The sequence below is a fragment of the Kineosporia sp. NBRC 101731 genome (genome assembly GCF_030269305.1).
In the GTDB taxonomy this organism is placed as follows: Bacteria; Actinomycetota; Actinomycetes; order Actinomycetales; family Kineosporiaceae; genus Kineosporia.
The window spans coordinates 1-57,671 of record NZ_BSTC01000018.1 but is presented as its reverse complement, the minus strand read 5'-3'; the positions used below and the strand labels follow the sequence as shown (position 1 = coordinate 57,671).

The following is a 57,671-nucleotide window of genomic DNA, read 5'->3' as shown; positions in this document are numbered from 1 at the left end:
CCGGTCAGCGGATCCCGCGGAGTCCATGCAGCACCTCCTGCAGGAGCTGGGAGTCGGGAGCGGCCTGCTTCGGGGTACCCGAGCGGGCCGAGAGGTATCCGGCGTCGATGAGGTCGGAGGCCAGCACACCGACCACACTCACCGGCAGGTCGAGATGGGCGCAGGCCTCGACCAGGGAGATGAGGCGTGCACACATCTGCACCAGCGCCCGCTCCTCCCGGGAGGCCGTGACCGGCAGCTCCCGGGTGGGATCGGGTGCGATGAGCAGAGTCTCCACACCGACCGTGTTACGGGTGGCGCGGGCCCGGCCCCGGGTGATGACGTAGGGACGCAGGGCCCGCGCCGAGAAGTCTGGTTCCCCAGACCTCGTCACTGGACGGGTTCCTGGCGGGCCGGACTGCTGAGGTTCGCGGCGCCGATCTTCAGTACCTGGGCCTGCATCGCGCGGGCCACCTGGCGGGGGTCGACCACCGGGTCGGCGACGACGGCCAGATGGGCACCGTCGGCGCTGCGCAGGAACAGGAAACCACCGTCGAACTCGATCATCTGGTGGCGTACGAGGCCGTCACCGGTGCCGAACTCGTGGCCGAGGGCACGCCCCAGCGACTGCAGCCCGGAACAGGTCGCAGCCAGTCGCTCGGCCCGGTCGCGCGCGAGGCCCGGTGAGCCGGCCAGGAGCAGGCCGTCCACACTGAAGACCACGACGTCTCGCACGCCCGGGACGATGCTCACCTCGGCGATCATCCAGCCGCGGTCCTGCTGTCCGTAGTTCTGCGAGTCGCTCATCCCTGGGCGGCGTCCTTCCCGGCGGTCGAGGGTTTCACGTTCCCCTCGAGATCGAAGTCATGCGTGGTCGGGGTGCTCGTGGGTTCTGGCGACGGGTTCTCCGTCGGGTCAGCACCGGCCGGAGCGACGGGGGTCACCGGGATCGGCTGGGACCCCTCGAAGAACCGCTCCATCCAGTCGCCTGCCTCTTCGGGGGCGACCTCAGGGGCGGACGGGACCACGGGCCGGGGTCGGCCGGCCGCAGTTTCTCCTCCGGAACGGCCCGCGTCTTTCCGTCGGGCCGAACGTCGTTGCGGCAGGCGCACTTCCGATCCGTCGCCGGATCCGAACAGGTCTTCGGCCGACGCGAGGCCGACCGCTGGGGCAACGCGGGTGTCGATGAGTTTCGGGGTGGCAGGCGCCTCGGGCGGCGCCGGCTCGGGTTCCGCCGCGGGTTTCGGGTCACGGACGGACGCGGGGGCCGGCAGTTCGACCGTCTCCACCAGGGCTGCGGGAACCAGCACCACGGCCCGCACGCCACCGTAGGGCGAGATGCCCAGGTCTACGGTGAACCCGTGACGGCGGGCGAAACGACCGACGACGGCGAAGCCGGTCTGCGGGATCTCGCCGACGTCGCCGACGCCCAGCAGACGACGGCCCGAGACGATCTCCCGGGCCTGCGCCAGGCGGTACTCGTCCAGGCCGAAACCGCTGTCGTCGATCTCGATCACGGCGCCGCGCTGCACACCGCGCACCGATACGGCGACCGGGGCGGACGGGGCGGAGTACTCGGTGGCGTTGGCCAGCAGCTCGGCCACCAGGTGGATGAGCGGCTCGACGACCGACGGGACGACGGCCGCGGTCTGGTCTCCGGTCACCTGGACCCGGCCGAAGGCGACGATGCGCCCCGAGGCGGCGCGCACCACGTCGACCAGAGCCAGTGCGGCGGGCCACTGCTGGCCCGGCCACTCGTCGCACAGCACCTTCACGCTCTGGGCGTGGCGGGCCTGCTGGGTGGCGGCGTGGTCGACGCGCATCGTGGTCTCGAGCAGGGCCGGGTCACCCGGGTGCTGCTCGGCCAGGCCACTCATGGCCTGCTGGATGCGGTGGGCCGAGGTCTGTACCCGCCCGGCCAGTTCGACCAGGGCCAGGCGCCGCGACTCCTCGCGCTCGACCAGCGCGGAGGTCACCTGCGAGAGCAGGTCGTCGATCGTGGTCGAGGCCTCCGGCAGCAGGTCGGCGGTGTACCGGGCGCCGGGCACGTCACGACCGGCCAGGGCCGCGGGCAGCCGCACCTTCACCAGGTGTTCCAGTTCGTGCTGCATCTGGGCCAGGCGCTGCCGGTCGAAGGCGGCCGTGGCCTCGATCTCGGCGAGACGGGACGGCGAGGGGGCCGACGGGAGGGCGGGGGTGTGGGTGGCATTGTGGGTGCCGGTGTGAGGGCCGAACGTGGGGGCCTGTGCCGGGGGCCAGGAGATCGCGCCGCGGTGGCGGGCCCAGGCCGCGGCTCCCGCGACCAGCGCCCCGACCAGCCACGGGGACGGGGAACGACGAGGAGATCGCGCTGGACTCGTCAATGGACACCCTTCATCGCCGATGGTCGGATCAAGCGTTCAGGTAAATCCCATACGCAAATGGCGGTCTTCGAGCCGACCTATATACGCCGTATCGGACTAATGGGCGGAAAACCTAGCACAGGTGTCTTGGAGACCGACCACCCGTAGGCTGGGCACGTGGATACGGCAGAGGTACGACTGGACGTCTGGGTCTCGTCCGTACGGCTGTTCAAGACCCGGTCGGCGGCCTCGACCGCCTGCCGCGGCGGGCACGTGTCGGTCAACGGCCATAAGGCGAAACCGTCGACGGTGGTGCGCGTGGGCGACAAGGTGGAGGCGGTCACGCCCGGCGGTGAGCGCATCGCGATCGTGCGCAAGCTGATCCAGAAGCGGGTGGGCGCGGCCGTGGCCGTGACCTGTTTCGAAGACCTGACGCCTGCTCCCCCGCCGAAGGAGGAGATCGTGCACGTGGCCGTGCGCGATCGCGGGGCGGGCCGGCCGACCAAGCGCGAACGCCGCCAGCTCGACGCCTTCCGGATCCAGTAGGGCCTCACCTCCCCGGAGCGCGCCCTCGCTCCCACCGGCCGGAGCTCAACCCCCTCACGGGTGACCCGATGAACGAAGATCGGCTTCACCGGGAGGACCCTGCTCATGCAGCTGCGGCCGTTCCGGATCGGCCGCAGCGGTGGCCCTCGACGCCTCGTCCCAGGAGTTGCCGGACGTGGTGCGCCGGTTCCGGGTGTAAACGACCAAAGGGGACAGCCTTGATGTCCGCATACGACGGATTGTCCGGTTGGGCTGGACACGGCTTACTGGAGATGCGCCACCCGCCCCCGGCACCGCCCCAGATCGCGGATGCCGGACGCCCTGCGGGTGGGCCGGGCGCCGAAGGGGCAGCGGCGCACAACACCGGAGCGCGGTCCCTGCTGACGGGGGAGGGACCGCGCTCCTATGTTCTTGCCCAGGACTCGCCGTGTTCCTGCCTGGGCCCCGCTGTCTCGCTGTCTCGCTGTCTCGCTGTCTCGCTACCGGGGGGCCGCGGTGCTCTCGCGGATCACGAGTTCCGGCCCGATGACCGTGCGGCCGGGTTCGCCCACGCCGGTCTCGATCTGTGCCAGCAGTGCCTTGAGGCTGCGCCGGCCGACCTCTTCGAACGGCTGGCGCACGGTGGTGAGGGGCGGGCTGAAGTACCCGGCCTCGGGAATGTCGTCAAAACCGACCACGCTGATGTCACCCGGCAGGTCGCGACCGTTCTCCCGCAGCGCACGCAACACGCCGACGGCCATCGAGTCGTTGGCCACGAACACCGCGGTGACATCTCGCATGCGGCTCAGGATCTGACCGGCGTCATAACCCGTCGCCGCACTCCAGTCACCGTGCAGCAGGGGCGGCACTTCCGCCCCGGCATCCTCGAGCGCCGCGGTCCAGCCGACCACCCGGTCCTGGGCCTCGTAGAAGTGACCAGGACCGGAGACGTGCCACACCGTGCTGTGCCCGAGGCCGAGCAGATGCTCCGTGGCGAGCCGGGCCCCGGCGATCTGGTCCACCGAGATCACCGGCAGCGTGCTTTTCAGCGAACTCTCGACCGCGACCAGGGGAAGGTGGCGGGCCATCGTGGTGAGCGACTCCCCCACCGAGGTGAGAGGTGCCACCACGACGATGCCGTCGACGCCCTGGCGCTCCAGACGGGTGACGGCTCTCTCGACCGAACCACCCTCACCCCAGCCGACGTTCACCACGGTGAGGATGTAGCCTTCTTCACGGGCAGCCGCTTCGACGCCGTAGAGCATCGACATCGGCCCGTAGAGCGCGCCTCCTATAGTGACCAGGCCCAGCACTTTTGACCGGCCGGTCACGAGTGTGCGCGCCGCCGAGTTCGGGCGATAGCCCAGTTGGTCGATGGCCGCCAGAACGACGGCCCGAGTGCGGGAACTGACGCCGTCGCTACCGTTGAGCACTCGCGAGACGGTCTGGTGAGAAACCCCGGCGAGTTTGGCGACGTCATGCATACCGGGCCGCTTGCGTTGCCCCACACTGCCCGGACCGCCGGAGTTCCCTGGATCGCTGCCGGCCGGGGCCGACGCCCGGGACGGAGGAGTCATGAATCTGATCCTAACGTCGTGGGTTTCACGCGCGGGATCGCTCGTGGGGTGGGTATCCCCTCCCGATCCTTGGCCGGATCGGGAGGAGGAACCCCGGCACGGGCGCCCTCACGGCGCCACGTGCCAGGGTGTCAACCCGAGACTGCGGAACTTCCTAGCGTGAGCTCGCACCCGCCCGACGCTTGGTCCAGACGTCGAAGGCAACCGCGGCGAGCAGCACCAGACCCTTGACCAGCATGACCTGCTCGCTACCGGCGCCCAGCAGGGACATTCCGTTGTCGATGACGGCCATGATCAGACCACCGGTGATGGCGCCGATCACCTTGCCGACACCACCCTGCACCGCCGCACCACCGATGAAGGCGGCCGCGATGGCGTCCAGCTCGAAGCTGTTACCGGCGGTCGGACCGGCCAGGTTCAGGCGGCCGGAGAAGATGATGCCCGCCACCGCGGCCAGCACACCCATGTTGACGAACAGCCAGAACGTCACCGACTTGACCTTGACACCGGAAAGCGTTGCGGCGTTGAGGTTGCCACCGATGGCGTAGATGTGACGGCCGAACACGGCGCGGGCGGTGATCAACGAGTAGATGATGACCAGTGCGCCGAGCAGGAGCAGCACCCAGGGCAGGTTCTTGAACCGGGCGAGCTGCACGACGACGAACATCAGCACCAGGGACGGCGCGATGATCTTGAGCAGGAACACGGTCATCGAATCGACGCTCTGACCGAGCTTCTGACGAGCCGTGCGACCCCGCCACTGCGTCCAGACGATCGAGATGACCAGAGCCACACCGACGAGCAGAGTGATCAGGTCGGCGCCACCGAGCGAGCCCAGCGCGACATTCCCCAGCCAGCCCGGGGTGAAGCCGTTGGCCATGTCCCGCACCGTGTCCGGGAACGGGCCGATGCCCTGGTTGCTCAGGATCACCAGGGTGAGTGCACGGAAGACGAGCATGCCGGCCAGGGTGACGATGAAGGCCGGAATGCCGAAGTAGGCCACCCAGTAGCCCTGCCAGGCGCCGATCAGACCACCCATCAGCAGGGTGAGCGGAATCGCGATCGCCCAGTGCACATCATGATTCACCATGAGCACGGCGGAGAAGGCACCGGTCGCGGCGAGCACCGATCCCACCGACAGGTCGATGTGACCCGCGATGATGATCAGGATCATCCCGATCGCGAGGATCAGGATGTAGCTCTTCTGCACGATGATGTTCGACAGGTTCTGCGGCTGCAGCAGGTCGCCACCGGTCAGAACCGCGAAGAGCACCACGATGAGCGCGAACGCGATGTAGATGCCGTTCTGGCGCAGGCTGCTCGCGTTGAACGAGAACCGGCTGCGCGCGGCGGCCGGGGCCTTCGGGGCGGGGGCCGGGGCCTTGGGCGCCGGGGCGGCAGACGTGGAAGCCGCCACCAGGGCGGGCTCCTCGACCTTCGCGGGCTCCTCGACCTTGACCGCGTCCTCAGTCTTGACCGCGTCCTCAGTCTTGACCGCGTCCTCAGTCTTGACCGCGTCCTCAGTCTTGACCGCGTCCTCGGCCTTGACCGCGTCCTCGGCCTTGACCGCGTCCTCAGTCTTGACCGCGTCCTCAGTCTTGACCGCGTCCTCAGTCTTGACCGGCTCCTCGGCCTTCGCCGGCTCGTCCACCGTGACGGCGTCCCCGGTCTTCGGGGTGACCTTCGTCGTGACCTCGTCCGTGGGCTCCGTGACCGGTGTTCCCTCGGAGGTGACCTCGTCGGGCTTCTCGGTGTCGGGCTTGGAGGAGGAATCAGTGCTGGCCATCGTGGCTCACTCCTGCCCTCTGGTCATGTACTGCATGAGCAGCTCCTGGTTGGCTTTTTCACGGGGCACCTCACCGGTGATCCGCCCCTCGGAGAGGGTGTAGATCCGGTCGCAGATACCCAGCAGCTCAGGCAGTTCGGAGGAGATCACCAGGATCGCCTTTCCCTCCGCCGCGAGCTGGTTGATGATCTGGTAGATCTCGTACTTGGCGCCGACGTCGATACCGCGCGTCGGCTCGTCGAGGATCAGAACGTCGGGATTGGTGTAGATCCACTTGGCCAGCACGACCTTCTGCTGGTTACCACCACTGAGCTTGCCGGTGATCGAGGCCACGGTGGGCGCCTTGATCCGCAGGCTCTTGCGGAATCCCTCGGCGACAGCCAGCTCCTGGTTGTCGTCCACCCAGCCGGCCTTGGCCAGCTTGCCCAGGGCCGCGGCCGACACGTTCCGCTGAATGTTGTCGATCAGGTTGAGGCCGTAGCGCTTCCGGTCCTCGGTGGCGTAGGCGAGGCCGTGCTGAATGGCCTGCTGAACGTTCTTCGCCTCGATCGGCTTGCCGAACTTGTAGAGCTGACCGCTGATGTTCGTCCCATAGCTGCGACCGAACACGCTCATGGCGAGCTCGGTGCGACCGGCGCCCATCAGACCGGCCAGGCCGACAACCTCGCCCTTACGCAGGTTCAGGTTGGCATTCCGGATCAGCACCCGACCCCGCTGGACCGGGCTGTGCACGGTCCAGTTCTCGATCCGCAGAACCTCCTCGCCGATCTCGATACTGGGATCGCGATCGGGGTAGCGGTTCTCGAGCGAACGGCCGACCATCAGCGAGATGATCCGGTCTTCGGTGACCTCGTCATGCTTCATGTGCAGGGTGTCGATCGTCTGACCGTCACGGATGATCGTGACCTGGTCGGCAATCGCTTTGATCTCGTTCAGCTTGTGCGAGATGATCACACAGGTGATGCCCTCGTCACGCAGGCCGCGCAGCAGGTCGAGCAGGTGTGCGGAGTCGTCGTCGTTGAGAGCCGCGGTGGGCTCGTCAAGGATGAGCATCCGGACCTTCTTCGACATCGCCTTGGCGATCTCGACGAGCTGCTGCTTACCCACACCGAGCTCAATGATCTTGGTGGTGGGATTCTCGGTCAGGCCGACGCGCTGCAGCAGTTTCGCTGCGCGCGCGTTCGTCTCGTCCCAGTTGATCAGGCCACGCTTGGCCGTCTCGTTGCCCAGGAAGATGTTCTCCGCGATCGACAGCTCAGGCACCAGGGCGAGTTCCTGGTGAATGATGACGATTCCGCGCTCTTCGCTGTCCCGGATACCGGAGAACTCGGAGGTCTTGCCTTCGAAGACGATGTCGCCGTCGTACTCACCGTGCGGGTAGACCCCTGACAGAACCTTCATCAGGGTCGACTTCCCGGCGCCGTTCTCACCGCAGATGGCGTGGATCTCGCCTTCCGCCACCGTGAAAGTGACGTTCTGCAGAGCCTTCACGCCCGGGAAGGTCTTCGTGATGTTACGCATTTCAAGAATATTGCTGGGCATCCGCGCTCCTCAAGGGGGATGCGCCGGTCCGCCCACAGACCGGAAGAGCTGGCCTGTGGGCGAACCGGCAGCTGGGGGTATCAGCTACTTGAGGTCAGACTCTTTGTAGTAGCCAGAGTCCACGAGGGTCTTCTCGTAGTTGTCCTTGTAGACGATGACCGGCTCCAGGAGCTTCGACGGAACGACCTTCTTGCCGTTGTCGTAGTCCTTGGTGTTGTTCACCTCGGGCTCTTCGCCCTTCATGACCTTGTCGGCCATGTCGACCGCAACGTCGGCCAGCTCACGCGTGTCCTTGTAGATGGTCGCGTACTGCTCGCCCTTGATGATCGACTTGACCGACGCCAGCTCGGCGTCCTGGCCGGTGACGACCGGGAAAGCCTCGCCCTTGCCGTAGCCGGCGCTGCTCAGGGCGGAGAGGATGCCGATGCTCATGCCGTCGTACGGGGACAGCACACCGTCAACCTTGGTGTCGCCCTTGTACGCCTTGGTGATGACGTTCTCCATGCGGGCCTGAGCCGTCTCCGGCTTCCACTGGAGGGTGGCAACCGTCTTGAAGTCCGTCTCGCCGCTCTGGACCACGAGGGTCTTGTCGTCGAGGTACGGCTTCAGGGTGTCCATCGCGCCGTTGAAGAAGAACGTGGCGTTGTTGTCGTCGGGCGAACCGGCGAACAGCTCGATGTTGAACGGACCCTTGGCGTCGCCGTCGGAACCGTCCTCCTTCTTCAGGCCGAGGCCCACGAGGAGGGAGGTGGCCTGCTGCACGCCGACCTTGTAGTTGTCGAAGCTGGCGTAGTAGTCGACAGCGTCGGTGTCGCGGATCAGGCGGTCGTAGGAGATGACCTTGACGCCCTGCTCCTTGGCCGACTCCAGCTGCGTGGTGAGCGCGGTGCCGTCGATCGCGGCGACGATGAGAACCCGAGCGCCCTGGGCGATCTGGTTCTCGATCTGCTCGACCTGGGTCGGGATCTTGTCTTCGGCGTACTCGAGGCTGACCTTGTAACCGAGCTTCTCGAGCGCGGCCTTGACGTTGTCACCGTCGTTGATCCAGCGCTCGGACGACCGGGTCGGCATGGTCACGCCGACGAGCGAGCCCGCGACGTCCTCGCCCGCCTTGGGGGCATCTCCACCGGTCTTCTCGGCCGACCCACAAGCGGCCAGGGCCGCCATCAGGGTGAAGCCAGCGACGATCCGGGTAACTCTGCTGCGTTGCATCTGTTCTCTCCGGTGCTCTGAGACGGCCGTCTTCGGCCGCCGGGCAGTTTGTGATACAGGGGAGCGTTACGTCAGAAGCCTTGCGCCAGGCGGTAGTACGCCTGGTTCCACCTCAGTTCACGGCCGAACGAACGGACGTCGGTCGAGGCGTCGATCATTGCGAGCTCGGTCTCGAGCATGTCCGCGAGGTCGCCGAGGTGTTCACCGGTGAGAGCCGTGGACAGCACCGTGTGGTGCGGACCACCGGCGGTGAGCCAGGCCTCGGCAGACGTCGCCAGGTCCGGCTGGGGCTTCCAGACGGCCCGGGCAACGGGGAGGTTCGGTAGTGCTTCGAGTGGTTCGACAACCTCGATCTGGTTGGCGACGAACCGGAACCGGTCGCCCATGTCGGCGATACCGATCGTGACCGCCTCGCCCGGCGCGGCGTCGAACACCATGCGCACCGGGTCCTCACGGCCTCCGATACCCAGCGGATGGATCTCGATCCTCGGTGTGCCGACGGCGATGCTCGGGCAGACCTCGAGCATGTGCGCACCGAGAATGAGCTCCTGGCCAGGCACCAGGTGGTAGGTGTAGTCCTCCATGAACGACGTGCCGCCGGGCAGGCCCTGCGCCGTCGCCTTCAGGGTGTGGAGGAGGACCGAGGTCTTCCAGTCGCCTTCGCCTCCGAAGCCGAAACCGTCGGCCATCAGCCGCTGCACGGCCAGGCCGGGCAGCTGGCGTAGACCGCCGAGGTCTTCGAAGTTCGTGGTAAAGGCCTTGAAGTCACCCTCGGCCAGGAAGGTCCGCAGCCCGACCTCGATGCGGGCACCGTAGCGCAGCGACTCGTGCCGCTCGCCACCCACCCGCAGCTCGGGGGCCACGTCGTAGAGGTCTTCGTACTCCGCGACCAGGGCGGTGATCGCGGCGTCGTCCACCGCGTCCACGACCTCGACCAGGTCGTTGACGCCGTAGGTGTTCACCGAGGTACCGAACTTCAGCTCGGCCTCGACCTTGTCGCCCTCGGTCACCGCGACATTACGCATGTTGTCGCCGAACCGGGCCAGGCGCAGCGTGCGCATGGCGTGGCGGCCGGCCGCCGCGTGCGCCCAGACACCGACCTTGGCCAGGGTGCGCGGGGAGCTGACGTGACCGGCGACGGTCTTGCGCGGGGTGCCGAGACGGGTCTGGATGTAACCGAACTCGCGGTCGCCGTGGGCGGCCTGGTTCAGGTTCATGAAGTCCATGTCGATCTGCGCCCAGGGCAGGCCCTCGTTCGCCTGCGTGTGCAGGTGCAGCAGGGGCTTGTCGAGCGCGTCCAGACCGGAGATCCACATCTTGGCCGGGGAGAACGTGTGCATCCAGGCGATCAGCCCGATGACGCTGTCGTCGGCGTTGGCCTCGAGCATCAGACGGCGGATCGAGGAAGAGTCCTTCAGGACCGGCTTCCAGACGATCTCGACCGGAACCTCGGCCGCGTCGTTCAGCGCCCGGGCGATGGTCTGCGACTGGGAGGCGACCTGGTCGAGCACGTCGTCGCCGTATAGGTTCTGGCTGCCCGTGAGGAACCAGATGGTGCGGGTGGTCGTTTTCGTCATATCAGGAATCCTTGTCACGCAGGCCGGTTACAGGATGCGAAGGCCCCTGGAACGACGATGGACGCCCCAGGGACCGACGCGGTCAGCGGCCGTAGACGTTCTGGTAGCGGGCGTAGAGGCTGTCGATGTCGGTCTGGTCGAGGCGGTTCACCGGGCCGAGGGTGCGGGCGATGTGCACGGTGCGCGCGACCTCCTCCAGCATCACCGCGGCCTTGACCGCAGCCTTGGCGCTCTTGCCGATCGTGAACGGTCCGTGCTGGGCCATCAGGACGGCCGGGGAGTTGTGCCCGGTCAGCGTCTCGACGATGCCGCGGCCGATGGAGTCGTCACCGATCAGCGCGAACGGGCCGACCGGGATGTCACCGCCGAACTCGTCCGCCATCATCGTCAGCACGCACGGGATCGACTCGCGCCGGGCCGCCCAGGCGGTGGCGTAGGTCGAGTGCGTGTGCACCACCCCGTTGACGTGCGCCATGTGCTTGTACACGTAGGCGTGCGCGGCGGTGTCGGACGACGGGGAGTGGTTGCCCTCCACCAGATTCCCGTCGAAGTCGACCACCACCATCGACTCCGCGTCGAGCTCGTCGTAGCGCACGCCCGACGGCTTGATCACGAGCAGGTCGGCACCAGGCACGCGGGCCGACACGTTGCCGGCGGTCCAGACCACCAGGCCGTTGGCCGGCAGTTCGGCGTGCAGTGCAGCGACCTCTTCGCGGACGGAGGAGATCGTGGCGCGGATGTCTTCGGTGATGGTCACGGCTTCCCAGCAATCTGCCCGGCGCGCACCTGGTGCGGCAGAGCCGTCAATCTCTTCGGTACGGCGTTGCCGTGGCGCGCGAAGCGGTCCTGCGGCACGGTGTTCTGACGGATCAGCGCATCGGCTGCCGCAGTTTTCGGGGTACGGGCGGCGGGGACCATCACACCGGGGAGAACGTGCTCGACCACGGTGTGCGGGTGGGTCCCCGGCAACAGGGCTCCGGTGCCGACGCCGACGGCCACAGCCACCAGATCGTCGTACAGCGGTACCGCTGCCATGGTCGTCTCCTTCGACGTACTCAACACCAACATTGTGAACGTTAACAACGCTCGCTGGGGTGTGAGCTTGAGGTACGCGCCACACCGCTGTCAAGGACACCTTTCGGCCCTTGCGCGCAACCCTCGGCAGGGGCTGCACCGCAGCTCAAAAGGGGCAAAACTCTTCGTGTTGTAACGGGTACTGCACTCTGAGCTGCGCATTTGTGACCGTTAACGAGTCCCGCGCCATCCGGGTCTTTTGGCGACTCTGAAACCGGAACGGATGTGGCTGAAGTGACAACGATTTGGTCACCGCACGACGAACGGTAGCCCAAGCGCGACGAATGGACGATTCAAGACCACCAGCGGTTGGCGAGCGTCGGGCGCACCGGATGTCCGCGATGCACCGTTCATGCCCTCGTCCTTGCCGAAACACCCCGTGACGCACCATAAACTGAGCGCTATCGGAGCAGTTCGCAGCGGGGATCGAGGATGGCGCGTGAACAAGGCAGGGACACCTCGCCGGCCTGTGCGCTACCGGCAGTACCGGCAGTACATCGACACCCTCAGAGCGGGTCTGCTCACCGTCGGCACCCTGACCCTCACCGTGACCCTGGAGGCGATCGTCCTGCTCACCGCGGACGACCGGGCCCGCGGCGCCGAGTCGATCGACGCGGCCCTGCTCACAGCAGGCCTGGTCGTCGCACCGTTCGTCACCGCGGGCCTGGTGTCGCTCGTCCTGACCCGGTCGGTCCTGCACTACCGCCAGCTGCTGACCGAAACCTGTTACTGGGTGGTCGGTTGTGATCTGGCCATCGCGGTCGTGATGCTGCTGGCGCATCAGCCTGCCGGGTAGGCCTTCAGCACCTCGTCGCGGGTCGGGATGCCACTGGCCGCGCCCGGTCGCTGTACCGCCAGCGCGCTCACCGAGGTGGCGAAACGGGCCGCCGCCGTGAGTCGTTCGAGCAGGTCAACGGCGGATTCGGAGCGGTCGAGCTCGGCCGCGAGCGCGCCGCAGAACGCGTCGCCCGCTCCGGTGGTGTCGACGGCGCGCACCCGGTGGGCGGGGATCGCGACCGGGTCGCTCCCCCGCACCGCGATCATCGATCCCTGTGCGCCCAGCGTCAGCACCACGGCCGGAACCTGTTCCAGCAGGCGGACTATGAGCTCTCCGGCGGGGGCGGGAGCGCCGTTCAGGTCGGCCGCCTCGTGCTCGTTGACGATGAGGACGTCGACGAGCGCGAGCAGATCGGGAGAGACCTCCCGGGTGGGGGCCGCGTTGAGGAGGACCAGGCCCTGGGCGGTGCGGGCGGCGTCTACCATCGAGCTCTGCGGAATCTCCTGCTGCATCAGCAGAATGCGCGCCGAGGCGACGATCTCGCGTTCGGGTTCGGTGAGTTCGGTGATGGACGCGTTGGCGCCGGGCACCACGATGATGACGTTCTCACCGTCGTCGCCGACCGTGATCCAGGCCGTGCCGGTCGGGACCGACGCCGTGCGGGTGCGGGTGTCCACACCGGCCCCGCGCAGTTCGGACAGCAGGCGGGCAGCCGCCGCGTCGTCTCCCAAGGCCCCGACGAAAACCGTCTGCGCGCCGCTGCGACCTGCCCCGACGGCCTGGTTCGCGCCCTTGCCGCCCGGGTGCTCGGCGACGTCGGTGCCGAGGATGGTCTCCCCCGGCCCGGGGATCCGGGGCGCGCGAACCACATGGTCAAGATTCACACTGCCGACGACCACGACGGACATCCCTACAGCCTCCTTGGCGAGAAAGGACGACAGCCTAGGTCCTGACACTCCCAGGGTGGCGGGGGCACTCCCTGTACTCGCAGGTCAGGCGGAGAGTGGCGGTCATGACGCAGACAACTCTTCCCGGTGGCACCTATCCGATGGGCGATCTGACCGTGACCCGGACGGGCTACGGCGCCATGCAGCTCGCGGGTCCGGGGGTGTTCGGTCCCCCGAAGGACCGTGACGAGGCCCTGGCCGTGCTGCGCGCACTGCCCGAGATCGGTATCACCCACATCGACACGGCCGACTTCTACGGTCCGCACATCACCAACGAACTGATCCGCGAGGCGCTGCACCCCTACGACGGCCTCACGGTGGTCACCAAGGTCGGTGCGGTGCGCGACGAGACCGGCGGCTGGCTCCAGCACCGGGAGCCGGAGCAGCTGAAGCAGCAGGTGCACGACAACCTGCGGCGGCTCGGGGTGGACACGCTGGATGTGGTCAACCTGCGGGTCGGCGGTGAGCACTCCCCGGTGCCCGGCTCGATCGAGGACAAGTTCACCGCTCTGGCGCAGCTCCAGGCCGAGGGCAAGATCCGGCACCTCGGGGTGAGCACGGTGACGGCCGGGCAGGTGGCCCAGGCTCAGGGCATCGCGCCGGTGGTGACGGTGCAGAACCTCTACAACCTGGCCCACCGCGAAGACGATGCGCTCATCGAGTCGCTCGCGGTGCAGGGCATCTCGTATGCGCCGTACTTCCCGCTGGGTGGCTTCTCGCCCTTGCAGTCGGACACGCTGAGCGCCGTGGCGCAGCGGCTCGGGACCCGGCCGATGGCCGTGGCCCTGGCCTGGTTGCTCCAGCGCTCACCGAACATCCTGCTGATCCCGGGCACTTCGAGCGTGGCGCACCTGCACGAGAACGTGGCCGCGGCCGGTATCTCCCTGGACGCGGCCACGGTGGCCGAGCTGGACGCCATCGGCATCTAAAGCCCTCTCGTGATCAGGCAAAGTGTCCCCGGCGTTCTGGCACCCCGGGGACACTTTGCCTGATCACGAACGAAGTTGGGGGGAGCAGCACCGTCACGATGCCCAGGGCGGGCCTGGGGCGCGGGCCCTGATCCCGCCAGCTCTCTGCGCAATCCGGGTGAACCTGGGAACTGCCTGCGCCGATGACGCGTTGTGCCCGGGAGATACAGCCCCTATGAGAGCGAGCGATGGACGACCACGACTATCCCGGCCCCCGGAACTGTGCCGATCCTGACGCGGTGAAGGGGGGAACGAACTAATGTGGGTCCTGTCCCTGCTCCTGGGTGTGCTGGTGGTACTGGCGATCACCGCCGTCACCGGATACTTCGTGGCCCAGGAATTCGCGTACATGGCGGTGGACCGGTCGGCGCTGAAGGCCCGGGCCGACGCCGGTGACACGGCGGCCGAGCGGGCCCTGACGGTCACGCAGCGCACGTCGTTCATGTTGTCGGGCGCCCAGCTGGGCATCACGATCACCGGCCTGCTCGTCGGGTACGTGGCCGAACCGCTGATCGGCGAGGCCCTGGGTGAGGCACTGGGCGGCGTCGGCGTACCCACGGGTGTCGGCATCGCCATCGGCACCGTGCTGGCCCTGCTGTTCTCCACCGCCGTGCAGATGATCTTCGGTGAGCTGTTCCCGAAGAACCTGGCCATCGCCCGCCCCGACCCGGTCGCCCTCTGGCTGGCCGGATCGACCAGCGCCTACCTGACCGTCTTCGGCTGGCTGATCCAGATCTTCGACAAGTCCTCGAACGCCCTGCTGAAGGTGCTGGGCATCGAGCCGGCGCACGACGTGGAGCACTCGGCCACGGCCCGCGACCTGGAGCACATCGTGGCGGAGTCGGCGCAGAGCGGTGACCTGCCCCCGGAGCTGTCCCTGCTGCTCGACCGCATTCTCGACTTCCCGCAGCAAGACGTGCAGCACGCGATGATCCCGCGCACCGCGGTCGGGGTGGTGCACTCCGACGACCCGATCACCCGGGTGCGCGAGCTGATGAGCAAGGGCCACAGTCGTTACCCGGTGCTCGGACCCGACGACGAGGTCCTCGGTGTCGTGCACCTGCAGGACGTGCTGGTGCTGCCGGCCGATCACGCCGGAACGGCGACGGACATCATGCGTCCCGCCACCCTGGTACCGACCACCATGCCGCTGACCTCCCTGTTGCAACTGCTGGTGATCAAACGCGCCCAGCTGGCCTGCGTGCTCGACGAGTGGGGCGGTCTCGCCGGTCTGATCACGTCGGAAGACCTGGCCGAGGAACTGGTCGGCGAGATCACCGACGAGCACGACCCGGCGGATGCGGGCAAGCGTCTGCGGCGGCCGCAGGCCGACGACGGCACCTGGCTGCTGGCCGGTTCAACGCCGCTGGACGAGGCGGAACGGGCCGTGGACAGCGAACTTCCGCGGGGTGACTTCGAGACCCTGGCCGGTCTGGTCATCGCCCGCCACGGTTCGCTACCGGGGGTGGGCACGGTGGTCGAGGTGGAACTGCCCACCGACCCGGCCCTGCTGGCCCTCGACGGCGACCCACCCGTCTACGTGATGTCCGCGGAGGTGATGCGGGTGGAGCGGCACGTGCCGGTCGAACTGCGCCTGCGCATCGACGAGAAGAAGACCGACGAGGAGGTGGAGGCATGAGCAACCCGTTCGTGGTCGTCGCGGTGACCTTCGCGCTGATCGCCCTGTCCGCCTTCTTCGTGGCGATCGAGTTCGCGCTGCTGGCCGCCCGCCGTCACCGGCTGGAAGACCTGGCCACGTCGAGCCGTTCGGCCCGGGCCGCACTGCGCAGCTCGAGCGAGCTGACCGTGTTGCTGGCCGGTTCACAGCTCGGCATCACAGCCTGCACCCTGGCTCTCGGCGCGGTCACCAAACCGGCCGTGCACCACTGGCTCACCCCGATGTTCGAGCACTGGGGCCTGGGTGAGCTGCCCGCCGACGTGGCCGGTTTCGTGCTGGCCCTGATCATCGTCACCTTCCTGCACCTGGTGGTGGGTGAGATGGCGCCGAAGTCGTGGGCCATCGCGCACCCCGAGACCTCGGCCGTGCTGCTGGCGCTGCCGATGCGGGGTTTCATGGCGCTCACCCGGCCGCTGCTGAACGGGCTGAACGCGATCGCCAACTGGTGTCTGCGCCGGGTGAACGTCGACCCGGCCGAGCAGGTCGCCTCGGGCCGCGACCCGGCCGCGCTGCGCAGCCTGGTCGAGCACTCGGCCAGCGTCGGATCGCTCGAGGCGGGGTACTCGGACCGGCTGAACAACGCCCTGCACCTGGAGACCCTGACCGTGGGTGACCTGGTGCGACGCGACGGGGGCACGACCAGTGTGCTGCCGGACGCGGACGTGCGGGCCGTGCGGGAGGCCTCGCTGTCGTCGGGTCACCTGCGCATCCTGATCGGTGAGGGCGCCACGATGAACGCCGTGGTGCACGTGCGCGACACCCTGCTGGCCCCGGACGACGCCCCCGCGCAGTCGCTGGCCCGCCCGGTGTACACGCTGCCGGCGCAGACCAAGGTGTTCCAGGCGATGAACCAGATGCGGGAGACCCGCAGTCACCTGGCCACGGTGACGGACGGCGGCCAGTTCGTCGGGGTCATCACCCTCTCCGACCTGCTGGCGCGACTGTTCCCGGAGTCCGAGCCGGTCATCTGACCGGGCCACGGGTTGAGGGAAGACTGAGGGAGAATGGCCGACATGGCGCCGTACCGGATCTGTTTTGTCTGCACGGGGAACATCTGCCGTTCTCCCTCGGCCGAGGTGATCGCACGGGCCCGCATCCACGACGCCGGGTTGGCCGCACAGGTCGACTCGACGGGCCTCGACAGCTATCACGTGGGTGACGGCGCCGACGAGCGTGCGGTGTGGGCTCTGAAGCGGGCCGGGTACGACGGCAGCGAGCACGTGGCCCAGCAGTTCCACGAGAGCCTGTTCGCCGAGCGCGACCTGATCGTCGCCCTCGACCGCGGCCACTTCCGGCAGCTGCACGCGATGGCGCCCGACGCGGAGTCGGCGGCGAAGATCCGGCTGCTGCGCTCGTTCGACTTCGACCTGGAAGACGTGTCCGACGACGACCGGCGCCTCGACGTACCCGACCCGTACTACGACCGCAGCGCCCAGAACTCCGAGTTCGTCGAGATGATCGAGCAGATCGAGGCCGCGGTCGACGGCATCGTCGACTACCTCGACGAGCGTCAGGGGCACCCCGCGTAAATGGTCTTCCCCCACCTGACCAATGTGACCAACGTGACCACCTTCACCAAGCAGGACCCGAACGCCCCGGCCGGTTTCTACCCGGTCGAGGCGGCCGGCCTACGCTGGCTCGGCGCAGCCACCCAGGCCGGTGGCACACCGGTGGCCGACGTGCTCGAGGTGACCACCTCGTCCATCATTCTGCCCCGCTACCCCATCGTGAGCCCGACGCCCGAGGCGGCCCGTGAGTTCGGCCGTCGACTCGCCCTCACCCACCGCGCGGGGGCACCGCACCACGGCTGCGCACCTCCGGGCGTCGCCGACGGGTTCATCGCCACGCTGCCCCTGCCGCACCTCACCGAACCCCCGCCGCACTGGGGGGACTTCTACGCGCGCAGCCGCGTGGAGCCCTTCGCACGCGCCGCGCAGGCTTGCGGAGGGCTGAGCGGGAGCGGGCTGAACCTCGTCCTCAATCTGTGCGACCGACTGCGCGAAGGTGACCCGGCACTGACCGGCCCGGAAACGAAACCTGCCCGCCTGCACGGAGATCTGTGGTCGGGCAACGTCTTGTGGACGCCGGTGGGCGCCGTGGTCATCGATCCCGCCGCCCACGGTGGCCACCCGGAGACCGACCTGGCCATGCTCGCCCTGTTCGGCCTGCCCCACCTGGAGAGCGTGCTCGACGGGTACCAGGAGACGGCCCCCTTGGCGGACGGCTGGCGAGACCGCCGGCCCCTGCACCAGGTGCACCCGTTGCTGGTGCACGCGGTGCTGTTCGGGGCGTCGTACGGAGAGCAGGCGACCCGGGTGGCCCGGTCGTATGCCTGAGAAGCCTGAGAATCGCGGCGCCGTCACGAGCCTGCCCCCGCGCCGCTGGCCCCGGCGTCTGGCGATTTTCCTGGTGGTGGCCGTGCTGGTGATCGTGCCGACCGGAGGCCGGCTGTACTCGTTCCCCCGCACCGACACGCTGGCAGACGGCGAGAGCGTCGACGCGATCCTGGCTCTCGGTGGCCGCACCGAGACGGCCTTCTACGCGCAGCAACTGGTGGAGCAGGGCAAGGCGTCCGTACTGATCGTGTCCGACCCCTACCCCACCGACGATCCGGACTTCCAGCCGGTGCACGACCTGTGCGCCTCGAAACCGGCCGATTACCAGCTGATCTGCTTCCGGCCCGACCCGATGACCACCCGGGGCGAAGCCCGCGAACTAGGACGCCTGGCGCAGGAGAACGGCTGGGACCGGGTGGGCGTGGTGGCGGCCACATATCACATCAGCCGTACCCGATCGATCGTGGACCGCTGCTACCCGGGCACTTTGCTGATGCTCGAGGCACCCCTGAGCATCCGCCCGCTGAACTGGACCTACCAGTACGTGCGCCAGACCCTGGGCTACGCGAAGGTCGCCCTGCAGAACGGCTGCTAGGACCTGTCCTGCGGGTCATCGACTAGAGCAAACCGGCCCTCAGTGCGTAGGCCACCGCGTGAGAGCGGTTGCGCAGGCCCAGCCGGGCCATCACCCCGGACAGGATATTCTTCACCGTGCGCTCGGAATACTGCATGCGCTCGGCAATCTCGGCGGTGTCGAGACCGTCGGCGATGAGTGCGAGCACCTCTACCTCCCGGCGCTCCAGCCCTGAGGGGGTGAGGCCGCGAGGGATCAGCACCGACCGCTGGAGCTCGGCCATGTCGCGCACCAGACGGCTCTGCACCTCGCGGGGCAGATCGCTGTCGCCGGTCGAGACCGTGCGGATCAGCGAGGTGAACCGGTGGGCGGTGACCTGCGAGCGCCAGAGCACGCCCCGCAACCCCACCTCGACCGCCGTGAGCAGGTCGACCTCGCCGAAACGCTCGAGGATCGTGGCGATCGGGAGGTCCCGCCCGGCCACCAGGTCGCGGGTCTGGCGCAGCAGCTGGGCGGTGAGGGCATGGGCGACCACCACCAGCACGTCCGCCTCGGCCAGACGGTTCATCGGCTGCAGGATCAACTCGGGTCGCCGGCCGACCAGGTTGACCACGCCGGCCTCGTCGAGCTGATCGGCCGCCAGCACACTGATGCGCAGCAGTGACATGGCCTGGGCCTGGGCGGTGGTGGCGGTGCCGATCGGGGTAGGTATCACAGAAGGCCCTTTCGCCAGGCGTAGGCCATGGCCTGGGTGCGGTTGCGCAGACGCAACCGGGAAGTGACCGCGAACAGTGTCTTCTGCACCGTTCGCTCGGAATATCTCAGGCGCCTGGCGATCTCGGGGATCGCGAGCCCTTCGGCGAGCAGCCTCAGCACGTCGGCCTCACGCCCGTGGGGGGCACTGTCGGCCGTGTCCGGGGCGTGCCGCCGCCGGTACTCGTCCAGGTCGCGGGCCGGCCGGGCCGCCAGTAGTGGCTGCGAGGCCGGGTGCGAGAGGAGGGCGTGGACGTCCGCGATCTCCGCGACCAGTCGCTGGGCGGAGACGTCGGCGCGCCAGAGGCAGGCCACCACACCCAGCGCCGACAGTCGCGCCTGCGCCTGCTCGCCCGGTTCGTCGAGCACCGCCAGGACCGGTAGCGGCCGGGCCCGGGTGACGGCGCGGACGACGTCGGCGATCTGTGGGTCCGGCCGGGAAGCGACCAGCACGAGCAGGTGGGCGTCGCCGGCCCGGGAGACCGGCACCAGGCGCAGACGGGGATGCGTCGCGAGCATGCCCTCCACCCCGGCCTGACTCAGCGGGTCGGCCGCGACCAGCACGATCCGCACCTGACTGACCCGGGGTACCGCCGCGATCCCGGCCGGGTGCGGGGCAGCCTGCGCCCGGCTCATCGCGAGACCTCCATCGAGCACCCTCCGCGTTGTTCGCCGGTCCTTTCCCCCATCACGCGACAGAGGCTCGAACGGGTTCAAAACCCAACGGGAGGCGTACGTGAACCATCACGCAGAGTTCACCGGCCGCCAGAGCCCTTACCGATTTCCAATCGGCAAATCAAGACATTTGTTCAAAGTTTGACTTTTCGTGCAGACCTCTTGCCAATCACATTTTGTAACAATGCGTTCCATATCGGTTAAGCAGCCTGCGGCAACATCATGGGCGGACTAGGGGTTCACCCCCGCACCGCGAGGCACCCGACCGTGCCGGATCCGCCGCACTGCTTCCGAGAGGCTGCCTCATGGTTCGACTGCTCGTGCACCGCCGTCCCACGATCCGGCGGCAGTTGCTCGCCATCGCGCTGGTTCCCTCGATCACGCTGATCGCGGTAGCGCTGACCGTCACGGGCTATCTCGCCGTCGACGCCCGGAACAGCAGTTCGCTGCAGCAGTCGGTGTCGGACGCCTCCTCCCCCGCGGCCCGGGCCATCCTCGGTCTCCAGGAGGAACGCCGATTGTCGATGGCCCTGCTGGCCGGCGGTCCCCAGGCCGGGCTCGACGCGACCCGGCAGCAGGTGGACACCTCCCTGACCGACCTGGCCGCCGTGATCGGCCCGCTGATCACGAATTCCGACTCCACCGGCGTGCAGCGCCAGATGGGCGCGCTGACCCAGCAGGGTGACCAGCTGAACCAGCTGCGGGCCGGGGTCGACTCCGGCCGGGTCGACATCCCCACCACCTACCTGGCCTACGGTCAGGTGATCACCGCGTTCGGTGCCAGTCTGCGCACCGCCACCCAGGAGGCCCCGAACGCCCCCTCGGCCTACGACCAGCTGACCTCGGTCGACCTCTTCTACGGCGCCGAGTCGCTCTGGCGCAGCACGAGTCTCACCGAGGTGGCGATGCTCGGCGAGAACCTGCCGGACACACTGGCCGCGGACTTCCAGCAGCGGTACGGCGCCTATCATTCCCAGCTGGCCTCCATCGGTGAGGTGCTCGGTGACAGCGAGCGCGCCCAGTTGCAGACCCTGATGAGCGGCGCGAACTGGCTGCTGCTCGACCAGACCCAGACGGCCCTGAGCCGGCAGCTGGCCGACGGGGGCAAGCTCCCGAAGAACTGGTCCCCGGTCACGCTCGACCAGTGGCGGGCCGCCGTGGCACAGGTCGGTGAGCAGCTCGCCTCGCTCTACGGGCAGCACGCCCAGAACGCGGCCGACCGCAGCGCGACGACCGTGCACGACGAGGAGGTGCGGGCCTGGACGGTCGGTGCGATCCTGCTGATGGCAGGTCTTCTCGTGGTGCTGGTGGCGGTGCAGATGTCGGGACGGGTGGCTCAGCGATTGCGGAACCTGCGTGACGACACCCGCCGGATGGCCGGCAGCAAGCTGCCGGAGGCCGTCGAGCTGCTCCGGCACGGTAAGGAGCCGGGCAGCACGATCTCGCCGCTGCGCCACGGTGACGACGAGATCGGTGAGGTGGCCCAGGCCTTCAACGAGGCGCAGGACATGGCCGTGCGCGCGGCGGCGGAGGAGGCCAAGTCCCGGGCCGGTACGCGCGACGTGTTCCTGAACATCGCCCGCCGGACCCAGGGCATCGCCTACCAGCAGCTGAAGCTCCTCGACCAGGCCCAGGAACACGTCGAGGACCCGGTTCACCTGAAGCTGCTCTTCCAGCTGGACCACCTGGCCACCCGGGCCCGGCGGCACGCCGAGAACCTGGTCATCCTCGGCGGCAAGCAGCCCGGCCGGCGCTGGAGCCGCCCGGTACCGCTGATCGACGTGGTGCGCGGGGCGACCGGCGAGACGATCAATTACGAGCAGGTGGTGGCGCGGCGGATCCCGGACGTCTCCATCGCCTCCGACCGGGCCGCCGACGTCATCCACATCCTGGCCGAACTTATCGACAACGCCACCAGTTTCGGCCCTCCCGGATCCACTGTGGAGGTGAGCGGCGAGATGGTCGGCAAGGGCATGGTGGTCGAGATCGAAGACCGCGGTCTGGGCATGAGTGCCGACCAGCGGGAACAGCTGAACCGTCAGCTGATCGAGGTCCCGGACTTCGGCGACGTGGCACTGTCGTCCGACACCCGTCTCGGCCTGTTCGTCGTCGGCCGCCTGGCGAGCCGTCACGACATCCGGGTCACGCTGCGGGAGTCGCTCTCCTACGGCGGCACGGTGGCCGTGGTCCTGCTGCCGACGGCCGTCCTGGTCGGGCCACCGAACCCGATCAGCCCTCCCACCGGTGGTTTTCCGGTCATGAACAGTGGCGCCATCCAGATGCCGGGTGTGTCCCAGGCGCAGCTCTTCCGCGCTTCCGCCACCCCGAGCGGCGTGCAGGAAACGTGATCCGTGGACGATGACGAATTCGTCTGGATGGACGACGCCGGGGGCAAGCTGGTACGACCGTTCTCGGTGGTCCGGGGCCGCACCCGGCCCAGCCACCGTGAGCTGGACCTCTTCCTCATGCTCGAGACCACCGCCGGTGTGAACGACCCGCAGGTGCCGGATGCCGAGTATCACAAGGTGCTGGCCCTGTGCCGGAACCCGATGTCGGTCGCCGAAGTGGCTGCCTACTCCGGTCTGCCGATGGCGGTGGCCAAGACCATCATCAACGATCTTCTGGACAACAACTATCTGACGGCGGGCACCACGGCCCAGGAACGGGATCCGCGGCTCCTCATGCTGATCCTCGAAGGACTGAAACGGTTGTGATCATCGCTCGGGAAGCACGATCTGCCCGTCCACCTCCCGCACCTCGATCACCTCGAGGTCGGGCTGGCCGGACGTCGAGCAGCCGGTGGTGAGGTCCCAGGTGTTCAGGTGCAGCGGGCAGATCAGTACCGTCTCGTCGATCTGACCGTCGGCCAGTGGGCCGGCGGCGTGCGGGCAGACACCCGGCACGGCCCGCAGCGCACCGGACCGCAGACGGAACACGGCCACGGTGCGGCCGCCGACCTGATAGGCCCGCCCTTCGCCGGGAGGGATGCTCCGGGCGGGTCCCAGAGCCGTCACCGGTCCGTGCGTCGTCATCGGTCCGCACCCGGCGCCTGACGCGGATCGGTGGTGACCGACCGCCCGGCCCGGCCGCCGAGAGCGGTGCTGCCGTCGCGCACCGGCACCTGGGGTAGGGCCACCAGCGGCAGCGACGTGCGGAACTGACCGGGCACCGCCGGTTCCCGCCCTTCCTTCCAGGGATCGCGATATCCCTCGACGGTCTGCTGCATCCGGGCGTCGAGGTCGGCGGCGATGCCCTCGGAGTCGTTCACCACGACGTCGCGGATCTGCTCGAGCCCGAAGCGGGGCACGAACGCGTAGGTACGCTCCAGCCACTTGGCGTTCTCGCGGTAGTACTGCAGGAACCGGCCGCTGATCGTGAGCACCTCCTCCGGGGTGTCCACGGTGACGAGCAGGTCACCTCTGCGGATGTGGGCCCCGGCCGCCCCGCCGATGTAGATCTCCCACCGGCCGCCCTCGACCGCGACCACGCCGATGTCCTTGACCAGCGACTCGGCACAGTTGCGAGGGCAGCCGCTGACGGCCATCTTCACCTTGGCGGGCGACTCGATGCCCTGGAACCGGGTCTCGATCGCGACCCCGAGAGCGGTGGAGTCACCCAGGCCGAAGCGGCAGAAGTCGGAGCCGACACAGGTCTTCACCGTGCGGAAGCTCTTGCCGTAGGCGTAGCCGGAGGGCATGTCCAGGTCGGCCCAGATCCGGGGCAGGTCTTCCTTGGGGATGCCCAGCAGATCGATCCGCTGGCCTCCGGTCAGCTTGATCATCGGGATCCGGTACTTCTCGGCGACGTCGGCGATCGTGCGCAGCTGCTCGATCGAGGTGACGCCGCCCTTCATCTGGGGCACCACCGAGAAGGTGCCGTCCCGCTGGATGTTCGCGTGCACCCGGTCATTGATGAACCGGCCGTCGCGCTCGTCCACGAAGTCCTGCGGCCACAGGGTGCGCAGCAGGGAGGTCAGGCCCATCTTGCTCTTCGCGTCTTCGGTGCCACCGGGGGCGAGGGCACTGAACACGGCGGAGACCGAGTACAGCCGCTGCTGGGTGATGGCGGCCATCAGCTCGGGTTTGGCCAGCGGGATGCCGGGTACGTAGTAGTGCTCGGCCGGGTCGGCCCGCATGTCGTCGCCCGCGGCCCACTCCACGATCTGCTTCACCAGTGACTTGCACGAGCCGCAGCCCTTGCCGGCCCGGGTGCAGTCCATCACGCCGGGCACGGTCTTCTGGCCTCCGGCGACGGCTTTCACGATCGTTCCCTTACTGACCCCGTTGCAGTTGCAGACCTGGGTGTCGTCCGGCATCTCCGGCACGCTCGGCTCGCCGGTGGCGGTCCCCAGGTCGAAGAGCAGGCCAACGCGTTCCTCCGGCAGAGGCAGGGCCCGGTCGAAGGCCTGGATCAGGAAGGCCACCTTCTTCACGTCGCCGACGAGCGTGGCCCCGATCAGCCGGTCGTCGCGGATGACGACGCTCTTGTACACACCCCGGCGCGGCTCGCTGAACACCACGAACTCGTCGTCGTCGCGCTCCGGGACGGTGATCCCCATCGAGGCCACGTCGACGCCCGCCACCTTGAGCTTCGTGCTGGTCCGCGAGCCGTGGTACTGGGCGTCCGGGTTCGCACCGGTCAGATGGTCGGCGAGCACCCGGGCCTGTTCCCACAGCGGCGCCACCAGGCCGTAGACCTCACCGCGGTGCTGGGCACACTCACCCACGGCGAACACGTCCGGATCCTCGACCGTACCCATCCGGTCGTCCACCACGATCGCCCGCTCGACGGTGAATCCGCTGCTCGCCGCCACCTCGGTGTTGGGACGGACGCCGGCCGCGAGCACCACCAGATCACAGGGAATCTCGGTGCCGTCCAGGAGCCGCACCCCGGTCACGTGTTCGTCTCCCGACACGGCCGTGCTGCGCGCCCCGGTGCGCACGACGATGCCGAGGTCCTCGACACCCTTCTTCAGGATTCCTCCCCCGGCGGCGTCGAGCTGCTGGTTCATCAGGTGATCGGCCGCGTGCAGCACCTCGACGTGCACACCGTGCGACTGCAGACCCCGGGCGGCCTCCAGGCCGAGCAGCCCACCCCCGATCACCACGGCCTTCTCGTGCTGCCGGGCCAGTCGCACGATCTCGCGGGTGTCGTCGATGCTGCGAAAACCCAGCACTCCACCCAGCAGGCCGCCGTCCGGGCGGAAGATGCCCTCCATCGGCGGGACGAACGACCGGCTGCCGGTCGCGATGACGAGAATGTCGTAGGGCGTGGAACTTCCGTCGTCCCCGTCGACCATCTTGGCGAACCGGTCGATCCGCGTGACCCGCACCGGCACCCGCAGGGTGATGTCGTTCTCCTCGTACCAGGCAAGATCGTTGAGGAAGATGCCGGACTCGTCCTCCTCCCCGGAGAGCACGTGGGAGAGCATGATGCGGTTGTAGTTGCCGTACGGCTCGTCACCGAACATCGTGATGTCGAACTGCTCGCCACCGCCCCGCTCGAGGATCTCCTCGACCGTGCGGGCCGCCGCCATCCCGTTCCCGACGATCACCAGCCGCCGTTTCATACCTCGACCAGCCCGAAGTCGATCACCAGCGTGCCCTCGAGCTCCGCGGGCGCGGCCAGGTGCAGTTCGAGCAGGGTGCCGCCGGTCAGGTCCTCCACCACGCGCAACGGCACGTGCACGTCGGACCGCGCCCCGATCGGGAAGTACCGCATGGGGGCACCGTCCCGCAGGAGCACCACCGTGATCAGCTCGGAGCTCGAGTTGCCGCCCCGGAAGTACAGCGCCTGGGCCGCCTTCCCGGCCGGAACGGTGAACGACAGCGCCGGGTCGACCGGCGCAGGCTTCTGGAGACCGTGGCCGGTGAAACGGAAGATCCCTTGCAGGAACCGCGGACTGCTGTGCATGACTGTTCGCTCCTCAACTGGCGTTTCGGCTCTACGGACCGCGACGGCGCAGACCTTGAAGGCCGGCATCCGGGAGAACTGGTCGAGTACCGGGTTGGTCAGGTCGTTGGCATTCGCGCGGCCGCTCCAGTGGAACGGCACGAAGATCGTGTCCGGGCGCACCGTGTCGGTCAGCCGGGCCCGGAACTGCGCACGGCCCCGCCGGGTGCTCAGCTCGACCATGTCGCCCGACCCGATGCCGTTGCGCCGCGCCAGGTCCGGGTGGATCTCGGCGAATGCCTCGGGCTGGGCCAGGCGCAACGACCTGACCCGGCGGGTCTGGGCGCCGCTCTGGTAGTGCTGCATCACCCGGCCGGTGGTGAGCAGGTACGGATAGGCAGCATCGGCCGGCTCGGCGGGTTCCCGGTAGTCGGTGCGCATGAAGGTGGCGCGACCGTCAGCCGTGGGGAAACCGTCGGCGAAGAGCCTCGAGCTGTCGACGGTGGAGCCCTCCGGGCGGGGCCAGAACTGGTCCGACCCCTCGTAGTCCACCCCGCTGTAGTCGGCGACACCGCCCCGGCTGGCCTCTTTCAACTCCGCGAAGACGGTTCGCGGGTCTTCGCTGAAGAACTCCCCGCGGCCCAGCCTTCCCGCCAGGTCGGCCAGGAACGTCAGGTCGTCCCGTACTCCTTCGGGCGGTGCAAGGGCCCGGCGGCGCCGGATGATCCGGCCCTCCAGGTTCGTCATCGTGCCCTCCTCCTCGGCCCACTGCGCGGTCGGTAGCACCACGTCGGCCAGGGCGGCGGTCTCAGTCAGGAAGATGTCGCTGACCACCAGCAGGTCGAGGGCCTTCAGCCGGTCCCGGACGTGCCGCGCGTTCGGGGCGCTCACGGCGATGTTGGACGCCATCACCAGCAGGGCCCGCACCCCACCGGGAGCGCCCATCCGGTCGAGCATCTCGTACGCCGACAGACCGGGCTGCGGCAGTTCGTCGGGATGGATGCCCCACACCCCGGCCACGTGCTCCCTCGCCGCCGGGTCGTCGAGCTTGCGGTATCCCGGCAACTGGTCGGCCTTCTGCCCGTGTTCCCGCCCACCCTGCCCGTTGCCCTGCCCGGTCAGGGTGCCCCAGCCGCTGTGGGGGCGGCCCGGCAGGCCGAGGGCCAGGGCGAGATTGAGGAAGGCCTGGGCGGTGCGCGTGCCCGCACTGTGCTGCTCCGCGCCCCGCGCGGTCAGGATCATGGCCGAGCGGGCCGTGGTCAGGATGTCGAGAGTCTCGTGCAGTTGGGCCTCGGGAATGCCGGTGATGCGCTCGACCCGATCGGGCCAGAAGGACATCACCGCGGCGCGGGCCTTCTCGAAGTTCTTCGTCCGGGCGGCGATGTAGTCGTGATCGCAGAGCCCGCGCCGGATCGCCAGGTGCAGCAGCCCGTTCGCCAGCGCCAGATCCGTGCCCGGTCGAGGCTGGAGATGCAGGTGGGACCCACGGGCTGTGGGCGTCGCCCGGGTGTCCACCACGATGTGCCTGGCCCCCTCGGCCCGGCCGGCGTCGAAGTACTGCATGGCCGGCGGCATCGTCTCGGCCACGTTGGAACCGACGAGCAGGACGGCCTCGGCACCGGCGATGTCGGCCAGCGGGAAGGGCAGCCCCCGGTCGATACCGAGCATGCTGTTGGCGGCGGCCGCGGCCGACGACATGCACCAGCGGCCGTTGTAGTCGATCGCCGGTGTACGCAAGGCCACCCGGGCGAACTTGCCCAGGGCGTAGGCCTTCTCATTCGTCAGACCGCCACCGCCGAAGCATCCGACGGCGTCGGCGCCGTAGCGTTCCTGAGCCTGCCGGATGCCGTCGGCGATGCGTTCCATCGCCTCGTCCCAGCTTGCCCCGTGCAACTCACCGTCCGGTCCGCGCACGAGCGGACGCAACAGCCGGTCCGGATGATCGAGCAGTTCGGCCGCGGTCCAGCCCTTCGAGCAGAGCCCGACCCCCGGCTGGGGTTGCAGCGTCACCGGCCGGTCTCCGGCGGTCAGCTCGATCCCGCACTGGAGGGAGCAGTAGGGGCAGTGTGTCCTGGTCGTGGTGAGCAGCCCGGTCATGCCCGCCATGCCCGTCATGCCCGTCATGACTGGACCACCAGCCGGTAACCACGCTTCACCACGGTCTGCACCAGCCCGGGCGTGCCCAGGGCCGAGCGCAACCGCCCCACGGCCATCTCCACGGCGTGCAGATCGCCCGCCCCGGGCAGGGCCGCCAGCAGGGTGGCGCGATCGACCACGTGACCGGGCCGGCGGGCCAGTTCCCGCAGAATGGCCATCGGGGCCGGTGAGAGCACCAGCGGCTCGCCGTCGAGCACAGCCATCTGCCCGCGCAGCTCGAGCTCTCCCCCGGCGGTGGGCCAGCTGCGCACGCAGGAGGTGCTGAGATGGTCCACCGTCGTGCGGATGAGGGCCCCGAGCCGGCTGCGGTCCGGAACCAGCGGTCGCACCCCCGCATCGAGCAACGGTCTCGCCGTGACCAGACCGACTGCGGCGGGAACCACGTCTTCCTGCAGTGCCTCGACCAGACGATCCAGCAGTCCCATCCGCGCAGCCGCATCCAGAAACGCCTGGGCGCCAGGGGCACTGGTGAACACGACCGCGTCCACCGTTCTGTTGCAGGTGGCTTCGATCGATTTCTCCACTGCCCCCGGATCGGGCGCCGCACCCCACCGATACACCGGAACGGGCACCACGTCGGCCCCGGCGGCCCGGAGCCGGCCGATGGCGGTCTCGTCCGTGGCCCCGTGCAACTGGATCACCACCCGTCTCCCCGCAACCCCCTGGGAAACAAGGGCTTCCACCACCTCGGAGATGGTTTCCGAAGCGGCGGACCAGCTCTCGATCAGCCCGGCCGCGCGGATCGCCCCGCGAGCCTTCGGACCCCGGGCCATGATGTGCGACTCCGCGAGCACCTCGAGCAGGTGTGGCGCCAGGCCCGCCGCGTCGGCGGTCTCGATCCAGCCGCGGAACCCGATGGCCGTGGTCACGATCACGACGTCCGGTGGTCGCTCCACCACGGTTCTGGTGACGTCGATCAATGCGTCATCCTCCTCGAGCGGCAGGAACCGCAGGGTCGGCGCCTGGATCACGGTGGCGCCACGCCGGACGAAGTTGGCGGCCAGTTCGTCGGCGCGGCGGTCGCAGGTGAGCAGGACGGAGAATCCGCGAAGGGTCTCGGTGGCCATGGCGGTGCGTACCTCCCGAGGGGAACGAATGCCAAAGCCTAGTGCTGATCGGATGATTCAGACCCCTTCGCGCGCCGGCGAACTTCCCCGGCGGGCATAGCGGAACCAGGTCACGAACAGAAGAACGATGAAGAAGACCAGGTAAAACTTCAGCGCGGGCTGGATGTTGCCGAACTCGGACTTCGACCACGCATAGCAGATCGGCACGAGGAACCCGCCGAAGGCACCGACCGAACTGATCACGCCCAGCGCCCCGGCCGCCTCACGACGCATCTGCAGCATCGTGGCCGGCGCTCCCCCGGCCCGAAGACCCTTGAGCTGGAAGATCCTCGAGATCATCCGGTAGGTGGAGCCGTTGCCGACCCCGGTGGCGACGAACAGGAACATGAAGCTCACGAAGAACAGGCCGAGACTCCGGTGCTGCACCGCCCACAGGGCGGCACCGGCGCCGACGGCCAGCCCGGCGAAGCTCGCCATGGTGATCTGCGCGCCCCCGATCCGGTCCGACAGCCAGCCACCGGCCGGACGGGCCAGGGAGCCGATCCCCGCGCCGAGGAAGGCCCAGGCGAGAGCGATGTCCTGGCGGTCGAACACCGCCACGAGCAAGGTCGGGAAGGCCGAGGAGTAACCGATGAACGAGCCGAACGTGCCGATGTACAGCAGCGACATCACCCAGGTGTCGGTGTACCACAGCGAGCGCCAGACCGGTTTCACGTCGGTCTTGGCCTCGCTGAGATTGTCCATGAAGAGGAAGGCGCAGACCGCGGCGATCACCGCCAGCGGGATGTACACGAGCCCGGCGTAAGCCAGCATCAGGCCGCCGCCGAGCACGATCACCTGCGGGACCAGCTTCTGCACCACGGCCACGCCGAGGTTGCCGCCGGCCGCGTTCAGCCCGAGGGCGAAACCCTTCTCCCTCTCCGGGTAGAAGAACGAGATGTTGGCCATGCTGGAGGCGAAGTTGCCACCGCCGAACCCGGCCGTTGCGGCGATGAGAAGAAGCATCCCGTAACCGATCTCGGGTCTCTGCACGGCCCAGGCCAGACCGGAGCAGGGAATGATCAGCAGCAGGGCCGAGACCACGGTCCAGTTCCGGCCGCCGAAGGTGGGCACGGCGAAGGTGTAGGGCAGGCGCAGAACCGCGCCGACGCCGCTGGGAACGGCCGTCAGCCAGAGGGTCTGGCTGGTGGAGAGGTTCCAGCCGACGTCGCCGAGTCGAACGACGACGATGCTCCAGAGCAACCACACGGAGAACCCGATGTGCTCGGCGAAGATCGACCAGATGAGGTTGCGCCGGGCCACGGTCCGACCGGTTTCCCTCCAGAAGTCCGGGTTCTCCGGGTCCCAGTGATCGATCCAGCGCCCCCGCCGTCGAGTGGTGCTGATGCTGCTGGACGTCGTGATGGTCTCGGCCATCGGGAGGCTCCTCAGCTGGTCCGGGTGACGCGCGGTCAACTCGTCGTCGACGCTACGAAGTGCGTGTTACCCCGTCGTCCCGCTGCCATTACCCAGTAGCTACGTTGTCCGCACAGTCCGGCCCGGCGCTGTGAGGTTTCCCTGTCCCGCTCGGGTCGGGTGGGTGGCAGGATCGCTCCCAGCGCCACGCGGTTGTGGCAGGGATCGAGAGGAACGCGGCATGACGCTGACCAACTGGGCCGGGAACGTGGTCTTCACCCCGGAACGCTACGTGCGGGCGAGCAGTGTCCAGCAGGTGCAGGAACTCGTCGCCGGGGCCCGGCGGGTACGGGTGCTCGGGAGCGGCCACTCGTTCAGCGAGGTCGCGGCCACGGACGGGCTCCTGCTCAGCCTCGAGGACCTGCCACTGAGCGTGGACGTCGACACCGCCACGTCCAGCGCCCGGGTCACGGCCAGCGCCCGCTTCGCCCACGTGATGCCCGCCCTGCACGCCGCCGGGCTGGCCCTGCACAACACCGGATCGCTGCCGCACATCTCGGTCGCCGGAGCCGCGGCCACCGGTACCCACGGATCGGGGACGGGCAACCCCTGCCTGGCTGCCGGGGTGATCGGGATCGAGCTGATCGGGCCGGACGGCGAACTACGCACCCTCGACACCGGTGACCAGGACTTCCACGGCTCGGTCATCGCGATGGGGCTGGCCGGGGTGGTGACGGCGCTGACCCTGAAGGCGCAGCCCACCTTCGACGTGCGCCAGTACGTGTACGACGACCTGCCGCTGGACGCCCTGATCGCGGACTTCGACGAGATCATGGGCAGCGCCTACAGCGTCAGCGCCTTCACCCACTGGCGACGGCCGGTGATCGACATGCTCTGGCGCAAGCAGCTGGCCTCGGCCCCCGAGCCCTCGGCAAGCTACTTCGGCGCCTCCCTGGCCGATTCGCCCCGCCACCCGATCGTCGGTATGCCCACGGAGAACGCCACCCAGCAGCTCGGCGTGCCCGGCCCCTGGCACGAGCGGCTGCCGCACTTCCGCTTCGAGTTCACTCCCTCCCGCGGTGACGAGGTGCAGTCCGAGTACCTGCTGCCCGTCGAGCAGGCCGGGGCCGCGCTGGCCGCCGTGCACGCGGTGTCGGCCCAGTTCGCGGATGCCCTGCAGGTGGCCGAGATCCGCACGATCGCGGGCGACGACCTGTGGCTCAGCCCCTGCTACGGACGCACCACGGTGGCCCTGCACTTCACCTGGGTCGACGACATGACCAAGGTGACGCCCGCCCTCGCGGCGCTCGAGGGGGCCCTGTCCGACTTCGATGCCCGCCCGCACTGGGGCAAGGTGTTCGGCCTGGGCCGCGACCGGGTGCGCGCCCTCTACCCGCGCCTGGCCGACTTCGAGGACCTGGTGCACCGCACCGACCCGGCCGGCAAGTTCACCAACGAGTTCACGTCCCGCTACCTGGACCTGAGGAACTAAAAAAGAAAACCCTTCCGTGATCATGCAAAACCTCCCCGGACTTCTAGAACTGTCGAGGCCAGAGTTCTAGAACGCCGGGGAGGTTTTGCATGATCACGAACGAAGGAGGGGGTCCTCGCCCCCCACCCTCGCGTCGTCCTAGTCCTCGCCGTGCTTCCGCCGCCGGCGACGGGCCAGCAGCAGGAGTAGCCAAGGCCACCACAGATACCAGGTACTCGCCGCCAGCACCGCCGCCAGCAGGGTGCTGATACCGATGATCAGCGGGATCAGCAGGCTCTTGGGCAGGGCCCCGTTGAACACCGTGGGAGCCGGGGTCGGGCTCGGGGTCGCGGCGACGGTGGGGACGGGGGATGTGGTCGGGACAGGGGGAACGGGTGACGTGGTCGGGGTGGGGACCCCGATCGTGGGATTGCCCCGGCCCGGGGTGTCGTTGCCCCCACCACCCCCGGATCCCGAACCACCGGATCCCGAATCACCGCCGCCCGAGTTGTCACCACCCGAGTTGTCACCGTCCGAACCACCGTTGTTGTCATTGCCGCCGCCACCGCCCGAGCCGGTGCCACCGTCGTCACCCCCGTCCCCGCCGGTGCCCTCCCCGCCCGGATCGTTCTCGATCACCGTGATCCGCACGGCCTGCGTCGCGGTCTGCCCGATCTCGTCGGTGACCCGCATCGTGAAGGCGTCGACGCCCGCCCGGTCCGGGGCGGTGTAGCGGCAGAAGGCCGCGTCGGTTCCGATCGAACTGGAACCCCGGTTCGGCGTCGAGCACGCCTGCACCGTCAGGCCGGCGTACAACGAACCCTGCGGGGCCACCGCCGTGGCCGCGTTCACCTCCACCTCAAGATTGACCGTGGTCTCCAGCAGCGGCGGAACGTAGGTGAAATCAATTTCGGCATCCGCACTTCCGGCCGTGTTCGTCACGGTGACCGCGGCCGGTCCCTCGGCGTGCGCGGGGGTCAGAACGGTCAGCGAGGTGGACGAGGCGGCCCGGATCCCGCTCGGTAGGGCCCGGAGCAGGCGGGTTGCCGAGGCCCCGATCACCACCTCCGAACCCGGCACTCCGTCGAACGTCACCGTCGTGTCCGCGTCGAAACCGGTTCCGGTGATGGTGATGCGGGTACCCCCGGCGACCGGCCCGACGGTCGGCTCCACCCCGGTGATGGTCGGCGCCACCGGCGGCTCGAGGTAGGAGTAGCTCACCGTCCCGCCGGTCGTACCGTTCGGCGTGGTCACGGAAACCAGCACCGCACCAACGGTTCCGGCCGGAACGACCGCCGTGATCGTGGAATCGTCGACCACGGTGAAACTCGCCGCACCGCCCCCGAACTTCACCTCGGTGGCGCCGGTGAATCCCACCCCGGTCAGCGTGACCGTATTACCGCCCGCCTCCGGACCGCTCGCCGGTTCGACCGCCGACAGCACCGGCGTGGACTGCGGTGCCACGTAGGTGAAGGCGCCCTCCGTCGCACCTCCGACGGTCGCCACCCGCACGGTCACCGTCCCTGCGGGATGGGCGGGAGTGCGGAGAACGATGGACGAATCGGTCACCGAGTCCGGTGTGACAGCAATGCCGTCGACGGTCACGGTGCCCCCGGCCAGGCCGGAACCACCAACCGTCAGGGTGGTTCCGCCCGCGGTCGGGCCGGCATCGGGTGAGAGCGTCACGATCAGGGGCACCGGGACGTAGGTGAAGGTTCCCGGTGCGGAATCACCCCCGGCCGTCGTGACCACCACATTCACCGGCCCCGGCGCACCCGCCGGGCTGACCACATCCAGGCGGGTCGGGGAAACGTACTGCACCGAGGCCGCCAGGGACCCGAACTTCGCCGTCGACGCCGGGGTGAAACCGGAACCCGAGACCGTGACGGCAGTTCCACCGGTCAACGGACCTGACGACGGCGAGAAACCACTCACCGCCGGTGCGACCTGGTACTCGAAGGCACCACCCAGCAAGGATGACCCTCCCGCCGTGGTCACCACGACGTCCACCGTTCCAGCCGCGTGCGCGGGACTGGTCGCGACCAGCTCGGTAGCCGAGACGAACTGCACCGAACCGGCGGGCGTACCGTCGAACGTCACCTGCGAGCCGCTGGTGAAGCCGGTGCCGGTGATCGTGACGCTGGTGCCCCCGGCCGTCGGGCCCATATCCGGAGCCAGGCCCGAGACCACCGGCACGGCCAGGTAGAGGTAGCGGCCACCGATCGTGATCGGTGATGTGCCCCCGGTTCCGCTGATCCGCACGTCCACGGGCCCAGCCCCCTGGGCGGGCACCACGGCCGTGATCTCGGTGTCACTGATGACCGAGTAACTCACCGCCGCCACCGTGCCGAAACTGACCCCGGTGGCGCTGTTGAAATCAAATCCACTGATCACTAACGTATTCCCCCCGTTCAACGGGCCCGATGCGGGCTGGACGTCCGTGATCACCGGAACGTCGGTGTAGATGAAGTCATTGGCGGTGCCGGCCACCCCGGAGTTGCCGTAGGCGGTGGTCACGACCACGCTCACGGTGCTCGCCGAGGCCACCGCGGGTGCGACCGCCACGAGCCGGGCCGGCCCGACGAACTGGACGGATACGGCCGGCTGGGCACCGAAGGCGACCGTGGACGCCAGCGTGAACCCGGTGCCGTCGATGGTCACCGATGTCCCGCCGGAGAGCGGGCCGGCCGCCGGCGCGAGGGCCGTGACGGTCGGTCCGTCCGCGAAAGTGAAGGTGGAGATTGCTGATCCACCGGCGGTCGAGATGACCACCGCGGTCGCACCAGTACCCGCCGGCGTGGTGAAGGTGACGGTGAAGTCGTCGGCCACACTGAAGGGGACGGCCACTCCCCCGACGCTCACACTGGTCGCACCACCGAACCCGCTGCCCGACAGGGTGATCGGGGTACCGCCCGTCACCGGCCCGGAGCTGGGCGAGAGCGCACCGACGACCGGCACCGGACGATAGGTGAACCGGTCGGCGCTGCTGGTCGCCGTGGGTCCGCCCGGCCCGGTCACCCGCACGTCGACCACGCCCGCCGCCTGGGCCGGGCTGGTCGCGGTGATCTCGGTGGGGCTGTTCACCGCGAACCCGGTGGCGGGCACCCCACCGAACGCGACGGCCGTGGCACCACCGAACCCGCTCCCGGTGATCGTGACGATCGTGCCCCCGGCGATCGGGCCTTCGTCGGGCGAAACACTATTGACGGCCGGAATATCGGCATAAGTGAACACCACCGGGGCAGTGGCTCCGCCCGGTGTGGTCACGACGATGTCAGTGGAACCCGCCGCTCCCGGCGGGGTGGTGAAGGTGATCGTCGAGTCGTCCACCACGGTGAACGCCACGGGGACGCCGCCGACGGTGAGGTCCGTCGCCCCGGTGAACCCGCTGCCCGAGAGCGTCACCACGGAGCCGCCGCCGAGCGGCCCGGTGTCCGGTCCCGCGGTGCCGATCGCGGGCACCGGGGCGTAGCGGTAACGATCAGCAGAGGACGACGCGGAGACTCCGCCAGGAGCCGCCACCACGACATCAACGGTCCCGGTTCCGGGTGGCGCGAAGACCGAGATCCGGGAATCGCTGCTCACAGTGAAACTCGAGGCCGCCACCGCCCCGAAGCGCACGACGGTCGCGCCGGAGAAGCCCGAGCCGTCGACCGTGACCAGCGTTCCGCCGGCCTCCGGCCCGGCGACCGGCGAGACCCCGGAAACGACCGGCACATTCGCATAGCGGAAGACACCGGTACTGGAACCACCCACGGTCGTCACCCGCACCACCGCATGACCCGGGGAACCCGCCGGAGCGACCGCGGTGATCGAAGCGTCGCTGTTCACCGTGTACGAGACAGCCGCCACCCCGTCGAAGGTCACCCCCGAAGCCCCGGTCAGCCCGGAACCCGCAAGGGTGACCGTGATGCCACCCGAGAGTGGCCCGGCTCCCGGCGAAACTGACGAGACGGTGGGGGCATCGGTGTAGGTGAAGGTCAATGGAGCCGAGGCCCCACCCGGCGTGACTACCACCACTGGCACGGCCCCGGCCGCATGAGAGGGCGTGGTCAGGGTGAGCGTCGAGCCGTCGACCAGACTGAATCCAACGGAGACACCATCCAGGGTGACATCTGTAGCGCCCGAGAACCCAGACCCGCCGACAGTCATCGAAGTCCCGCCGGCCAACGGCCCGGACGAGGGATTCACTTGAGCGACAACAGGAACCGGCGCATACCAATACCGATCAGCCACCGAAGCAGCCGAAACTCCACCAGGGGCGGTGACAACAACGTCCACCATCCCCGTACCAAGAGGAGCGAAAACAGTGATCCGCGTATCACTACTGACCGTCAGGCCGGTCCCGGCCACCCCACCGAACGAAACCACCGAAGCCCCGGTAAACCCAGAACCATCAACGGTCACCAGCGTTCCCCCGGCCTCAGGCCCAGAACCCGGCGAGACCCCCGAAATGACGGGCACATTCGCATACCGGAAGACACCCGTGTCGAAACCGCCAACAGTCGCCACCCGCACCACAGCATTACCCGGTGAGCCCGCCGGAGTGACTGCCGTGATGGAAGAATCACTGTTCACCGTGTACGAGGCAGCCGGAACTCCGCCAATAGTCACCTCCGAAACCCCGGTCAACCCAGATCCCGCAATGACGATGGTAGTCCCGCCCAGCACCGGTCCGGCCGACGGTGAAACCCCACTGAAAGTCGGGGAAACCGTATAGGTGAAAAGATTTCCGGTGGCAGATGTGCCGTAGGCAGTAGCCACCACCACGTTCACGGCTCCCGCTGACCCCCGCACCGGCGAGTCCGCAATGAGCCGCGTCGGGCTCACGTACTGCACGACAGCGGCCACGCCCCCGAACGTCACCGCCGAAACCGGGGTGAAATCGGTACCGGTGATCGTCACTGCGGTACCACCACCGGGTGGCCCGGCATCCGGCGAAAGACCGCTCACCGAAGGTGCGTCCGCGTACAGGAACGAGATCGGCGCGGACGATCCACCGGCCGTGGCCACCACCACCGCCGCCGCGTTCCCCGGCACCCCAGGCGGAGTGACCAGCGTGACGACAGAATCACTGATCACGGTAAAAGCAACCGAACTACCGCCCACTGTAACCGAACTGACATCCGTCAGACCGGTACCGGTCAAGGTCAGCGCCGTTCCACCCGCAGTCGGCCCGAGGGCGGGAGACAGGGACGTGACCACCGGCACCGGCACGTAACGGAAGCGGTCAGCCGACGACACGGCGGAAGTACCGCCGGGCCCCGTCACCCGCACGTCCACGGTCCCGCTGCCGGCCGGGGCGGTCGCAGCGATCCGGGTATCGTTGACCACGGTGAAACCGGCTGATGCAGAACCGAAGAGCACAGAGGTTGCCCCGGTGAAGCCGGTGCCGTCGATGGTCACCGCGGTGCCGCCGGCCTCCGGACCGGCCCCCGGAGCGATCGAGCCGACCGCAGGAGCCACCCGGTAGGTGTAAACCCCACTGTCCGAACCGCCCGGCGTCGTCACCCGCACCAGCACCGGCCCGGAAGCTCCCGCGGGAACAACTGCCCTGAGCTCAGTGGCGCTGACGTACTGCACCGAGGTCGCGACCGCCCCGTCAAAGGTCACGGAAGATCCAGCGGTAAAATCGGTTCCGGATATCACCACGGTGTTCCCCCCGCCAACCGGGCCGGACGGAGGCGATACTGAGGCGAGAACCGGTGCAGCGAGGTAGGTGTAGACATCCGCAGCCGACGTGGAGGACGTCCCGCCGGCGGTCGTCACCGTGACGTCGACCGGCCCGGCACCGGATCCGGCGGGTGCGACCGTGACGAGCCGCGTGGCGCTGACGAACTGCACGGAGGCGGCCGGAACAGCGCCGAAGGCAACGGAAGAGCCACTGGTGAAGCCGGTTCCGGTAATTGTCACGGAGGTTCCGGCGGCGACCGGACCCCGGTCGGGCGAGAGACTGGTAACGGTGGGAGCGTTCGCGTAGGTGAACAGCAGCGGGGCGCTGCTGCCGCCCGGCGTGGTGACGACGACCGGAACGTCGCCCGCGCCACCCGGCGAGGTAAAGGTGAGCGTGGTGTCGTTGAGCACGGTGAAGGGCACAGAGGAACCGTTGACCGCAACCGCGGTGGCACCGGTGAAACCAGAACCCGTCACCGTGACCGCGGTCCCCCCGCCCGTGGGGCCGAAGCTGAGCGACAGCAAGGCCACCACCGGCACCGGCGCGTAACGGTACCGATCGGCCCCCAAGAGAACCGAAACACCGCCCGGCCCAGTCACCGTCACATCAACGCTGCCAGTACCGGCCGGAGCGGTGGCGGTGATTCGGGTGTCCGTGGAGACGGTGAAGGTGGCCACGGACGACCCGAACCGCACCTGGGTGGCATCGGTGAACCCGGTGCCGGTGATCGTGACCACGGTGCCGCCGGACTCCGGGCCGGTGTCGGGAGCCAAGGCCGAAACCGAAGGTGCTGTGCGGTAAACGTATCCACCGGTCAGCGAGTCCTGGCCGTACTGCGTGACCACCACCACGTCGGCCGGGCCGGCACTGCCCGCCGGCACCATGACCGTCAGCTGGGTCGGCGACACGTACTGCACCGAGGTAGCGGCATTTCCCCCGACGGTCACGGTCGAGGTCAGGGTGAAGCCGGTTCCGGCAATGCTCACCGTGGTGCCACCGGCCAACGGCCCGGCCGAGGGGGTCACGCCGGTGAGGGTGGGTCCGGCGGCGTAGGTGAATCGATCAGAGGACGAGGTGGCCGAGGTCGCGTACGGGCCCACCACGGTCACGTCGACCGTCCCGACCGCACCGGCCGGGCTGACCGCGGTGATCTGCGAGCCGCTGTTGACGGTGAACGACGCGGCCGGCACCGACCCGAAACGCACAGCTGTCGCCACGCTGAACCCGGAACCACTGATGAGGACCACAGTCCCGCCACCCGTGGTACCACTGGCGGGCGAGAGGCCCGCGACCACCGGATCCGCAAGGTAGGTAAAGACAGTTTCGGCAGAGGAAGTTCCACCATCGGTGGTGGCCACCCGGACGTCCACCGGGCCCGCGCTACCCGCCGGGGCGGTAGCGGTGATCTGCGTCGGGCTCACCACGGTGTACGACGTCGCCGCAGTCCCACCGAACGTAACCCCGGTGACCCCGTAGAACTGCGTGCCGGTGATCGTCACCGAGGTTCCCCCGGCCACCGGACCACTGGTGGGACTCACCGAGGTCAGGTTGGGCGTCCCCACGTACCGGAACTGATCGGCCGTGCCGGTGGCCGAGACCCCGCCGGCCGTGGTCACCGTGACGTCGGCCAGGCCGGTACCGGCCGGGGCGACAGCGGTGATCCGGGTGTCCGAGTCTACCGTGAAGGAGGCCGGACTCCCGTCGAAGCGCACGGAACTGGCGGTGGTGAAACCGGTCCCGCTGACGGTCACATTGGTGCCGCCCGCCTCGGGCCCCTGGGCGGGCAAGATCCCGGTGACGACGGGCACCGGAATATAGGTGAAGGAGCCGGGTGCCGAGGTTCCACCGTCGATGGTCGTGACCGTGACCCCGACCGCCCCGGCCCCGTGCGGCGGGGTCACCGCCGTGATCTGGGTATCGCTGTTCACCGTATACGTCGAAGCGTTCGTTCCACCGAACTGCACGGCCGTCGCCCCGGACACGGTGGTGAATCCCGTACCGGTGATGACGACCGGGGTACCGCCCGCGATCGGCCCGTTCACCGGCGACAGACCGGAAACCGTGGGTGTGCCGACGTACAGGTAGCCGGCCGCCGGAGAAGTACCGCCCGGCGCCGTCACCACCACGGCCACCGGACCCGCGACGTGAGCCGGGGTCTGGGCGAAGATCTGCGTGTCACTGCTGACCGTGATCACCCCGGCCGCCGCGACCCCGTCGAACGTCACCGTGGTCGCGCCGCTGAAACGGGAACCGGTGATGGACACCAGGATCCCGCCGGCGACGGGCCCGTGCGTGGGTGAGAGCCCGGTGATGACGGGGGCGGCCTGGTAGGTGTACCGATCGGCGACCACCACCGAAGAGATGCCGCCGACCGCGGTGACCCGGACGTCCACTGTTCCGGCGGTTCCGGAAGGAGTCACGGCGGTGATCTGCGTGGCCGAGTCGACCGTGTAAGAGGTGGCCGGCCCGGAACCGAACGAGACCGCCGATGCCCCGGTGAATCCGGTACCCGTGACAACCACCGTGGCGCCCCCGGACAGGGGCCCGGCCGAGGGCGAGACCGCGGTCACCGTAGGCAGACCCTGGTAGGTATACAGGTCGGCCGGGGTGGCGTCGCTCGTGCCGTAGGGGTTGGTGACCTGGACGTGCACCTGGCCGGTGGGATGCGGTGGGATACCGCGGATCTGGATCTGGGTGGGGGTGACACTGAGGATCTGGATGGTCGGGTAGCCGTCGAAGGTCACGCCGGTGGCCCCGGTGAAACCCGTTCCGGTGATGGTGACCACCTGGGTCAGGCTGCCGATGGCCGCGCCGCCGCTCGGGCTGAGGCCGATGACGGCGGGCGGGGCGACGAAGGTGAACCGGTCGGCCGCGCTGGTGGCCGAGATCCCGCCCGGTGCGGTCACGGTCACGTCGACCGGACCTGCCGCGTGCGCCGGGGCGACGGCGGTGATCTGGGTGTCCGAGCTGACCGTGATGAGCCCGGCGGCCGGGGCACCGCCGAACGACACCGAGGTCGCGCCGGTGAAGCCGGTTCCGGTCACGGTGACGGTGGTTCCGCCCGTGGTGCTGCCGGTGGTGGGCGAGATCGCCGTCACCGTGGGCGCGGCCACGTAGCTGTACTGGTCGGACGACGACGTGGGAGAGGTGCCGCCCAGGGTGGTCACAGTCACGTCGACCGTTCCCAGCGGGCCGGCCGGGGCCACGGCGGTGATCTGGGTGGCGCTGTTCACCGTGAACGACGAGGCGTTCGTCGCACCGAACTTCACCACGGACGCGCCGGTCAGGTTCGCACCGATGATGACCACCGCGTCGCCCCCGCCGAGCGGTCCCCGCCCAGGGCTGACGGAGGAGACGGTCGGCGCCCCGAGATAGGTGTACTGATCGGCCGGGGTGAGGGCCGAGATGCCGCCGGGCGTGGTCACCGTGACATCGACCGGGCCCACGCTCCCGGAGGGCGCGACGGCCGTGATCTGCGTGGAGCTGTTGACGACGAAGCTGCTCGCGGGGTTGGCGCCGAACGTCACCGCCGTCGCCCCGCTCAGGTCGGTGCCGGTGATGACGGCAACGGCACCCGCCGTGGTGGGCCCGGAGGCCGGCGCGAGAGCGGTCACCGTGGGGGCGTTGGCGTAGGTGAACTGGTCGGCGCTACTGGTCGCCGAGACGCCTCCGGGAGCGGTCACGACGATGTCCACCGTGCCGGCGGTGCGGGCCGGGGCGGTGACGACCATCTGGGTGTCGCTGCTGACCGTGACCGAGGTGGCGGCCGTGCCGCCGAAGGTCGCACCCGTCGCGCCGGTGAAGTTCGTGCCCGTCAGCGTCACGCTGGTGCCACCCGCGATCGGGCCCACGGTGGGCGAGACGTTCGTGACCGTCGGGGCGGCGACGTAGGTGAACCGGTCGGTGAACGAGGTGGCCGAGGTGCCGCCCACGGTCGCCACGGTCACGTCGACGGTGCCGGCGGTCCCGGCCGGGGCCACGGCGGTGATCTGGGTGGGGCTGTTCTGCACGAACGAGGTCGCGTTCAGGGCACCGAACTTCACGGCCGACGCCCCGCCCAGGGTGGTGCCGGTGATTACCACCGTGGTGCCCCCGGCGAGCTGGCCCCGGGTGGGACTGATGGACGTCACGGCCGGCGCGGTCACGAAGGTGTACTGGTCGGCGGCGGAGGTCGGGGAGGTGCCGCCCGGTGTGGTCACGGTGACGTCGACCGTCCCCGCGCTACCGGCCGGGGCGGTCGCGGTGATCTGGGTGGCGGAGTTCACCGTGAATCCGGGCGCGGCGGTGGTCCCGAACTTCACCACGGTCGCCCCGCTCAGGGCCGTGCCGGTGATGACGACGCTGGTGCCCGCCGAGGTGGGTCCGGAGGACGGCACCACGGCGACCACGGTCGGCCCGGCGGCGTAGGTGTAGAGGTCGGCGGGGCTGGTGGCCGAGGTGCCCCCGGCTGCCGTCACGGTGACATCGACCGGTCCCACACTGCCGGCGGGAGCGACCGCGGTGAGCTGGGTGGCGCTGTTGAGGGTGTAACTGGCGTTCGTGGCGCCGAACCGCACGGCCGTGACCCCGGTGAAGTCGGTACCGGTGACGGTGACGCCCGTACCGGCGGTGAGCGGTCCGTTCGCGGGCGACACGTTCGTCACCGTGGGCTGGGCGATGTAGGTGTACTGGTCGGCCGTCACGGCGCCCGAGGTGCCGCCCACCGTCGTCACCGTGACGTCGATCTGCCCCGCCGAACGGGCCGGGGCCACCGCCGTGATCTGCGCGTTGCTGTTCACCAGGTAGCTGGTTGCGGCGTTCGCCCCGAACTTCACCCCCGTCGCGGTTGCGAGGTTCGTCCCGGTGATGACGACAGAGGTGCCCCCGGCGGTCGGCCCGATGGTCGGATTGATGCCTGTGACGGTGGGTTTGGGTATGTAGGAGAAGTCGTCCGCTACGGTGTCGGCCGAGGTGCCGGCCACGTTCGTGATCCGGATGCTCGCGGTGCCGGTGCCCACCGGGGCAATCGCGGTCAGGGTCGTCTGGCTGGCGTTCATCGTGTAGCTCGTGGCATTGGCCGCGCCGAACGTCACGCTGGTGATGGCAAACAGGTTGATCCCGGTGACGGTCACCGTGGTGCCGCCCGTCTCCGGACCCTGGTTCGGCGTGATCGAGCTGATGATCGGGGTGATCGGCGCGGTCGTGCCGCACTCCACGTGGGACAGCTCGATGTTGCCGGTGACCACCCCGCCGGTGGTCTTGTTGACCAGGTGTACCGCGTTGGTGACCAGGTAGTACTGCCCACCCGAGGTGGTGTAGGTCTGCTCGTTGAACGTGATGTAACCGGTGTTCTGGCCGAACAGGTTGGTCTGCTGAATGGTCGTGTTCGGCGGGATGTTGCCGGACGGGACGGTGTTCAGCGGGAGCCCGAGCAGCGTCAGCCCCGAGGCCTGAACGGTGGCGGTCGCCCCGCTCGGGGTCGCCGTACACGTCGCCGAGGCCGCGGCCAGGCTGAGGACGCCCGCGATGGAGAGGCCACCGGAGGTGGCCGTCGAGGAGGCGGTATCGGCCAGGGGGTCGGCCGTGGCCGTACTGCTCATGGCCCCGAGCGTGATCAGGCCGCCCACCGACCCTTGGCTCGCAGTGGGGGTGGAGGGATAACTGGACTGCGAGTAGATCGTGTTCGCCGGACTGGCCGCGCTGCCCAGGTCGCGACCACCGTAGGCACTGGCCATCACCGTGCCGGCGAAAGCGTCACTGCGACGGGCGGTGAGCGGGACCAGCACGAGGGCCAGGAGCAGAACGACGAGCGCTCTGACCAGCCAGGGTGCAGCCGTCCCCGAGGAGCGAGACGACGACATCCCACACCCCCACCAGTGAACCCGGCCGCGGCTCGACCGTTCCGGGAAACTGCCCCGGTTCAGTCACACTCGGTCGCAGCGACCAGGTTCTAGAGGGATGGACAGGGACAGTTGCGTCGTCGCCCGTCCGCAGCAAGATCGTTAACTGCGAGCGATTCGCCACCCAAACCGCCGTGATCATGCAAAACCTCCCCAGTGTTCTAGAACTCTCCACTCTCAGAGTTCTAGAAGTCCGGGGAGGTTTTGCATGATCACGAACAGAAGGGTGTGGGTCAGGGGGCCCAGGGGGCTTCCACGGCCCAGGTGGTGTCGGCGTCGAACGAGGGATCGGCGTCGTAGGCCGAGTTCCCGCCCGGGGTCGCCAGCCAGAGTTCGGCGTTGTAGTGCCGCAGGTACTGGCCGGGGTAGTTCCAGGAGCTCAGTTTCACCCCGTTGGTACCCTTCTCCGCGCACCAGGTGGCATCCGCGGCGAACAGCGCCGATCCGTCACTCTTGTTCTGCTTCACCCGGAAGGCCTGGTGCCGCAGGTAGGTTCCCGGATAGTTGACGGACTCCAGCGAGTAGCACGAGCTGTCGGCCAGGCCCGGCACGACGTTCCAGGTCGCGTCCTGCTTGAGCAGGTCGGAGCTGGCCGTCTCGACGACCTCGGTGTAGCCGAGACCTTCCCGGTGCCGGATGTAGCGGTTGGCGAACCCGTCGGTGGTGACCCGGATCGAGTGCCGGCCCTTCTCGACCGTGACCGGGGCCGGTGAGGGAGATGCCGCGATCAGCTTCTCGTTGGCCGCCTTCAGCCGGGCCACGTCCACCTTGACCACCTGCCGGTCGTAGGTGGCCAGACCGTTGACCTCGTTCTCCACGTCGGTCGTCTCGGTGTAGACCGAGGCCGAGAGCCCGGACGGCACGCCGGAGGTGGTCATCTGGGTCCACAAGCCGACCAGCCGGCGGTTCAGGCGGTCCGCCGTGCCCTGGTCCTCGTAACTGAAGCCACCGCCCGGGAACCATTCGTGCCCGGCGACCTTCAGGCCCAGTCCGCCGAACTCACCGACCACCCCGGCCCGGGTTGCGGTCGGCCGCGCCGTTCCGGGCCCGGTGTAGTTGTGGTTGTCGAGCACGTCGCCGTTACCGCCGTCGACCGCGCCGCAACAGTTCACGCCGCTCATGTTGTCGACGAGCCGGGTCGGGTCGTAGGCCTTGACCAGGTCGGCGATGCGGGCCTGCTCGTACTGCCCCCAGCCCTCGTTCTGCGCCACCCACAGCACCACCGACGGGGAGCTGCGGTGCTGGTCGATGATCGCCTTGAATTCCTTTTCCCACTGCGCCTTCGCGGCTGCGTCGGCCTTGTAGTCGGGGCGCATGGAGGGCATGTCCTGCCAGACCATCAGGCCCAGCCGGTCGGCCCAGTAGTACCAGCGCTGCGGTTCGACCTTGATGTGCTTGCGCACCATGTTGAAGCCGGTCGATTTCAGCAGCTCCAGGTCGTACTTCAGGGCCTCGTCGGTGGGGGCGGTATAGATCCCGTCGGGCCAGTAACCCTGGTCGAGAGTGCCCGATTGGAAGAGGAAGTCACCGTTGAGTACGAGACGCTGCTTCCCGTCGACCTGCTTCACCGCGATCGAGCGCATACCGGCGTACGAGCCCACCGTGTCCACGGTGTTCTGCCCCTTGCGCAGTTCCACCTTGACGTCGTAGAGGAAGGGGTCGTCCGGCGTCCAGAGGTGGGGTTTCGGGATCTTCAGCGAAACGGTCTGCCCGGCCGCCCCACTCGCGCTGACCACCTTCTGGCCGTTCGAGGAGACGGTGACCACCGACGTCCCCTGGCCCGTGACCGCCGCCTTGACCTTCAGCGTGGACGACGCGAGATCGGGGGTCAGATCGACCTTGGTGATGTACGTGGCGTTGACCGGCTCGAGCCAGACGGTCTGCCAGATCCCCGAGGCAGAAGTGTAGAAGATGCCGCCACCGGTCTCCGGCTGCACGCCCTGGAGCTCCTGCTTGCCCACCGCCTGCGTTCCCGCGTTGCCCGGGTCCCAGACCCCGACGGTCAGCGTGTTGTCACCCGTCTTCAGCAGGTCGGTGATGTCGTAACCGAAGGCGTCGTAACCGCCGTCGTGCGTGGCGCCGGCCTTCCGGCCGTTCACCCAGACGTCGGTGCGGTTGTCGACACCGTCGAAGTTCAGTCGCACCCGGTCCTTCCAGCCCGACGGAACCACGAACGTCCGCTGGTACCAGAGTTTGTCGTCCCCAGTGATACGCCGTTGGATGCCTGACAGCGCCGACTCGGCCACGAAGGGCACGCGGATCTTCTCGCTGAAACTCTCCGGCGGGGTGGTGCGGCTGCTCGGGGTGACCTCGAAGTCCCAGATCCCGTTGAGGTTCTGCCACTGCGCACGGGTCAATTGAGGACGCGGGTACTCGGGTAGGGGTTTATCGGTGGACACCTGGTCGGTCCACGGGGTGGTCATCGGTGGGGTCTTGGGTTCCCAGACGGCGGCGGCCGAGGCCGGCGCGGCCCCACCCGCCAGCAACGTGCCCACCACGAGGACGACCGCTGCCGCGACCGACGTCCCCCGTGTGAATCTGGCTCTCCGGAATGACTGCTGACGCATGCGAGCTCCCTTCGCCGGTAGCGTCAGCACATCAGGAAAACGGACAAAAGGCACCTACCCTTTCGGTGAGGTGCCTTTTGTCCGTCCGGGCAACGAACAATGCCCTACTGGTCGCGCCCTGCACCCCGGGAGGGCTCCATCACGCGGATGATCGGCGTGACCCAGCCCTTCTCGGCGAAGGTGGCGAGAACCGCCTCGCCCAGTGACGTCACCTTCTCGACCGGCACCAGGGCGATCGCCGAACCGCCGAACCCACCACCGGTCATCCGCGAGCCCACGGCCCCGTTGGCCAGCGCGACCTCCACGGTCACGTCGATCTCCTCGCAGGTGATCTCGAAGTCGTCGCGCATCGAGGCGTGCGACTCGACCATCAGGCGGCCGAACGTGGTCCAGTCGTCGTTGCTCATCGCCTGGCCGGCGGCCACCACCCGGTCGTTCTCGGTGACGATGTGGCGGGCGCGCTTCTTCAGCACCGGGTCGGTCAGCCGGTCCAGGTCCGCGACGGTCGCCTGGCGCAGCGCGGGCACGCCGAGCTCGGCGGCGGCCTGCTCGCAGGAGCGGCGGCGGTCGCCGTACTCACCACCCGCGTGGCTGTGCGCGACCCGGGTGTCCATCACGACCAGGGACAGACCGGCGGCCCCGAGGTCGAACGGGACCTGCTGGGTGCTGAGGTCCTGCACGTCGAAGAGCAGGGCGTGACCCTCGGTGCAGAGGATGGACGCGGCCTGGTCGAGCAGACCGGTCTTGGCGCCGACGTACTCGTTCTCGGCGAACTGCGCGAGCTGCGCCAGGGCCAGGCCCTGCGGCGGCGCGGGCAGCTCGGCCAGGTCGACCAGGGCAATGGCCACGGCGCACTCGAGCGCGGCGGACGAGGACAGGCCCGCGCCCAGCGGAACCCGGCCGTCCAGGAACAGGTCGGCACCCGGCAGGGCGAAGCCCTTGCTCTGCAGCGCCCAGGCGACACCGGCGACGTAGGCGACCCAGCCCTGCGCCGAACCCGGCTCGAGCGTGTCCAGGTCGATCTGCGCCGTGCCCTCCTGCTGGGCGGAGGCGACGCGCAGCACCCGGCCCTCGTTCTTCGAGGCCCCGACGGTGACCCGGTCGGGGATCGCGCAGGGCATCACGAAGCCGTTGTTGTAGTCGGTGTGCTCACCGATCAGGTTCACCCGGCCGGGGGAGGACCAGATGCCCTGCGGAGCGGTCCCGTAGAGGTCGGTGAAGGCGGCAGCGACGGCCTGGGCCGGTTCAACATCATTGTTCTGGGTCACGACACGCCTTCGGCGACGGGTGCACGGTCAACGGCACGGTTCTGCTCGGGCCCACATCGTGGCCCACGAGCTCGGGCTACACCAGATTATGACTGCTCTTGAACCTGATGTTGATCGGGTTGGACCTTCTTCTGATCGGTTAGGACCGTTCTTCCACCTGTCCGGTCTATGCTCGCCGGATGTTCGCCGATGAGCGCCGCCAGAAGATTCTCGAGCTGGTCCGGGCCAACGGCGCGGTTTCCCTGCGTGAACTCGCCAGGGTCGTGAGCAGTTCCGAGGTCACGGTGCGCCGCGACCTGCGGCTGCTGGAGTCGCAGGGGCTGCTCGACCGGCGGCACGGCGGCGCCGTCTCCACCGGTGGCCTGAATCACGAGCCCAGCTACTCGGAGAAGTCCGTGGTGGCGGCCCGGGAAAAGGTCGCGATCGGGGCGCTGGCCGCGGGCCTGGTGGAGGAGGGCGACGCGATCTGCGTCGGCGCCGGCACCACCACGCAGGCCTTCGCACGGCATCTGGCCGGGTTCCGCGAGCTCACCGTGATGACCAACTCGGTCTTGGTGGCGCAGGAGCTGGCCCGCTCCCGCGGGATCGAGGTGGTGATGACCGGCGGCACGCTGCGCGGGTCGATCTACGCACTGGTCGGGTCGGTGGCCGAGCAGGCCCTGTCCGGGATGCGGGTGCGGCGGGTGTTCATGTCCGGCAACGGGCTCACTCCGGAGCGCGGGCTGTCGACACCCAATCTGGTGGTGGCCGGGATGGACCGGGCGATGGCCGCGGCGGCCGAGGAGATCGTGGTGCTGGCCGACCACACCAAGATCGGCCTGGAGACGATGGCGCAGACGGTGCCGTCCGACCAGATCGGGCACCTGGTCACCAGTGACCGCACGGCGGGGGACGCGATCGATCAGTTCCGTACGACAGGGACCGAGGTACTGGTGGCGCAGTGCGCCGACGAGGTGGAGGAGTGACGCACCTGTTGTCACTTTCCGATCGATCGTGACAGATTATGTTCGAGTCTTGACAGCAGAGTCAGGACCAGCGATTAGCGAGGGTTTGCGGTGGCGATGATCCGCGACGAGACGACCATGGACGACGGCAGGCGCATCACGTATTACTACGGATCGCCCGCCTCGGTGCCCGCTGACGCGGCGGCAGCTGTCGAGCAGGACGGTGAAGAGCAGTGAGCGAACGGCGTTTCGACCCCACCAGTGGCGAGTGGATCACCTTCGCCACGCACCGCCAGAACCGCACCTTCCTGCCGCCGGCGAACGCGTGCCCGCTGTGCCCGGACCCGAAGAACGAGTGGGACGGTGAGATCCGGCGCCCCGACTACGAGGTGGCGGTGTTCGACAACCGTTTCCCGGCCCTCAGCCCGACCCCGCCGGCCCCCGACGTGGAGAGCACCGAGCTCTACCGGGTGGAGCCCGCGACCGGCCGCTGCGAGGTCATCGCCTACTCCTCCGACCACAACGCCACGCTGGCCAAGCTGGGCGCCGAGCGCATCCGTCTGCTGATCGACGCCTGGGCCGACCGCTACCAGGTGCTCGGCGCCGAGGGGCACGCCTACGTGCTGCCCTTCGAGAACCGCGGTGAGGCCATCGGCGTCACCCTGCACCACCCGCACGGCCAGATCTACGCGTACGACGACATCCCGGCCCGCCCGCTGCGCAAGCTGAAGAAGGCCGCCGAGTACCGGACCCAGACCGGTCGCTGTGTGGAGTGCGACGTGGTCGCCGCCGAGCTCGAGGACGGCCGGCGCATCATCGCCGAGGGCGAGTACTTCATCGCCCACGTGCCGTTCTGGGCCCGCTACCCGTACGAGGTGCGGATCTCGCCCAAGCAGCACACATCGTCGCTGGTCGCGGTCGCCGACGAGGCCCGCACCGACCTGTCGCGTCTGATGCACCGGGTCTTCACCGGCCTGGACGACCTGTTCGGCTTCCCGCTGCCGTACGTGCTGGGCATCTTCTCCTCTCCCACCAACGGCAGCCCGTCGGTGGCCGGCTGGGACGGTAGCTGGGACGACATCTCCCACCTGCACTTCCTGATCTCGCCGCCCAACCGCAGCGAGAGCAAGCTGAAGTACATCGCGGGCACCGAGCAGATGGGTGGGGCCTACTCCACCGACATCGCGCCCGAGGTCGCCGCGGCCACCCTGCGGAGCAAGATCCCCAGCTGATGTCTGGCTAGATCAGGGGTCCCACGGCTCGCACGGTGAGAGCCAGACCGACGACCAGAACGAGGGACGCCGTTCCCCACGGCGCCCAGCGCGTCCAGTGCCCTGCCAGGTTCCCCGCGATCCGGAACCTGAGCAGGGCGCTGTGGTGTTCGGCGTCGCGCAGCCGGTCGGCGAACCGGACCAGGAGCAGCCCGACCGCGGTGAGCAGTCCGGCCATGCCCACGCCGTAACCGATCACCAGCAGGATGCCGAACCAGGTCCGCCCCATCCCGATCGCGCCGAGCAGGACAACCAGCGCGGACGGACTCGGGACCAGTCCTCCCGCCACGCCCATACCCACCAGGGTCATCCGGCCCAGGGGTGTACGGGAGGCGGTGGCAAGCTCGAAAAACCTGTGGCCGTGGCCGTGGCCATGTCCGTGGCCGTGCCCATGTCCGTGGCCGTGCCCATGTCCGTGGCCGTGCCCATGTCCGTGGCCGTGCCCATGTCCGTGGCCGTGCCCATGTCCGTGGCCGTGCCCATGTCCGTGGCCGTGCCCATGTCCGTGCCCGTGCTCGACTTCGGGGACCGCCACGGCTTCTTCCGTGATCATGCGAACCTTCCCCGATGACTCCGCCTTCCGGGGAAGGTCGGCATGATCACGGACAAGGTTGGAGGGAACTTGCTCGCTCCCGATATCGCCGTGCCCATGCCCGTGCTCATGACCATGTCCGTGTCCGTGGCCGGTTTCGTCTTCCTGATCGGGACTTTCGGTCAGGTCGATGACGTGCCCATCCGCGTCCTTCATCGACCGGCGGGCCCGGATCGCCCCCACGAGGAGCCCGGCGCCGACGGCCGCGATCAGCAGCCCACTGACCACGCCGAGGTAGGCCAGCACGGTCTCGCCCGCCACGGCGGCCGCCGCGCTGAGCAGGAGCCCGAGCACGATCACGCCCGCGGTGTGGGTGACCGTCACGGTCAGGCCGACGGTGAGGGCGTCGCGCACGGTGCCGTTTCGGCCGGCGAGATAGGCTGCGATCACGGTCTTCCCGTGCCCGGGCAGAGCCGCGTGGGAGGCGCCGAGCAGCAGGGACAGCAGCACGGCGAGCAGCCCCACCGCCGGGGTCAGGTGGCGGGTGGCGGCCAGCTCGTCGAAGCGTTGGCTGAGCGCACCGGTCCAGCGGCCCAGGATTCCGGTGGTCGGCAGATCAACAGCAGAGGACGCGTCGACTCCCGATCCCGGAACCACCTCCAGGGAGGCGGTGGTCAGGGAGAGGGGCGAGCTGAGCAGGTCGTCGGGATAGGCCCGCAGCTCCTGGCTGACCGTCGTGGCCGGCACCGAGGAAGCGGCCAGTCGCACACCGGCCCCGGCCGTGGCCGTGATCTCGCGCCAGCCGACCCGGTCGGTCCGGTAGGTGTTCCGGAACTCGATCCGGGACGACCCGCTCAGGTCCGGGAGGTCCGCCTCCAGGGCGCACTCCAGCCGGCTGGTCTCCAGTCCGGCGGCCCCGGGCCGGTACGCGAACCCGCTGCGCCGCACCGAGAACGACACGGTGGTTCCATCCACCTCGGTGCGGGTCGCGAGGGCCAGTTCCGCGCAGGACCGGACGGCGTGGGCGGAGCGCTCGGTGACCGACACGACTCCGTCGTGATCCGCGTCCACCATCGGCCGCTCTTGAACCGTCGGGATCTCGGCCGTGTCGACGACGGCCAGATCATGGATCGTTCCGGGTGAGATCCGCAGCCCGTCGTAGTGATTCACGGTGAAGTTGCCCAGCGGATGGGCCTGCGCCGCCTCGGCTCCGAGAAGGAGTGGCACGGTCGCCAGCACACCGGCGGCGAGAACCGTCACGAGGCGTTTCATCGTCCACCGTTCTGTGATTTCAGTTCTGCCAGAGCCGCTGCGGCCTGCTTCGACCCGGCCGGCGAGAAGTACGGGTTGATGTGCAGGGCCCGTTCCAGATGGGTGCGGGCGGCGGCCCGGTTGCCCAGCGCCCGCTCGATCATGCCGCGGTGGTAGCTGAAGGTCGCGTTCCGCCAGCCGAGACGACCCGCGACCTGCGTGTACCGCTGAGCCTCCTGGTCGTTTCCGGCCCGGTGCAAGGCCCACGCCAGCGCGTCGGCCACCAGAACACTCTTGCGGCGCGACCATTCGGCCCGGGCAGACCGTACCGCCTCGGTCGGCGAACCGTGATCGGCGGCCACCTGGGAGACCATCAGGTCGTCCACCACACCGTTGGCCGCCTGGAGCCGGGTCTGGGCGTCGATCAGGTCGAACTGCTGCCGGGCCTCGTCGGGGCGGTGCATCAGCTGGAGCAGCTCGGCGTACTCCAGCAGGTACTGGGGCAGGGGCAGCCGGGCGACCACGGTGACGTAGTCGGTGCGGGCGGCGTCCAGGTCACCCGTCGCGACCCGGGCCCGGGCCCGCCCGGCGATCAGGGAGGCGTCGGTGGGATCGGCCTTCAGACCCGCGCGGTAGTGCCGCAGGGCCTGCGCCGGGTCTCCCTCGTTGAATGCCAGCTCACCGAGATAGCGGCGGCAGTAGGCAATGTCGGCCGGTTGCGAGGCCTCGGCCAGAGCCCGCTCCAGAGCCTGCCCGGCGGCCTTCACGTCGCCGGCCATCTCGAGGTGGTACGAGGCCCGGGTGAACGACGGGATGCCGGGCGCCAGGTCAAGCATCTTCTGGGCCGCCCGGCGGGCACCGGCGTAGTCGCCGAGCTGGGTCAGAGCGTCGTCCTCCACCCCTCGGGCGGTGGCGTCGAACGGATCGGCCTTCTCGGCCTCGCGGGCCCGGTTGAGGGCCTGCGCGAAGTCGTGCCGGGCGTTGGCCAGGGCCCCGAGACCGGTCAGCGCGGCGACGTTCTCGTGCGGCTTTTGCGCCAGAGACGTTTTCAGCGCACCCTCGGCCTTCGGGTAGTAGGTGGGGTCACCGCTGATCCGGGCCTGCTGCACATAGGCAGCGCCGAGCGTGGCCCAGCCGGTCGCGTCCTTCGGGTACTCCCGCAGATGGGCCTGGGTGCGGGCGACGGCCCCGGTGAGTGAATGGTCGAACGGGGCGGCGGCCAGGCTTTCCAGGCTTTCCAGGCTGCCCTGACGTGCCTGGCTGACCTGGCTGTGGGGGTTGTCGGGGTTCCTCAGCACGGACACCCCCGCGGCCGCCAGGAGGAGAACCCCGGCGGCCGCGGCGATGATCGGGGTGAGCGAACGGGTCGTCACCAGGTGGGCGGATCAGGCCGGCTGAGCCGAGGGACGCTGAGCCCGTGAACCCGGGCGCAGCTTGCGTCCCCGGGCCAGCACGAGGGCGCCGCCGCTGACGAACAGCAGCCCGAGCCCACCCGCGAGGCTCTGCCCGGCCTGGCCACCCAGCAACGACGAGGCCGGGTCCGAGGCCGACGGGCCACCGGACGCACCCGGTGCCGCGACCGCCGAGGCCGACTCCATCTGCGCCTGCTTGGCCTTCCAGCCGTTCGTCATCATCGTGTTCGGCAGCGGCAGGTACGGGAAGACCTTGCCGAACTTCTGGCCGTTGACGTCGACCTTGTCGCCGTCCTTCAGCGGAGCCACGATCTTGCCCGACTGCGCCGCACCGGCCACGGCCTGGAGCGAGATGTCGATGACGTCGTCAGTGAGCCGGCGACCGTTCGGGAAGCCCTGGAAGTCACCGCCGATGACGCCGAGCCGGTTCGGGTTCTTGGCCGAGGGCACACCCATGTTCAGGCGCAGCATCTCGGAGGGCACGAACTCGGCGGCGTCCGCATCTGCGTTCAGCACCTGGGAGTTCAGATCGGCCTGGATCGGCGGCGTCGAGTTGTCGAGCGTCGGCGCGTTCTTGGCGATCCCGGTCAGGTAGATCTCGACCAGGTCGTTGCGCGGCGTGGTCGGGATCTTGAGCTTGTAGATCGCGTTCAGCAGGTGAGGCAGCTCAGGGTCGAGCACCTTCTCCACCACCGGCGTCACCGTGTGGTCGGTCTCCGGCTTGATCGAGTTGAAGGCGTCCTTCAGCCCCGCCGGTACGACCACCTCGTTGACCAGCGGGTTCCCCAGCCGGGACACCTGCACGTAGTCGCCGCTCGCCTCGGCCTGACCTGGCGTCAGCGTCATGGTCTGCTTCTCGGTGCTGCTCCAGATGCCGACTACCGGGTTCTTCGTGGCGTCACCGTTGATCGCCAGCGCCGACTTGGGCACCTGAAGGGCGATGGAGTTGACGTTGTACCCGGCCAGGGTGTCAGTGCCGACCTTCTTCAGGTTGCCGCCGTAGAGCAGGTCGAAGACTCGCAGGTCGAGGAAGAACGGGTCGTCGGACTGACCCGCGAAGGTCCGGCCGCCGCCGTCGACCGTCTCGAACGAGGCGGTGCGCAGCTTGCCGTAGTTCGGGATCGTCGAGTTGCCGATGTTCGAGGGCGCGGCCTGACCGGAGGCGATCGTGGTGGCCCCGGCGACATCGCCGTCCACGATCTTCTCCAGCGTGTAGGTCTGCTTGAACAGCAGGTTCTCGTCGTCCAGCGAGGTGACCGGGCCGTTCGCGTAGAGGAACGTGTCGGTGCCGCGGGAGTCCTCGGTGGTGAAGGTCCAGCGATAGGTCAGGTCGGCGACCGCGTCACCGTCATTGTCGATGTTGATGTCGTAGTGCGCGCCGTCCTGGAACGGGTAGAAGTTCGGGCCGCCGTTGGGCTCCTCGAACGGGATCCAGGTGCCGATCAACGTCACCGTGTCGCTCTTGTCGGGGCTGACGAACGCGTACACGTCCGTGTTGTCGATCTTCGGGTCACCGGCCGTCAGTGGTGCTTCGCGATGGCTGGAGGCCGAGGCCGGCCCCACCCCGGCGGCGAACACCGAGCCGGCGGCCAGGCCGACCGCCACCAGGCAGCCGGTACTCCGGCGAATCGTCCTGACATCGGATCTGTCTCGCTGATTCCGCATACTTGTTCCCCCGTTCCGGCCGGGCTCCGAGACCCGGACCGCGACATCCCCGGCCAGAAACCGCGTCCCGACGTTAATCGGTCACGGTTAGTGGTCTGACGTCACAGAACGTATATCGCAGCCGGACAAGATCACCACTGGTGGCGCAACCGTCGCTGGCTTTGGCCTGCATGAATGACCCTTTCATCCGATGAATTTCGCCCCGATTGCCTCCGTATCACCCACACTTACCGTCGGAATTATCAGCAACGAGTGACGACATGCCTACCCAGAGCGCAAGTTGCCCGGCTGTGTCCTTGAAAAGAACATCAACGAAGAAGGATGTGGCACGATCCGTGTCGTTCCAGCCACAATTTCCGGTTTTCACAACGTTGCGAGAAATGGACGACACGAAAATGGCGGACGCGGGGGTTCCCGGAACAGTCAGGCCGATCGCGCAGGCACGCACGGTGCCGGCCAGCAGACCGGCGGGCAGTTTCGAGGCCGAACGGACCATCCGGATGATGGGCGCACGCGTACGGCTGCTGCGCAAGCAGCAGAACCTCACCCTGAAATCGCTCGCCGACCGCACCGGGGTCAGCGTCTCGATGCTCAGCATGGTGGAGCGTGGCCTGGCCAGTGCGTCGGTGGGCACCCTGGTGTCGGTGTCGACCGCGCTCGGCGTACACATGTCCGACCTGTTCGGGCCCGGTGACGAGGTCACCCGCTCCCCCGTGACCCGCGTCGACGAGCAGGTGACGGCCACCACGGGAGCCGGCGGGGTGCACCGCATCGCGTACCGCGACCCGCGGGCCGGGGTGGAGATGACTGTGCAGCAGTACGTTCCGGGTGGTGCCAGTTCTGGGGTACCCGAGCACTCCGACGGTCGTGAGGTCGGTGTGCTGATCTCCGGGCAGCTCACCGTCGAGCTGGACGGCGACGTGCACACCCTCAACCCCGGTGACTCGATCGCCTACCTGTCGTCCCGGCCGCACCGCATCGTCAACCGTGGCCCGGAACCGGCCCAGGCTCTTTGGGTGAGCTTGGAAGCCTGAGCCCCGGTTCATCTGTGGCCCCTGGTCCATCTCCAGCCTCTGGTTCCTGGTCCATCTCCAGCCTCTGGTTCCTGGTCCATCCCCAGCCTCTGGTTCCTGATCTATCTCCAGCCTCCGGTCCCTGATCCATCTCCAGCATCCGGTTCATCCGTCCTCCGGTACCTCTTCGGTCTCCGGCTCGCCTCCGGCCTCCGTCCCATCTCCGGTCTCCGGTCTCCGGTCTCCGGTCTCCGGCCTCCGGCCTCCGGCCCACCCCTAGCCCCCAGCCCACCTCCGGTCCCCAGCCCACCTCCCACTCCAGCTGACCCCTGCTCTCCACCATCGCCCTCGACCTCTCTGTCACCCGAGACGGCCCCCACCCGCCCCAGGTAGGGCGTCTGCTTGCTCTGCCGCAACAGGCAATGGTGAAACTCACTCAGCACCAATGAGTCACGGACATGTAGGTCGATGCGGTCGGCGATTTCCGTCGAGACGTCGTTGCGCCCGTCCCCGGCGATCCAGCGGCGTAGCAACTTCGTAGGCTCATTGCCTTTTGCGACCGGAAGATAGTGATACAGCAACAGGTGACTCATCACGTAGCGCCGGTCGTAGTCCAGATGGCTTTCCAGGAAATCCTTTTCCGGGAGCGTCAGATCGAAGTCACGGCTCAGCACCAAACCCAGATCGGCAAGGAAGAGGCTGCGGCCATCAGTCAGGACGTTGTGGAAGTGAGCGTCGAAATGGACCATTCCGTGAGAACTCATGAAGTCTGCCGCCTGCGCCAATCCTTGTTCCAGCCAGGTCTGCGGCGCGGGGTTATGAGCCAGCCAGGTAGCGAGAGTCTGAGGCACGTATTCCATGAAGAGCACCAGACTGTGCGTAGCGGCGGCGATGGCCTGCAACCGCCCTCTCACCGCCGCGGACCCTTCCCAGTGAGCGACGGCGCCGTCGATACCACCGAACTCAGCCCCCACGTCCTGGGGAACAGAGTCCGGAAGGACACGCCAATGGTAGAGCAACGGAAAACCTGAGAACTGATCCTCCATAACCCACGTGGTACTGGCAATATGAGCCGCCAGCTCGCGCCAGGCACCGAAACCCGCTGATCCGATGCCGTACTGGTAGTACATCGGCAGATCGAAGAGATTCGCGGTTGATCGCACGTTCTCAGGTAGCAGTTCCAGGTCGGTCATGGGGACCCTCTTGACGAAGACCTCAGTTCCCCGAATCCGCGCCCGCCCCCAGCGGCCACCGATACCCGCCCCCAGCAGGGTAGCCCCGGCCACAACCTCACCAACCTGCCGGTCGCTCAGGAGCGACAGATGAGAGGAAACGGACCGGTAGCCATTCAGGCGAGTCACGTCTTCCACGGCCAGGTTCCTCCAATTCCGTTTAAATAAAACAAGTTACGTATAGATCAATTAAAAGCCCAATCACAGTGAGGCTATAGATAACTCTCAAGTAGCTGACTCGTTGGCGACGACCCCATTGCAGTCCCGATGCCAGCAGAGCATCGCGTAGTCCGCGCCACCCCACCCCGCCACAACCGATCAAGCGACCGATCAGTCGGCATCCGACCAAGATAGCCACCTCCGCAAAGCATCACCCGCCTCGTTCGCAAGTGTGTTCGAATCCGTCCCGACTACTACAGCACCCTCGCCTCGACTTCACAAGCTCGAAAACTCTTGCAAAATGAATCTTTCCAATTAACCCGAGCCACCTCTCATCCCAGAAATCGCCACGCGTCCCTCCACATGCGAATCGTCTTGCCTACGCAAAAGTGACGTAGACTGTGGACACCTGTTCGAACCAGGAGTGCGGGGGCGCGGTCATGGGAGAAGCTCTGCTGTCGGCGTGGCCGGAGGTCGATCTCCGGTCGCTGTCCGCCCT

The 57,671-nt window shown here is 68.5% G+C and carries 40 protein-coding genes and 1 pseudogene (1 of these 41 running past the window's edge); 15 read left to right on the top strand and 26 right to left on the bottom strand.

All coding sequences use genetic code 11. The features are described from left to right. The 4 genes in view from QSK05_RS32265 to QSK05_RS32250 are tightly spaced (each overlapping or abutting the next) and all read right to left on the bottom strand, a layout consistent with a single transcriptional unit that may run on beyond the window. Positions 1-27 carry the 5' portion of a GTP-binding protein gene (locus QSK05_RS32265; protein ID WP_285601184.1) on the bottom strand. Its footprint begins 582 nt before the window's first position, so only the first 27 of its 609 coding nucleotides appear in the window; it begins with the start codon at positions 25-27; its stop codon lies off the left edge, out of view. After that, the gene (locus QSK05_RS32260; protein ID WP_285601183.1) at positions 5-373 is read right to left on the bottom strand and encodes a DUF742 domain-containing protein; all 369 of its coding nucleotides are present in this window, start codon (positions 371-373) and stop codon (positions 5-7) included. Before QSK05_RS32260 ends, QSK05_RS32265 begins: the two co-directional genes overlap by 23 nt. Further along, positions 370-786, bottom strand: a complete 417-nt coding sequence (locus QSK05_RS32255) for a roadblock/LC7 domain-containing protein (protein ID WP_231486067.1) — start codon at positions 784-786, stop codon at positions 370-372. The genes QSK05_RS32260 and QSK05_RS32255 overlap by 4 nt, the downstream gene beginning before the upstream one ends. Next, positions 783-2,342 (bottom strand): ATP-binding protein, encoded by a 1,560-nt coding sequence (locus QSK05_RS32250; RefSeq protein WP_285601182.1) that lies wholly within the window; start codon positions 2,340-2,342, stop codon positions 783-785. The genes QSK05_RS32255 and QSK05_RS32250 overlap by 4 nt, the downstream gene beginning before the upstream one ends. A 156-nt stretch (positions 2,343-2,498) precedes the next feature. Here QSK05_RS32250 and QSK05_RS32245 point away from each other — a divergent pair, with 156 nt between their 5' ends. Continuing rightward, on the top strand, positions 2,499-2,867 hold the full coding sequence (locus QSK05_RS32245) for an RNA-binding S4 domain-containing protein (protein ID WP_285601181.1): 369 nt from the start codon (positions 2,499-2,501) through the stop codon (positions 2,865-2,867). A gap of 479 nt (positions 2,868-3,346) precedes the next feature. Here the strand turns inward: QSK05_RS32245 and QSK05_RS32240 are convergent, their stop codons facing one another. From QSK05_RS32240 to QSK05_RS32210, 7 genes are all read right to left on the bottom strand, one after another. Then, a complete protein-coding gene (locus QSK05_RS32240) occupies positions 3,347-4,423 on the bottom strand; it encodes a LacI family DNA-binding transcriptional regulator (protein ID WP_285601180.1) in 1,077 nt (358 codons plus the stop codon). Between the two features lie 154 nt (positions 4,424-4,577). Beyond that, a complete protein-coding gene (gene mmsB, locus QSK05_RS32235; protein ID WP_352303420.1) occupies positions 4,578-5,840 on the bottom strand; it encodes a multiple monosaccharide ABC transporter permease in 1,263 nt (420 codons plus the stop codon). A gap of 375 nt (positions 5,841-6,215) precedes the next feature. Next, positions 6,216-7,751 (bottom strand): multiple monosaccharide ABC transporter ATP-binding protein, encoded by a 1,536-nt coding sequence (gene mmsA, locus QSK05_RS32230; RefSeq protein WP_352303387.1) that lies wholly within the window; start codon positions 7,749-7,751, stop codon positions 6,216-6,218. Between the two features lie 84 nt (positions 7,752-7,835). Next, positions 7,836-8,963, bottom strand: a complete 1,128-nt coding sequence (gene chvE, locus QSK05_RS32225; RefSeq protein ID WP_285601177.1) for a multiple monosaccharide ABC transporter substrate-binding protein — start codon at positions 8,961-8,963, stop codon at positions 7,836-7,838. Positions 8,964-9,034: 71 nt separating this feature from the next. Continuing rightward, complete coding sequence (araA, locus tag QSK05_RS32220; RefSeq protein ID WP_285601176.1) at positions 9,035-10,540, bottom strand: L-arabinose isomerase; 1,506 nt, start codon at positions 10,538-10,540, stop codon at positions 9,035-9,037. An 82-nt stretch (positions 10,541-10,622) separates the two neighbouring features. Further along, a complete protein-coding gene (locus tag QSK05_RS32215) occupies positions 10,623-11,297 on the bottom strand; it encodes an L-ribulose-5-phosphate 4-epimerase (RefSeq protein ID WP_285601175.1) in 675 nt (224 codons plus the stop codon). Beyond that, on the bottom strand, positions 11,294-11,575 hold the full coding sequence (locus QSK05_RS32210) for a hypothetical protein (protein WP_285601174.1): 282 nt from the start codon (positions 11,573-11,575) through the stop codon (positions 11,294-11,296). The genes QSK05_RS32215 and QSK05_RS32210 overlap by 4 nt, the downstream gene beginning before the upstream one ends. Before the next feature lie 478 nt (positions 11,576-12,053). On the opposite strand from QSK05_RS32210, the gene QSK05_RS32205 reads away from it, so the two are divergent. Next, entirely contained in the window at positions 12,054-12,410 is a 357-nt protein-coding gene (locus QSK05_RS32205) for a hypothetical protein (RefSeq protein ID WP_285601173.1), read from the top strand. Here the strand turns inward: QSK05_RS32205 and QSK05_RS32200 are convergent. Further along, complete coding sequence (locus QSK05_RS32200) at positions 12,395-13,300, bottom strand: ribokinase (RefSeq protein ID WP_285601172.1); 906 nt, start codon at positions 13,298-13,300, stop codon at positions 12,395-12,397. The genes QSK05_RS32205 and QSK05_RS32200 overlap by 16 nt on opposite strands. A gap of 104 nt (positions 13,301-13,404) precedes the next feature. Here QSK05_RS32200 and QSK05_RS32195 point away from each other — a divergent pair, with 104 nt between their 5' ends. The 6 genes from QSK05_RS32195 to QSK05_RS32170 all read left to right on the top strand — a co-directional run bounded on the left by QSK05_RS32195 (position 13,405) and on the right by QSK05_RS32170 (position 18,916). Beyond that, the gene (locus QSK05_RS32195; protein ID WP_285601171.1) at positions 13,405-14,268 is read left to right on the top strand and encodes an oxidoreductase; all 864 of its coding nucleotides are present in this window, start codon (positions 13,405-13,407) and stop codon (positions 14,266-14,268) included. Between the two features lie 298 nt (positions 14,269-14,566). Continuing rightward, on the top strand, positions 14,567-15,946 hold the full coding sequence (locus QSK05_RS32190; RefSeq protein ID WP_285601170.1) for a hemolysin family protein: 1,380 nt from the start codon (positions 14,567-14,569) through the stop codon (positions 15,944-15,946). Continuing rightward, entirely contained in the window at positions 15,943-16,956 is a 1,014-nt protein-coding gene (locus tag QSK05_RS32185) for a hemolysin family protein (RefSeq protein ID WP_285601169.1), read from the top strand. Before QSK05_RS32190 ends, QSK05_RS32185 begins: the two co-directional genes overlap by 4 nt. Positions 16,957-16,998: 42 nt before the next feature. After that, a complete protein-coding gene (locus tag QSK05_RS32180; protein ID WP_285601168.1) occupies positions 16,999-17,514 on the top strand; it encodes a low molecular weight protein-tyrosine-phosphatase in 516 nt (171 codons plus the stop codon). A gap of 33 nt (positions 17,515-17,547) precedes the next feature. After that, positions 17,548-18,321: a fructosamine kinase family protein gene (locus tag QSK05_RS32175; protein WP_285601167.1), complete on the top strand. Its 774-nt coding sequence runs from the start codon at positions 17,548-17,550 to the stop codon at positions 18,319-18,321. Then, entirely contained in the window at positions 18,314-18,916 is a 603-nt protein-coding gene (locus QSK05_RS32170) for a YdcF family protein (protein WP_285601166.1), read from the top strand. The genes QSK05_RS32175 and QSK05_RS32170 overlap by 8 nt, the downstream gene beginning before the upstream one ends. A gap of 22 nt (positions 18,917-18,938) precedes the next feature. Here QSK05_RS32170 and QSK05_RS32165 read toward each other — a convergent pair whose 3' ends face one another. Together QSK05_RS32165 and QSK05_RS32160 are read right to left on the bottom strand one after the other, a co-directional pair. Beyond that, positions 18,939-19,610: a helix-turn-helix transcriptional regulator gene (locus QSK05_RS32165; RefSeq protein ID WP_285601165.1), complete on the bottom strand. Its 672-nt coding sequence runs from the start codon at positions 19,608-19,610 to the stop codon at positions 18,939-18,941. Then, positions 19,607-20,284, bottom strand: coding sequence for a LuxR C-terminal-related transcriptional regulator (locus tag QSK05_RS32160; RefSeq protein WP_285601164.1), 678 nt, complete (start codon positions 20,282-20,284; stop codon positions 19,607-19,609). The genes QSK05_RS32165 and QSK05_RS32160 overlap by 4 nt, the downstream gene beginning before the upstream one ends. A gap of 344 nt (positions 20,285-20,628) precedes the next feature. Between QSK05_RS32160 and QSK05_RS32155 the strand changes: the two genes are divergently transcribed. Further along, entirely contained in the window at positions 20,629-22,671 is a 2,043-nt protein-coding gene (locus QSK05_RS32155) for a sensor histidine kinase (protein ID WP_285601163.1), read from the top strand. 3 nt (positions 22,672-22,674) lie between these two features. Further along, the gene (locus QSK05_RS32150; RefSeq protein WP_285601162.1) at positions 22,675-23,037 is read left to right on the top strand and encodes a DUF742 domain-containing protein; all 363 of its coding nucleotides are present in this window, start codon (positions 22,675-22,677) and stop codon (positions 23,035-23,037) included. On the opposite strand, the gene QSK05_RS32145 is transcribed toward QSK05_RS32150, so the two are convergent. From QSK05_RS32145 to QSK05_RS32125, 5 genes are read right to left on the bottom strand one after another with little or no spacing between them, the layout of a single operon-like run. Beyond that, a complete protein-coding gene (locus QSK05_RS32145; protein WP_285601161.1) occupies positions 23,038-23,355 on the bottom strand; it encodes a Rieske (2Fe-2S) protein in 318 nt (105 codons plus the stop codon). After that, positions 23,352-25,892, bottom strand: a complete 2,541-nt coding sequence (gene nirB, locus QSK05_RS32140) for a nitrite reductase large subunit NirB (protein ID WP_285601160.1) — start codon at positions 25,890-25,892, stop codon at positions 23,352-23,354. The genes QSK05_RS32145 and nirB overlap by 4 nt, the downstream gene beginning before the upstream one ends. Next, positions 25,889-28,339, bottom strand: a complete 2,451-nt coding sequence (locus QSK05_RS32135; RefSeq protein WP_285601159.1) for a molybdopterin oxidoreductase family protein — start codon at positions 28,337-28,339, stop codon at positions 25,889-25,891. Before QSK05_RS32135 ends, nirB begins: the two co-directional genes overlap by 4 nt. Then, complete coding sequence (locus tag QSK05_RS32130; RefSeq protein WP_285601158.1) at positions 28,336-29,439, bottom strand: uroporphyrinogen-III synthase; 1,104 nt, start codon at positions 29,437-29,439, stop codon at positions 28,336-28,338. Before QSK05_RS32130 ends, QSK05_RS32135 begins: the two co-directional genes overlap by 4 nt. A gap of 57 nt (positions 29,440-29,496) precedes the next feature. Further along, a complete protein-coding gene (locus tag QSK05_RS32125; protein ID WP_285601157.1) occupies positions 29,497-30,855 on the bottom strand; it encodes an MFS transporter in 1,359 nt (452 codons plus the stop codon). A 220-nt stretch (positions 30,856-31,075) separates the two neighbouring features. Between QSK05_RS32125 and QSK05_RS32120 the strand changes: the two genes are divergently transcribed. Next, the gene (locus QSK05_RS32120) at positions 31,076-32,326 is read left to right on the top strand and encodes a D-arabinono-1,4-lactone oxidase (protein ID WP_285601156.1); all 1,251 of its coding nucleotides are present in this window, start codon (positions 31,076-31,078) and stop codon (positions 32,324-32,326) included. A gap of 138 nt (positions 32,327-32,464) precedes the next feature. On the opposite strand, the gene QSK05_RS32115 is transcribed toward QSK05_RS32120, so the two are convergent. The 3 genes from QSK05_RS32115 to galK all read right to left on the bottom strand — a co-directional run bounded on the left by QSK05_RS32115 (position 32,465) and on the right by galK (position 47,693). After that, complete coding sequence (locus QSK05_RS32115; RefSeq protein ID WP_285601155.1) at positions 32,465-43,819, bottom strand: IPT/TIG domain-containing protein; 11,355 nt, start codon at positions 43,817-43,819, stop codon at positions 32,465-32,467. A gap of 272 nt (positions 43,820-44,091) precedes the next feature. Further along, positions 44,092-46,425, bottom strand: a complete 2,334-nt coding sequence (locus QSK05_RS32110) for an AbfB domain-containing protein (protein WP_285601154.1) — start codon at positions 46,423-46,425, stop codon at positions 44,092-44,094. Positions 46,426-46,529: 104 nt separating this feature from the next. Next, positions 46,530-47,693 (bottom strand): galactokinase, encoded by a 1,164-nt coding sequence (galK, locus tag QSK05_RS32105; RefSeq protein WP_285601153.1) that lies wholly within the window; start codon positions 47,691-47,693, stop codon positions 46,530-46,532. 179 nt (positions 47,694-47,872) lie between these two features. Here galK and QSK05_RS32100 point away from each other — a divergent pair. The 3 genes and pseudogenes from QSK05_RS32100 to galT all read left to right on the top strand — a co-directional run. Next, positions 47,873-48,631 (top strand): annotated as a pseudogene (locus tag QSK05_RS32100) (DeoR/GlpR family DNA-binding transcription regulator); the annotation flags it as partial. Positions 48,632-48,748: 117 nt separating this feature from the next. Beyond that, positions 48,749-48,874, top strand: a complete 126-nt coding sequence (locus QSK05_RS32095) for a hypothetical protein (protein ID WP_269327687.1) — start codon at positions 48,749-48,751, stop codon at positions 48,872-48,874. After that, positions 48,871-49,869: a galactose-1-phosphate uridylyltransferase gene (galT, locus tag QSK05_RS32090; protein WP_285601151.1), complete on the top strand. Its 999-nt coding sequence runs from the start codon at positions 48,871-48,873 to the stop codon at positions 49,867-49,869. The genes QSK05_RS32095 and galT overlap by 4 nt, the downstream gene beginning before the upstream one ends. A 7-nt stretch (positions 49,870-49,876) precedes the next feature. On the opposite strand, the gene QSK05_RS32085 is transcribed toward galT, so the two are convergent. From QSK05_RS32085 to QSK05_RS32075, 3 genes are read right to left on the bottom strand one after another with little or no spacing between them, the layout of a single operon-like run. After that, positions 49,877-51,712 carry a HoxN/HupN/NixA family nickel/cobalt transporter gene (locus QSK05_RS32085; RefSeq protein ID WP_285601150.1) on the bottom strand — a complete coding sequence of 612 codons (1,836 nt, stop codon included), beginning with the start codon at positions 51,710-51,712 and terminating at the stop codon, positions 49,877-49,879. After that, the gene (locus QSK05_RS32080) at positions 51,709-53,064 is read right to left on the bottom strand and encodes a tetratricopeptide repeat protein (RefSeq protein ID WP_285601149.1); all 1,356 of its coding nucleotides are present in this window, start codon (positions 53,062-53,064) and stop codon (positions 51,709-51,711) included. Before QSK05_RS32080 ends, QSK05_RS32085 begins: the two co-directional genes overlap by 4 nt. A 12-nt stretch (positions 53,065-53,076) precedes the next feature. Beyond that, positions 53,077-54,768, bottom strand: coding sequence for a DUF4331 domain-containing protein (locus QSK05_RS32075; RefSeq protein ID WP_352303369.1), 1,692 nt, complete (start codon positions 54,766-54,768; stop codon positions 53,077-53,079). 380 nt (positions 54,769-55,148) lie between these two features. Here QSK05_RS32075 and QSK05_RS32070 point away from each other — a divergent pair, with 380 nt between their 5' ends. Next, on the top strand, positions 55,149-55,802 hold the full coding sequence (locus tag QSK05_RS32070) for a helix-turn-helix domain-containing protein (RefSeq protein WP_285601147.1): 654 nt from the start codon (positions 55,149-55,151) through the stop codon (positions 55,800-55,802). A 101-nt stretch (positions 55,803-55,903) separates the two neighbouring features. Here the strand turns inward: QSK05_RS32070 and QSK05_RS32065 are convergent, their stop codons facing one another. Further along, on the bottom strand, positions 55,904-56,974 hold the full coding sequence (locus QSK05_RS32065) for a protein kinase family protein (RefSeq protein ID WP_285601146.1): 1,071 nt from the start codon (positions 56,972-56,974) through the stop codon (positions 55,904-55,906). Positions 56,975-57,671 lie beyond the last annotated feature (697 nt).

Coding starts and splice junctions, on each gene's coding strand:
- QSK05_RS32185 (WP_285601169.1), top strand. CDS start 15,943: ATGAGCAACCCGTTCGTGGTCGTCGCGGTGACCTTCGCGCTGATCGCC.
- QSK05_RS32115 (WP_285601155.1), bottom strand. CDS start 43,819: ATGTCGTCGTCTCGCTCCTCGGGGACGGCTGCACCCTGGCTGGTCAGA.
- QSK05_RS32255 (WP_231486067.1), bottom strand. CDS start 786: ATGAGCGACTCGCAGAACTACGGACAGCAGGACCGCGGCTGGATGATC.
- QSK05_RS32155 (WP_285601163.1), top strand. CDS start 20,629: ATGGTTCGACTGCTCGTGCACCGCCGTCCCACGATCCGGCGGCAGTTG.
- QSK05_RS32135 (WP_285601159.1), bottom strand. CDS start 28,339: ATGACGGGCATGACGGGCATGGCGGGCATGACCGGGCTGCTCACCACG.
- QSK05_RS32200 (WP_285601172.1), bottom strand. CDS start 13,300: ATGTCCGTCGTGGTCGTCGGCAGTGTGAATCTTGACCATGTGGTTCGC.
- QSK05_RS32170 (WP_285601166.1), top strand. CDS start 18,314: ATGCCTGAGAAGCCTGAGAATCGCGGCGCCGTCACGAGCCTGCCCCCG.
- QSK05_RS32160 (WP_285601164.1), bottom strand. CDS start 20,284: ATGAGCCGGGCGCAGGCTGCCCCGCACCCGGCCGGGATCGCGGCGGTA.
- QSK05_RS32195 (WP_285601171.1), top strand. CDS start 13,405: ATGACGCAGACAACTCTTCCCGGTGGCACCTATCCGATGGGCGATCTG.
- QSK05_RS32180 (WP_285601168.1), top strand. CDS start 16,999: ATGGCGCCGTACCGGATCTGTTTTGTCTGCACGGGGAACATCTGCCGT.
- chvE (WP_285601177.1), bottom strand. CDS start 8,963: ATGCAACGCAGCAGAGTTACCCGGATCGTCGCTGGCTTCACCCTGATG.
- QSK05_RS32125 (WP_285601157.1), bottom strand. CDS start 30,855: ATGGCCGAGACCATCACGACGTCCAGCAGCATCAGCACCACTCGACGG.
- QSK05_RS32145 (WP_285601161.1), bottom strand. CDS start 23,355: ATGACGACGCACGGACCGGTGACGGCTCTGGGACCCGCCCGGAGCATC.
- QSK05_RS32120 (WP_285601156.1), top strand. CDS start 31,076: ATGACGCTGACCAACTGGGCCGGGAACGTGGTCTTCACCCCGGAACGC.
- QSK05_RS32130 (WP_285601158.1), bottom strand. CDS start 29,439: ATGGCCACCGAGACCCTTCGCGGATTCTCCGTCCTGCTCACCTGCGAC.
- QSK05_RS32085 (WP_285601150.1), bottom strand. CDS start 51,712: ATGAAACGCCTCGTGACGGTTCTCGCCGCCGGTGTGCTGGCGACCGTG.
- QSK05_RS32210 (WP_285601174.1), bottom strand. CDS start 11,575: ATGGCAGCGGTACCGCTGTACGACGATCTGGTGGCTGTGGCCGTCGGC.
- QSK05_RS32190 (WP_285601170.1), top strand. CDS start 14,567: ATGTGGGTCCTGTCCCTGCTCCTGGGTGTGCTGGTGGTACTGGCGATC.
- mmsA (WP_352303387.1), bottom strand. CDS start 7,751: ATGCCCAGCAATATTCTTGAAATGCGTAACATCACGAAGACCTTCCCG.
- nirB (WP_285601160.1), bottom strand. CDS start 25,892: ATGAAACGGCGGCTGGTGATCGTCGGGAACGGGATGGCGGCGGCCCGC.
- QSK05_RS32075 (WP_352303369.1), bottom strand. CDS start 54,768: ATGCGGAATCAGCGAGACAGATCCGATGTCAGGACGATTCGCCGGAGT.
- QSK05_RS32240 (WP_285601180.1), bottom strand. CDS start 4,423: ATGACTCCTCCGTCCCGGGCGTCGGCCCCGGCCGGCAGCGATCCAGGG.
- QSK05_RS32070 (WP_285601147.1), top strand. CDS start 55,149: ATGGACGACACGAAAATGGCGGACGCGGGGGTTCCCGGAACAGTCAGG.
- QSK05_RS32065 (WP_285601146.1), bottom strand. CDS start 56,974: ATGACCGACCTGGAACTGCTACCTGAGAACGTGCGATCAACCGCGAAT.
- QSK05_RS32110 (WP_285601154.1), bottom strand. CDS start 46,425: ATGCGTCAGCAGTCATTCCGGAGAGCCAGATTCACACGGGGGACGTCG.
- araA (WP_285601176.1), bottom strand. CDS start 10,540: ATGACGAAAACGACCACCCGCACCATCTGGTTCCTCACGGGCAGCCAG.